We start from the raw sequence: 57,671 nt of genomic DNA on the forward strand, positions 1-57,671 counted from the left end.
ATGATCTTATCTCTGTCTTCCGCTTATGCTTAATTGCTTATAGCTTATGATCTTATCTCTATCTTCCGCTTATGCTTAACTGCCTATAGCTTAACTGCTTAAACCCTTCTCCATTTTTCCAGATTCGCTTTTCTCTGGGCGAAGGTCGGGTGGGTGGAAAACAGGCTTGCAAGCATGCCTGCGGTAAAGGGGCTGGCGATAAGCATGTGCTGTGTTGCCGGGGTGGCGTGGGTGGGAAGCTGTTTTTTCATTCCGCCTGTTATGGCTTCAAGCGCTGATATTAAATCCTGCGGCCTGCCTGTAATGTTGGCGGCTTCCGTGTCAGCGGCGTATTCCATGGAACGTGAAATCATCATCTGTACAAGAATAGCCGCTATCGGCCCAAGTATCATTATTAAAATTCCGCCCATACCGCCGCCGTTATCGTCATCCCTTCCGCCAAAAAACATCGCAAAACGCGAAAGCATCATTATGGCGCCTGCCGCGGACGCGGCAATTGTGCCTGTTAAAATATCACGGTGTTTAACGTGCGAAAGTTCATGTGCAAGCACAGCTTCAAGCTGGCGCTGGTCAAGTGTATTTAATAATCCCGTGGTTACCGCCACAACTGCGTTATTGGGGTTTCTTCCCGTGGCAAAAGCGTTTGGCGAAGGTTCATTGACAATATATACTTTAGGCATTGGAAGCTGCGCAATGGTTGAAAGCCTTTGAACCGCGGCGTAAAGCTGCGGTGCCTGCTGCGGCGTTACCGGCTGGGCTTTGTATGCCCTAAGCACCATTTTATCTGAAAACCAGTAACTGAAAAAATTCATGCCCACGGATACAGCCAGCGCAATCATCATGCCCTGCTGCCCGCCGAAATAATTTCCTATAAACATAAATAACGCCACAAAACCTGTCATTAACAGCATTGTTTTAAAGTAATTCATGTTATTACCTCCTGAATTAATAATATTTCCCCTTTAAGGGGATAAAAAAAAGGCGGAACACGTATTAACGCGCCCCGCCCCTTTATCAAACAGAGTTTTTTTAAGTCAACTGCCGCGGGCTGCCTGCTCCGCCATAGCAACTTTGATCGCTGCTACGGCCGGGAAAGGGTTCGCCTGCTACTTCTTACTTCAAAAACTAGACGCGATATATCGCGTCTCTACATTATCCGTTTTTTACCTTTTTTTCCGCTTATGCTTATCTGCCTTATGCTTAATTGCTTATTTTTAACACCAACTGCCGCACCCTAAAGGGTGCGCCTACCACATCCAGAACAAAATACTGCCAAACCTTTTTCGCTTATGCTTATCTGCCTTATGCTTAATTGCTTATGTTTTCTATCCCACCACATCTTCTATCATTTTCTTGTCTTCATCTTTTAAAACAAGAAATTCTATGCCTATCCTGTACCTTTTAATATTGGAATCCTTTGCCACCCAGCGTACTTCCGCGAATGTTATTACCGGCTCTTTGCGGCCTTCCACCGTGAATTCAAGGCGCAATATCTGGTCAGGTACAAGTTCCATTTCGTCAAGCAGCTGAATGCCGCCTATGCTTATATTGGCGCTTTCAGTCACTTTTCTTGAAGCCTGCCTTTTAATATCGTCAATTTCATTGGGGATTGATACCACTTTATATGACACGGATATCTTTTTATCCGTCCTCTTAAACTTTCTTCTTTCAATGTAAAGTTCGCTGTCTGTCATATTTAACCCCTTTCATTAGTTTATAACACTATTATAAACCTAATAAATTTACCTGTCAATACAGCAAGTAACGGATGATAATCTCTATCTTGAAATAAAAAAAGGGCGGCGGTTAAAACCGCTGCCCTTAAAAGAGAGTTTATTATTTAATTAAGGTTCTCGCCGTCATCCACGGTAAGAGCTTTAAATAAAACAGCTTTTACTTTCTTAACTTCCCTCTCCCCTGAATCTTTCTGCCCTTCAATATAAATTACGTAAACGCCGCTTGCAACTGACGCCCCGCCCGCGGACCTTGCGTTCCAGGACAGGCTGCCCGCAGCCCTGTCTGCCTTAAATTCTTTTACAAGTTCGCCTGTAATATTATAAATCTTTACCCTTACCGTACCGGGCCCCGCGTTTGCCCAGGCAATTGTCATAGGCAGATTAAGTTCCGGTATCACATAGTACGGATTAGGATACGCTTTTACCTCTCCAAGCGCGTCATTGCCGGATTCATTTAGTATGGTGACCGACTTTGAAGCCTCTGTTTTAAACCCGTCAGATGTCTTTACTTCCACCTGTATTTCATAAACGCCTGAAGACACCATCTTGCCTTCGTTATTTTTTCCATCCCATGACATGGACGCACCGTCAGCATAGTTTATAATTACATCCGGATTATCTTTGCCTATTATCATTACATCTTCTATGCCAAGGCTTATCCTGCCCGCAGTGGCTTTACGTTCTTCTATCCTGCGCACCAGTTCTCCCGCGCTGTTGAAGATATTTATCCTTACATATTCTTCGCTTCTTAAAAGCTGTACTTCCCTGTTTGTGGTTTCAAGGTGTCCGTATTCATCCTTTACCGATACCTTTATATAATAAAGCCCGTTGGTTAATGCCTGCCCGTTGTCATTGGAACCATCCCATGCGAACTTAATTTCAAGGCCGCCAAGCTGATCCGGCGTCATAAGTCCGGGCATTATGAATTCAAGAGGGTTTATGTTGCCGTTAATATCCATGTCATACGGGTCATATACTTCTGAATCTTTGCCGTTAATACGCATATAAAGGTCGCCTATATTCTCTGATATCCTTACTTCGCAGATTAGTTTCACGCGCTCGCCCGCTTCGTTGTAGGCTTCAATCTTTAATACATACGGGAACGGCACAGGGGTAAGGGTAATAGTTGGCGTCGGTGTATTGGTCTGGGACATTGTATTGGTAACCGTTGCCGTAAACGTGGGCGTCGGTGTGGAAGTTAAAGTAATAGTAAGCGTAACCGTTTGCGTGGCAGAAGGTGTGGCAGTGGGTGTGGATGTCCTTGTAATAGTTACCGTAGATGAAGGTGTTGCCGTCGGTGACGGTGTATTTGTCATCGTGCTTGTGGGGGTAAATGTCGGAGAAACAGTATTAGTCGGGGTTGCTGTAGGCGTGCTTGTAGTTGTCACCGTGCTTGTAGGCGTCGCGGTTTTTGTGTGTGTAACAGAAACAGACGGCGTTGCTGTGGGTGTGGGTGTATTTGTTTCTGTATTTGTCCTTGTTATGGTAACAGTGGAAGAAGGCGTAGCTGTAGGCGTAGGGGTACTTGAAAGCGTTACCGTAGGTGTATTTGTATAAGTGGCAAAAAAGGTGACCGTAATTGTGGGAGTGGCGGTTGAAGTTGGCGTGTCAGTCCTTGTAACTGTAATAGTTGCCGAAGGTGTTGCAGTTGGCGTGGCTGTATATGTAATGGTTGTTGTGGCGGTATTCGTTACTGTGGATGTCGGTGTCGCGGTTTTTGTGTCCGTAGGCGTCGGTGTGGCTGTGCGGGTAACCGTGATAGTGGGAGTGTTTGTCATACTTTCCCAGTAAGTTATAGTAATTGTGGGTGTAGGTGTATTTGTAGCAGTATTAGTCCTTGTTATCGTCACTGTGGCGGTAAACGTCACAGTAGGCGTTGCGGTAAATGTCACTGTTCCGGTGGCAGTTGGCGTGGCTGTTGGCGAAGAAGTAACCGTGGATGTAGGCGTGGATGTTATCGTAATTGTCCTTGTCGGAGTGGCAGTGGGCGTATTTGTCATTGTATCAAAAAATGTAATTGTAACTGTGGGTGTGGAAGTATTTGTGGGCGTACTTGTCCTTGTAACCGTAACTGTGGAAGTGGGTGTGGCAGTCATAGTTGCCGTATATGTTATCGTGGTTGTGGCAGTCAGCGTATTAGTTGAAGTAGATGTGGAAGTAGGCGTGGCTGTCCTTGACATTGTAGGTGTTGATGTATTAGTCACTGTAACCGTGGGCGTTGAAGTCAGCGTCTGGGTTGAAGTGCGCGTGGATGTCCTTGTGGCTGTCATGGTATTTGTAAATGTGATTGTCCTTGTAACTGTCCTTGTGGCTGTCATTGTGGATGTGGGTGTGGGCGTGGGTGATTCAAGTATCGGCTGAATTTCAACGGTTGCAACAGATGTCATAAACGGCGTACCCGCTGCATTTTTCACCCAGCCGACGTTAGTGACAGATTCAAAAGTGTGTGTTGGTGTGGCCGTGGGCACTGAACATGGAAGGACTCCTGAGTCCGGATCCACAGTTCCCCCGGTATCTAACCATTCATCTTCAAGCACACCGCCCCTGAATAAAGCCACATGTGCGTAATCTGAATATACAGTGGTGCTTTCCGGGGGATGACTATAATCATCGCAGCCGCCGTCAAAAGGGTTTATCCATCCGTTAAGGTATATTTCCATACTTCCTGCCATCCATCCGCCTGCCGCTATAGGATTCTGGGGTGTAAAAGGCACTGATACTTGAACAGTAGCGTGGTCTGCAGCACACGGATAAGCAGTCTGAACAAGCGCGCCTACGCTTCCCTGCTGGTTCCAACCCGCCGTTGAAGGATATGCTGAAGTATAATTTCCGTTAACCTGCGGTGAATTAACAAGATATGTACCTGCATTGTCAAACCACGTCACAATATTAAAAGGCCCCGATACAGGCGCGCCGGTATTATTTATAATCGCAAACTGCAGCCTGAAACCGCCCATGGCGCAGGGGTCGGCAATAAGCCTGGTCTTAAGGTCAAGCCCTGAAGCGCCAAAAGAATATGAAGCAGACAGAAAAACAACTGCCAGTGAAAACAACACCCTGTTTAATCTGCTGTTCATTTTTAACTTCATAAACATCTCCATAAATTAGAACTTAATTTATTGTGCCTCTCCAGCTTACGCAGCCGGAAGCGCCCGGAAGCTGAGTCCCGATATTCCATGTAATCGTTCCACTTGTGGCGCCTACTGATACTCCGGTGCCGCCGTTATTAATACCGGTTACCGTAGTCCTTGGCGGTATTGGGTCAGTTATCACAATATTTGAAGGAAGCTCGCCTGTATTTTCCCAGCAAAGAGTAAACGTCACTTCATCGCCAAGGTCTATAATATTCGGATTTGCAGTTTTAACAAGGGAAACATCTTCAATGCAGTTAACCGTAAGCACAACATCATTTGATATCTGTGTTACACCTACACCGTTTATTGACGCATTGTTTGTTATCGGGTCACAGGAAATAACTTCCGCCCACCAAGTAAACGTGCCCGCTTCGTCGCCTGTAACAGTAAAACCCGATGTCCACTGCAATCCGGTATTATTTATAGTATGCGGCAGCGGCGAAGAAGAACCGCGGTATATAAGCTGTGTTTCCGGATAATTATCTGTTACTGTTATGGGTTCAGTTCCCGTGAACCTTGGTTCGTAAATTACAAAGTTATTGTATAAATCATCAACGCAGCAGTTGTCGCCGCCCTGGTTTGCAACACCGGTTTTCCACGTGCCGGAAGCACAGGATGAATTGGCAGGAGGAGAAGTGTCTGTCCAGGTTACAACCCAGCCGCCGGGTTCGGGGTCGCCCTTTACCCATACTTTAGCGCGGAACTGATAATCACTTAAAGCTTCAACCTTCATTGTATACCACTTGTTGGTTTCAATATCCATCGGCGTTGTGCCCGAAGCCGGCCATATACAGGTTGCAGGATCACCATTACAGCGCTGGAATCCCAATGAACCGTTGCCGTTGCCGCCTATTGTTACGTCAACAGACAATACCGCGGAATAAGCTATGGCGCCCGCGCCGCTTACATTATTATTTCTTATAAACACAAGGGCATCCGCGCCTTCGTATGACGCTTCTATCATTATATCTGTCATTATTATCCCTGTGCAAAAAGTTGTGGGTTCATTATGAAGAAGGCCGGGATAAACATGATCCGGAGAAGAACCCCTTAAATATCTGTCGCCTGTGCCGCACGGGTCTTCAATTGTCCATCCGTCGCCTACACCACCCGGCGCCGCAATTGACCAGCCCGATGGCGGATTTGCCCCGCCAACGGAATTATTATCAAAAGGTTCATACACTATTAACTTAGAACCCTGCAGGTCATATTCAACAAAATATGTGATTGTGTCGTGAAGGTTAATCTGCGTGACAGACTGAGATTTTGAAATATTTAAAGCCGGTTCGCCGACTACTAAATTTGCGGTTGACGTTTTGGTTAACGCGCCAATTTTACCTGTTGCTGTATTGCTTATTGTCGTACCATCAGCAAGGTCTGTGTTCATCCTTAAAAGCACCCAAACCGTTCCTTCAGCTTTACCCTGAACTCCTGTCCTGTTTGGCAGCGTCCAGGTTAAAGTCTGCGGCAGCGGTCCCACAGTGTAAGAACTTACTATTCCTGAAGGACCCGCAGATACAATACTTACTCCAGGCAAATTAGGCAGCGGGTCTGTTATTACAAGCTGCCCGTTCTGATATGAATAATCAATTGAATACACAAACAAATCGCCGGCATCCTGTAAATTGCCTTCAACTTTTTTATTAATCGTAAAATCAGGATCCAGAAGCGGTATTGACCAGGATACTGAATCGTGCTGGCATGTGCCGTCAAAAGTTGTCCATTCCCCGCCGCCTATATTAGAATCTTTCATCCCGGCGTGAAGGTAAAGCGTTGTATTATTACAACCCGGAAAACTGTCAGCAGAAGGTACCCTGATTGTGTATTCCCTGTAATAAGTAAACCCGCTCCCGCTTGGGCAAAGAGTGCAGTTATATCCTGTTGTTACGCCTGACTGGTTGTTTGCTTCGCACCCTATACTGTTATCCGTGCCGCCCGGCATACCCACAGGCGTAAGGTTTGACTGGCAGGGTACATTCTGCTTGCCGTAAACAACAAACATCTGCCCCTGTCCTGAAAGCTGTGCGTTTAAAAGGGTGGGCGAAGTGCTTATTGCCATAGCCAATGAACCATCGCTGCAGCATTGCGAACAATATGTTATTCTTACAACAGCAGTTTCACCAAAATTTGGATTCGGAGGGGTAATAGAAAGGTCAAGAATATTAGGCTGAGCCATAACAATTAATGGCAGAAGTATTACAAACGCCGCAATAGCAGCTGTTAAAAATATTTTTTTTCTTTTACTTACGGGTGCCGTCATGATTTTTTCTCCTCTTTTCGGCAATTTTTTCCCGTTATAATAAGCGTCGATTAAAACATCCCTAATTTCCGCGAGGCGTGCGGACAATTCGCCCCTTAAATTCTTCTTCCTTATTATTAGACAACCCGCCCGGTAAAAAGTTCCGTTTTAGTAATCCTATTTTAACTGGTAAAACCCGCTTTGTCAAACGATTAAAAAGGATAAAAATCAGAAAGCTTAGATGCTTAGACGGTTAGAGGCTTGGCTTAAAAACACGAGGGACGGATGCACGGAGGGACAGAGGGACGGAAGTAAGATCGGCGGTTCAGTTTTAGATCTGGTAGACGCGGGTCTTTAGCCCGCGGCAGTTGATTTTAAAGTTTGGTGTTTTTTTATGTTTTGTTGTGGACTTGGTAGGTGCGCCTTTTAAGGTGCGGTTGGAGCGAGCCTGTAAACGAAAGTATTATGGGACAGTTGATTTTAGTTTTAAGATTTGATTTTTTTAGTATTTTTTTCGGTATAAAAGCGCGATTTTTTTTATTCAACTACCGCACATAATACCGAACAATTTTATTATAGGTTCGTTATTAAAAGGTGCGCCTACCAACCATTAAACAAAACATAAAATCCGCGGGCTAAAGACCCGCGTCTACCACTACATAATACAATTATAAACTTTAGACCCAAATGATTTTTCTTCCGACCTTCCGTCCCTCCGTCCCTCCGTGCATCCGTCCCTCGGCCTTTATTTACGGTATCAGCTCCACTTCCAGATTATTCCCCACAACAACCGCTAATTTTAACGTCCTGTTTTCCCTCTCGCCGGTGTCTTTCTGCGCCTCTATCCTGCATATATACAGCCCTCCGGATACCACTTCTCCGCCGGCGCTTGTTAAATCCCATTGTATATATCCCTTATTCAATTCAACCCCGAACTTTCTTATAAGTTCGCCTTTTATATTATATATTTTTATCCGCGCCGTGCCCTGCGTAATCGCGCTCCACGCTATGGTAACAGGTGTAAGCGGCCCGTTAGTTACAAAATGCGGGTTTGGGAATATCCTTACTTCTCCCAGCAATTCGCCATTGCCCTCTTTAATAATTGTTATTGTCTTTGACGCTAATATTGAATAATTATCCCCTGTCTTTATTTCAACCTGTACTTCATACAGCCCGGAATCCACAAGGCGGCCTTCCGCGTTTCTACCGTCCCATTCAATTGACTGTCCGGGCGCGTAATTAATTATTACCTTTGACTTATTTCCTATAAGGGCGGTCTCTTCAAGCCCAAGGCTTACAGCGGTGCCAAAAAGCGTGGGCGCTTCTATCCTGTGCACAAGCTCTCCCGCGGTGTTGAATATATTTATCCTTACGTACTCTTCTTTATTTAATACCTGAATATCCACTATCCTTGTATCCACGCTGCCATACTCATTAGCTATGGAAATTTTTATGTAGTAAGCCCCGTTGCTTACTTTCTGTCCGCTGTCTGATGTGCCGTCCCACGGATATTCAGCCGCAAAATCGCCGCCCTGCTGGTCAGAAGTCTGAACTCCCGGGAATTTTATTACCACATCTTCAGCATGAGGGTTAATAGTGGCTGATTCAAGCCCGTTAATAAGCAGTATAACATCTTCTATAAGGTCTGAAATTCCCGCCGCGGCAACAGTTTTTACTTTTTCTCCCGCTGAATTATAAATATCAATGTGCATCATATAAGGCAGCGGCACAGGAGTAAGTGTGGCAGTGGGTGTCGGCGTATTTGTAGGCGAGAATGTATTTGTCAGTGTGATTGTAAAAGTAACTGTCGGCGTTGAAGTAAGCGTCACTGTGGGCGTAGCTGTTGTAGTTGCGGTAGGAGTGTTTGTCAGCGTCATCGTGGGGCTTCCGGTTACGGTTGATGTAGGCGTCGCGGTCAGTGTTGATGTAGGCGTCGCGGTTATTGTTATTGTGGGCGTGGCAGTCTGCGTTGAAGTGGGCGATATCGTATTTGTGGGAGTAGCTGTCGGCGTATTTGTCGGTGTATTTGTGCTTGTGGCGGTAAACGTGGAAGTAATTGTAATTGTCGGCGTACCGGTAAGCGTGGCTGTCGGCGTTGAAGTCAGTGTTATCGTGGGCGTGTTAGTCTGCGAAATAGTATTGCTGGGTGTAGCAGTTGGCGTAATTGTCTCTGTTATTGTCATTGTGGCCGTCATTGTTGATGTCTGCGTTATTGTAACCGTTATCGTAAGCGTCGCTGACGGGGTTGCGGTAAGCGTGACAGTGGGGGTGCTTGTCTGCGAAACCGTATCCGTTGGCGTTGCCGTAGGCGTAATTGTATCTGTAATAGTGGCTGTCGCGGTTAAAGTTGAAGTATGTGTTATTGTGGCGGTGGCTGTAAGCGTTGATGTTTCTGTTGATGTTAAAGTGACGGTCGGCGTGTCTGTGGATGTATTTTCAGCGGTAACTGTAACACTTGGCGTGGCGGTAAAAGTAATAGTGGGAGTATCTGTCTGCGATACCGTATCCGACGGAGTTGCTGTCAGCGTTACCGTGGGCGTTGAAGTAAATGTTATTGTCCCTGTCGCCGTATGCGTAATTGTAGGCGACGCGGTTACTGTCGCCGTAGGCGTTGCCGTGATTGTAATAGTGGGAGTATCTGTCTGTGATACCGTATCCGAAGGTGTTGCAGTGAAAGTTATTGTCGGCGTTGAAGTATATGTTATTGTCCCTGTCGCCGTATGCGTAATTGTAGGCGATGCGGTTACTGTCGCCGTAGGCGTTGCCGTTATAGTAATAGTGGGAGTATCTGTCTGCGATACCGTATCCGAAGGTGTTGCCGTAAATGTTATTGTGGGCGTTGAAGTATATGTCACCGTCCCTGTTGCTGTCGGTGTTGCAGTAGGCGAAGATGTAATAGTTGCTGTGGGCGTTGCGGTTATTGTAATTGTCGGCGTGTCTGTCTGCGATACCGTATCCGAAGGTGTTGCCGTAAATGTTATTGTGGGTGTTGAAGTATATGTCACCGTCCCTGTTGCTGTCGGTGTTGCAGTGGGTGAAGATGTAATAGTTGCTGTGGGCGTTGCGGTTATTGTAATTGTCGGCGTGTCTGTCTGCGATACTGTATCAGTGGGTGTAACCGTAAGCGTCTGCGTGGGCGTTGATGTAAATGTTATTGTGGAAGTTGGCGTATCCAAAACCGTATTTGTAGATGTTGGTGTGGCCGTAAATGTGATTGTCGGAGTGTCTGTCTGCGAAACTGAATTTGTAGGCGTGGCGGTTAACGTCTGCGTTGGCGTTGCCGTAAATGTTATTGTCCCGGTCGCCGTAAACGTAACCGTGGGCGATGAAGTAATTGTTGCCGTGGGCGTTGCTGTAATTGTAATAGTGGGTGTATTAGTACGCGATACTGTATTGGTCGGCGTCGCAGTTAAAGTCTGCGTAGGCGTTGCCGTATACGTTATTGTCTGTGTCGCGCTTGGCGTTGCAGTAGGTGATGATGTAATTGTTGCTGTCCGCGTTGCTGTTACAGTAATTGTAGGAGTATTAGTCTGCGATATTGTATTTGTGGGTGTTGCCGTTAATGTGTTCGTTGGCGTTGATGTATAAGTTACTGTCCCCGTTGCCGTCGGCGTTGCTGTAGGTGATGATGTGATTGTTGCTGTCCGTGTTGCTGTTACAGTAATTGTGGGGGTATTTGTCTGCGATATTGTATTTGTGGGTGTTGCCGTTAATGTGTTCGTTGGCGTTGATGTATAAGTTACTGTCCTTGTTGCCGTCGGCGTTGCTGTAGGTGATGATGTGATTGTTGCTGTCCGTGTTGCTGTTACAGTAATTGTAGGGGTGTTAGTCTGCGATATTGTATTTGTGGGTGTTGCAGTTAACGTGTTCGTGCGCGTTGATGTATAAGTCACTGTCCTTGTTGCTGTCGGCGTCGCCGTCGGCGACGATGTAATTGTTGCTGTCCGCGTTGCGGTAATTGTAATTGTGGGAGTGTTAGTCTGCGATATTGTGTTTGTGGGTGTTGCCGTTAACGTGTTCGTGCGCGTCACTGTAAAGGTTACCGTTGACGTTGCTGTAAACGTCACAGTGGCAGTTGAAGTCCTTGTTGATGTTGGTGTTGCTGTATTTGTTATCGTATAAGTAATTGTCCTTGTAGAAGTCGGCGTGGCAGTCCGCGTAAAAGTTACAGAGGGTGTAGCTGTTAAAGTATTAGTCGGCGTGCTTGTAAGCGTCCTTGTGCGGGTTACTGTTAAGGTGGCTGTCGTTGTAGCGGTTCTTGTTACTGTCCTTGTCACAGTCCTGGTTGCCGTGGGCGTGGGCGACGCGCACAAATTATGCATTTCAACGGTTGATACTATTGTAGGCGTTGTCTGATAAGCAAGCGATGCAAGGTTATACCAGTCACATCCATTCCGGGCTGTCATCTTAAGCACAACTGGCAGCGTATAACAACCTGTAAAACCCGGAGAGGTAAAACTAACAGTATAACTCCCGCCTGAGCCCCCTGAAATACTGCTGATTCCTGTCGCGGGATTGCCAATGTAGTAAGGATTCATATACTGCCAGCTGTCAATCGAAGACGACCAATCATCCTTTATGGTCAGACTTCCCGACGATACAACCCCGCCTGTATTGCATATCTGAATGTTAAAAGTTATTTCATCGTTAACAACAATACCCGTGGTCTTACTTGCTGATTTTACAATTGTAAAGTTTGGCGGCATTGTAGGTGTCATTGTGGGCGTTATCGTCCTTGTCACTGACGGTGTAAATGTCGGCGAGCAGTAATTATTCATAACCACGGTTGAAACAATTGTGGGCGACCCCATATAGCTGTTAAGGGTAGCGTCATTGTGCCACGGCCCGCAGCCGTAATTATTTGCCGAATGCACACGGTACTCTAAATCCACGCACCCTGTAAAACCCGGCTGCTGAAAATGAATGTTAAAAGTCCTGTAATCATTACCGCCGGTTGTATCGTAATAATCTATTCCAACCGCGGGGTTGTCCACGTTATACGGGCCGTCAAACTGCCAGTCCCCCGGCGCTGATGTCATATCGTCATAAATTGTCATTACTCCCTGCCACGCGGCGCCGCCCGTATTGCACAGGTGTATTGTGTAAGTAAGGTAATCGTTATTTCCGCTTACAGTTGTTTTACTTGCCGATTTTACCATTGTAAATACCGGCGGGTCCGGGCAGTAATTTTCAACCACCGCAGTTGCCACAACCGTAGGCGACGCAAGGTACGTTAAATTTGCGGTATTATCCCAGACATCGCAGAAAGTGGGAGAACCGCTGTAAAGTTTTACAGCGTAATTGTAATCATAGCAGGTGTCAGCCGGAAATCCGTTTGCAAAAGTGATAGACCCTGTCTGTCCGCTGCCGCTGTAATCAATAAAACCAAGCATAGTATCGGTGTAATCATTTGGCCAGAAATACTGCCAATTATCAACCGCGCTTGACCAGTCATCAGCAATAGTTACAGGATTTCCGGATGTTCCGCCGCCTGTATTGCAGATGTGCAGCGTGAACGTAACTTCATAAGGAGTTGTAAGCCCCACATTTGTGGCCGGGTTTGCGGTCTTACTTAATGTAAAATGCGGGGGTTCCGGAGTGGGGTCAATTGTAAGGTCAAATCCCTGCCTTGTTAAAATTTCTTTACAGTCATCAGCAGCCGTTTCAGAATCGGTTGAATAACTTAACGCGGGCAGAAGGCTGTTAGTGGCAGGATCAAATATTCTCTTTCCAAACTTCATGCCCTCTTCATAGGACGGGGTTACCCATGACATACCCGAACCTGTCTGATCATAAAGCGGGTCATACCAGTTGCGTCCACCGTATGTAGGCATATCACCTGCAGGACAGGAATCATCATAGTGAAGATCAATATTCGCGATATCAGCGCTGCTTACGTAAGAATGGCCGCCTTCGGAACAAGTCACATCAAGGCTGTAAGAAGTCCAAAGTTCATACGCGCCCGTGTTAAGAGTTCGTACAGAAATCACATTACCGGTAGGCTGTAATAAAGCAAGCTGCGCCGGGCTTAAACTTATGCATAAAGGAGCCGGAGGCCCCGGGCTTCCGCTTACATCGGCATAAGGGAAAGCTGAATCCACGGCACCGCCGGGAAAATCCCATAAAGTCGTATTAGTTATCAACGTGCCATTTATGTAAACCTGGGCAATGTCATCAACAGCGGCGCAAAGCTGGGCAGAAGAGGGGGTACAGGCGGTGTAAGCAGGGGTATTAATAAGAATTGTTACCATTGCCAAAAAAACTGCAATGAAGGTAATTCTTCTTATTGCGGCTGTCTTTTTTACCGCTATTTCCGCTGTCATCGCATCCCCCTTAAACGAGAGCGCATTCCTTAATTATATTAGACATCATAACTATAAAATAGTTCCCCTAATTAATGATTCTAACAGATAATATTATACCTGTCAAAAGAATTAAAAATATAGCATTTTAAGCAGATAGGCAATTAAGCAGAAGCGAAAAAAGGTTTGGTTGGCGCGGGCCCGCGAAGTGAAAATCCGGGTTGCGAGCTGAAGCAGGCGGGACAACTGCGTGTCTTTAGTCCGCAGTTGAAGCGAGTTTAGGAGCGAAATAATCAGGGACAACTAACAATTTCAGAACACGCGCCCTAAAGGGACGCGGCTACCACTACAAAAAAACCGTTTTGGCAGGCGCACCTTTTTAATACCGAGCCTATAATAAAATTGCTCGGTATTATGTGCGGCAGTTAAAAAATTAAAAACAAAATTAACTGCAACTGCCGCGGGCTAAAGACCCGCATCTACCAGATCTAAACAGAGCCGCCGATCCGCCTAGCTGCCCAGCTGCCCAGCTGCCCAGCTGCCCAGCTGCCCAACTGCCCAACTGCCCAGCTGCCTAGCTGCCTAGCTGCCTAGCTGCCTAGCTGCCGCCCTTACTGCCTTATCGTAAACGCCAGGTATATCATCGCGTTTCTGCGTTCTATCAGCATTACTACTTCATTGCCCCTGCCAAGTTTTGCGGTAATTGAATTAAACACATCCGAATTTTTTATCCTGACGGTATTTATTTCATGAATAATATCGCCTTTCATTACACCGGCCTCATCAGCCACAGAACCGGTTTCCACATTTACCACCACAACTCCGGCTGTGGAATCCGTGCCATACTGCCTTGCGTACTCTTCATTCATATCAACCACAAGCATTCCAAGCGAGCCTGACTGAGCTTTTTCGCTTACCTGCGCGGTTTCAGCTTTGCTTCTGTCAAATATTTTTACCTTAAGATCTTTTTCAGCCCCTTTTCTTGACACTTTCACAATAACAGTCTTGCCCACAGGCGTACTTGCCACAAGCGACTGAAGCTCCCGGTATTTTGTCACTTTCTTGCCGTCAAACTGCATAATTACATCGCCGTTTTTTATACCGCCTTTTTCCGCGGGGCTTTCTTTGAATACCTGAGAAATAAGCACGCCTTCTTTTACCTTAAAATGTTTTGCCAGTTCCGGTGTAAGTTCCTGTATGCCAACGCCCAGCCATCCCCTTACCACTTTTCCGCCGTGTATAATATCTTCATAAATTTTTCTTGCCATATTTGACGGTATGGCAAAACCTACCCCGTCATATCCGCCGGAAGCGGAGGAAATAGCGGTGTTTATCCCCACAACTTTTCCTTCCAGATCAACAAGCGGGCCTCCGGAATTTCCCGGATTAATAGCGGCATCTGTCTGCAGAAAATCATCATATGCGCCGGCGCCAATCACCCTGCCCTTGGCGCTTATTATCCCCTGCGTTACTGTTTTTTCAAGGCCAAACGGGCTTCCTATCGCCACCACCCAGTCGCCCACTTTTATCGCGTCCGAATCCGCAAGCACCGCTGCCTTTAAACCTTTTGCGTCTATTTTTATCACGGCAAGGTCAGTTTCTTTATCAACGCCTATAACCTTTGCCTTATACTCTTTTTCATTGAAAAGTTTTACGGTTATTTCATCGGCTCCGCCCACCACGTGATTATTGGTAAGGATATATCCGTCATCTGACACTATAAAACCGCTTCCTAAACTTCTTCTTTTTATAGAATTGTCCTGCCCGCTCTGCGGAGGTACTCCGAAGAATTCCTGCATAAAGGGGTCATTAAAAAACCTGTCATAATAAGGGTCGCGCTGCCTTTTTTCTATTTTAACCGTGGAAATATTCACCACAAATGGCTCTGCTATCTGCGCGATTTCACTGAAACTTGAAGGTATCATGGGTACTGCCGGAAGGGTAAAAGGAAATACAAGGACAAACAACAAGACGATAAATTTTTTCATAAATTACCTCCTGCTTTTTTACAAACCTTACTGATATTTGACGCCTGCCGTCTTAAAAAAGTTCAAATTTATAAACCATAAAATCCCGGCAGGTTAATGTTATTCATTTTATTTTTATCAAACGAAAACACGCCGTCAGCCGTCTTCATGTAATATAATTCCCCGTCCGCTTTATCACCAAATATAACGCCGATGTCTTCAGCGCCCGCTTTTTTCATTATGATTTCAAGTAAAGGCTGTGGCTGTGTAAAAAATTCCGCTTTTGCTCCGGCCTTAAATTTTTCAACGTACTCCATCCGCCTTATCGCGGAAATTACCGCCCCTGTATCTGTTATTTTTTTCTCTTCTTTGGATAAACCTTGTGCTTTAACGGTCTTCCATTTTTTATCTTTTCCCCTGGCTCCCTCAATAAACTTATTTTTGTATTTAATCTCTACCCTGTCAAAACTGTCATCTTCAATTACAAGTATCTGTTTGTTTAAAATGTCTTCAGCTTTTGGAATACCGTTATATATGTAATCCGGCAGTTCAAATATGCCGGGAACACCCTGCGCTTTGGCAAAAACAGAATTTTTCACCCCGTCCAGAACGCCAAAATAAACAGTCTTTTTGCCGTCAGGTGTTGTCAGAACAACCTTCTGCGAAGGTAACGCAAGGCCGAATTTAGCCGCGTCTTTGTCAGCTTCAAAATACTTAACCGCGCTGTTTTTTACGTAAGAAATTACAGCGCCTACCCTGTCTTTTTTAGCAGAAGCATTAAACGGTTTTATCAGATTCCAGCTGCCTTTATCATTTTTCTCAAGCGTGTATTTCCTGTCCTTTAAGTCAATCTCTACAACGCTTACGTCCGGCTCTTCCACCTTAAATAAGCCTTTATTCCTGAAATCAAACAGCCTTTTTTCAGAGTGTTTCTTAAGGACACTGTCAATTATGCAGAAGTTTTTATCTTCATTTTTAACAGCATAAGCGTAGCTTTCCGTGGGGTTTTCATCGCCAAAATTAACAGAATATTCCTTATCCGCATAAAACTTAAATCCTGTATTATCATTTTTCCCAAGCCCGTATTCCGCGGGGTTCCCATCTTCAATTTTTCTCTGTATCTTCGCCTGTGCAAAATCTTTTAACATTTCATTTATCACACCGTCATCAGCGGGCGCTTTTATGGGGGCTTCAAGATTCCAGTTGTTACCATCTTTTTGAACAGAGATAATGCCCTGCCCATTATTAACAGTAATTTTGGTCACTGCATCCTCTTTAAACCCCGGAAACAGTTTTTCCTGTTCCGCCTTTTTTTCCTTATCAGCGCTTTTCTTTTTAATTTCCACAAAATAATAGTACGCGCCAAGCAGCGCGAAAATTACAAGCGCCGTTATGGTCTTCTGCGGTTTCATGGCTTTCTTCTCCTTAAAAACACCATTATTCCCGCGGTTATTACCAGCAGCGGCAGCAGGACTATCGGTATAATAAATAACATTGCGCCCTGTATTTTGGAAATAAACAGCGGTTCAAAGTTTCTGCCCTTTGGCCTTATGGAAATTTTATCTGAATCCTGAGCAAGAAAACTTACCACGTTTAAAAACATATCCCTGTTTCCCGAAGAGGCAATAAAAGTATTATTGGCAAATTCGCTGCTGCCAAACACCGCTATTGCGGCTTTTGCCGGTGTGGTGTTTCCTTCATTTGCAATTTCTGTCACGGCGCTTACCACAAGAGGCCCTTCTATATCTTTTGAATCCAGCCCTGCCTTTGCTTCCTTTATACCTGCAAGGTCTGTTTCTCCCCAGCTGCCCGGATTTGTACGTGACAGCGATACCGCATTACCGGACAGTTCAAACGTGCGGCACATGGGAAGAAATGTTGCGACTGTGAAGCCTTTTGTAATTTCGTGGCTTTCATACGATGAAATTACCGGCATAAGAAAATCGCCGCCAAGCATCTTGCTTATCTTATCCACCACAATATCATTGTGCGGTTTAAAACCGTATGCGGAAATTAAACTTTCAAGATTAGGCAGTTTTACAAGCGGGGGATAAAGCACAAATACCCTGCCGTTATTGGAAATATAATCTTTCAGCACTTTAATCTCATTGGGGAACAAATCGGCCTGCGGGCCGGCTATTATCAGCACAGCTGCGTCGCGAGGCACAGAAGTCATTGTAAACAGTTCCACCTGCTGCGCTTCATAATTCTGCGAAGCAAGCGCGGCTTTGGCTGACCCATAACCGGATTTATCGTTGGCAGGCGAATCAATTGAAGGTTCTCCGTGCCCTTGCGTAAAATAAACTTTCTTCTTTATATCATTGGTAAGCCTTAGTACCGCATTTGTAAACCCCTCTTCGGTAAGGTTATCCACTGTTTCCGATGTGTTATTGTCTTTTCTGCTCATGACCACCACACCGTAACGGTCCACGTTGAATTTTTTTCCCATTGCCGGGTTTTTATCCGCGTCAACAGGGTTATACCTGAACTTTGAATTCATCTTTTCGTATGATTTTAAGGTGTCTTCAACTTCCATATTTTTCGCGGTCACAGAAAAAAAGTAATACGCATCAATATCTTTCTTTAATGCCTTTAATGTCTTTGCGGTCTGGTCAGACAGCGAATATTTTTTATTCTTTGTCAGGTCAAACTGTTTAGCGTTGGATATAGCCACAGCCATTACAAGCACGGCTATGCCCACCACTAAAATAGAATATATAACGGAGTTTATTCCCTGCTTCGCGTTTTTCCCGGACAGCGCGGTTATAATTGTTTTTCTCTCCGTAAAAGCGGCATACCCCGCGCAGACAAGCCCAAGCGCAAGCGAAATAAGCGCGGCTGTGTTTAACATTCCTATAAGCGCCGCTGACAGAGCTGACAGCAGTATAAGCACAAGCCCGGTTATCAGCAGTATTTTATTCAACACGTTTTTATTCATCGTTAACCCCTCCACTGTTTTGATTCAAGCACGCGAAGGCTTAAGAAATAAAAGATAAACATAAATACCCCGTAATACGCAAGGTCAGCGGTATCTATAACGCCTTTGCTGAAACTGTCATAGTGCCTGATGACGGACAGGTTGGAAAGCACCCTTCCCAATGCCGGGTCCACCACAGCGCTTAACCAGTCAATTATCCATATGAATAAAAGCACCGCAAAAGTAATTACCGCGGCAACTATCTGGCTGTCAGTAAGCCCCGATATAAAAGTTCCCAGCATTATAAAAGCGCCGCCTAAAAGCATAAGGCCAAAAAAGCCGCCGATTACCGGCGCCATATCAAAGTTAGCGGACAGTTTTAATGTAATCACAGACGACATGGCCCCTGTAAGCATTGCAAGAAAAACCGTGTACGCGCCGCAGAATTTTGCCGCAACCACGGCAGCATCGCTTACGGGAAAGGTAAACAGCAGTTCCATTGTGCCTTCACGCTTTTCTTCCGCGAACGTCCTCATGGTAATAAGAGGCAGTACAAGAAGGAGAATAAAAGAGATGTTAAAAAACCACGGCCTGAAAATTCCGTCCAGCGTGGTTAAGTCCATCATATTCTGCTGATAACTGTTCATGCTTCTTAATGATACTTCGGAATAATAGTTGGCAATGGAGGCGAAAAAATACCCGGAAATGGCCATAAAGACAACTATTAAAACATAAGCTATGGGCTGGCTGAAAAATATTTTAAGTTCTTTTTTATAAAGCCCTATAAATTTACTGAACATTTTCATCCTCCCTTGTGACAAGCTTCAAAAACACATCTTCCAGGGTAAGCTGCTGGCGCTTTAATTCTAAAAGCGCCCATTTATTACGCGCTATGCGATGCACAATTTCACGCCTTAAATCCGCGCCTTCTTCCGTATCAATTGTATATGTATAAATTCCCGGTTCAACTTCGTCTTTTTCTTCGGCGGATGATACGCCTTTTATGGAAAGCATTTCTTTAATAAATTCACCTTTAGGAGCTTCAACTTCAAGGTGTATTCTTGCCCCTTTGTTAAAAGTCTTTTCAAGGTCAGCGACATTATCCTGCGCTATTATCCTGCCTTCATTGATGACAATAACCTTATCACAGGTTACGCTTACTTCCGGCAGAATATGCGTGGACAGTATTATTGTGCGGTCGCCGCTCATTTTTTTTATCAGCGTCCTTATTTCTTTTATCTGTTTTGGGTCAAGCCCTGATGTGGGCTCGTCAAGTATCAGCACTTTTGGGTCATTTAATATTGCCTGGGCAAGCCCCACCCTTTGTTTATAGCCCTTTGAAAGTTTTCCTATAATAGAATTTCTGACATCAATAAGCCCTGTCTCTTCCATCACGCGCTCTATTGCCCCTTTTTTATTATCTTTTGCCACGCCCTTAATATCGGCTATGAATTTCAGATAATCACATACGGATAATTCCTTGTAAAGCGGGACGTTTTCCGGCATATAGCCAATCTGCTCTTTTACCTTTATGGGTTCTTTGGTGATATCATAACCCGCAACTTTTACGATTCCATCAGAAGGCGGAAAAAAACCTGTTATCATCCTCATTGTGGTTGTTTTACCCGCGCCGTTGGGCCCTAGAAAACCTATAATTTCGCCCTTGTTTACGGTAAAAGTGACATCATCCACCACTGTTTTACCGCCGAATTTCTTGCTTACATTTACAAGTTCAATCATGGCTTCTCCCCTAAACTTTTCAGTATTTCATATCTTTTAATTTGGCAAGTTCCTGCATAAGTTTCTTTTCTTTATCGCTTAACTTTGACGGAATCTCCACATTAATTACAATAATAAGGTCCCCGGTTTTGCCGGTTTTGATACTTTTAGCGCCCTTTCCTTTTATTTTTTGCGCCGACCCCGGCTGAGTGCCTGCCGGAATTTTTACTTTCACGGCGCCGTCCATAAGCGGTATTTCAATTTCCGAGCCCAGAACCGCCTGCGCAAGATTTATGGACGCTCCGTAATAAAGATCATCGCCCCTGCGTTCAAATTGATTACTTTCTTCAACACCAAAAATTACGTATAAATCGCCGCGGCCGCCTTTGCCATAATCACCGTGCGCGCTTATTTTTATCTTTATCCCGTCAGTCACACCCTGTGGTATTTTTATCCTTATCTTTTCTATCTCTTTCTCGCTTCCTGTCCCCGCGCATTTCATGCAGGGCGTGATGATAACAGTCCCCCTGCCGTCACACTTGGGGCACGGCTTGTTAATCATAAAACCGCCCTGGGAAAAATGAATGCTGCCGCTTCCCGAACATGTTGGGCACTGCTGCGCGCTTGTCCCCGGCGCCGCGCCCGTGCCGTTACATAAGGTACACTGCGAATCACGCGGTACTTTTACTATTGTTTCGCCGCCTTTTAAAGAAAGGTCAAACGGTATTTTAATCCTTATGATTACATCATCGCCCTTTTGCGGCGCAGCTGACCTGCCCTGGCTTTGCCCCCTTCGCTGAGGGCCGTTTTCAAAGAACATGTCAAAAATATCAGAAAAGCCGCCGGAGCGGTTCTGCCCAAACATATCTCCAAAAATGGATGAAAAATCCGCATTCCCCTGATAATTGCCGTTCTGGCCGCCGCGGCCCACATTGGAAAAATCATATCCGCCCGCCTGCGCCTGTTTTAACTTTTCATACTGCGCCTTTTTTTCCGGGTTGGAAAGAACTTCATACGCTTCACTTATCTCTTTAAAGCGGTCTTCCGCGGCTTTGTCGCCGGGATGCGCGTCAGGATGGTATTTTTTTGCAAGCTGGCGGAACGCCTTTTTTATTTCATCGCCGCTTGCCTTGTCGGTTAACCCAAGTACCTTATAATAATCTTTTAACTGCATATAGGACACCTTTTCTTTCTGAATTTGCGCCTGTTTTAAGTGCAGATTTGTAAGTGCAAAACAATTTCTGCCTATGTAAAACTCCGGATAAATCCAAAATACAAAAGCTTCAGTCTAAATAAATATTAAACAGAGGTTGGGTTTATTTTTTTATGAACCCTGCCCAAGTTCCCTTTATGCCGCTGAATCCATATTTAATGCGCCGCCGGCAAATCCGTACCGGGCGCCAGTCAGCGGATTGCGGTCGATTAAAATACCATAGACTTCAAATCGCTTTTGACTACAAGCACCGCAATTTGCAGGGGTCATAAAAAAATGAACCCGGCCTCTGTAATTATCAGTAAATACTTTTATCAAAGAGCTTAAAATAAAGCGACTGCATATTGCATGCCGCGGCCTTTTTCAAGGCCGCGGTCAGCAATATGTAATTTTTCTTTTTTAAAACCATCCCGCTTCGCCATAAGTTAATGATAATGGCTCCGGGGATAAATAGAATCCCACAGGTACCCTTGCGGTATAACGCTCGATACTACCTCGCGTTGATTCTATTTACATCATATCCATTCCGCCGCCCATTCCGCCCATGCCGCCCGGCATAGGTGAATGTTCTTTCTTCTCGGGGATGTCTGTAATCATTGATTCAGTTGTTAACAGCAGGGCGGAAATTGAAGCCGCGTTCTGTAATGCGGAGCGGGTTACCTTTGTAGGGTCAATGATTCCGGCCTTTACAAGGTCCTTAATCTGCCCGTCATTGGCGTCAAAGCCCATGCTTGATTCTTTTTCTTTTAATACCCTGTCAATGATGATAGAGCCTTCAAAACCGGCGTTAGCTGCAATCTGCCTTATCGGGGCTTCCAGCGCCTGCTTTATAATCTTTACGCCAATTGCTTCTTCCGCGTCTGAAAGGTTTAAAGTATCCAGCACCTGCGAGCATCTTAAAAGCGCGACGCCGCCGCCCGGTACTATTCCTTCTTCAACAGCAGCCCTTGTGGCGTGAAGCGCGTCTTCAACGCGTGCTTTCTTTTCTTTCATCTCTGTTTCTGTCGCGGCGCCCACGTTAATTACGGCAACTCCGCCCGCTATCTTGGCAAGCCTTTCCTGAAGTTTTTCCCTGTCATAGTCAGAAGTTGTCTCTTCAATCTGTTTCTTAATCTGTCCGGCCCTTGCGTCAATTTTCTTCTTGTCTCCGGCGCCTTCCACTATTGTGGTATTGTCCTTATCCACGGTTATTTTCTTTGCCTGTCCAAGGTCTTTTATTGTGGCCTTTTCAAGCTTCAATCCAAGTTCTTCGCTTATCACAGTTCCGCCTGTAAGAATTGCTATATCTTCAAGCATTGCCTTTCTTCTGTCGCCGAATCCCGGCGCCTTTACCGCAACGCATGTGAATGTGCCGCGGATTTTATTTACAACAAGCGTCGCAAGCGCTTCGCCTTCAACCTCTTCAGAGATTATAAGGATAGGCCTGCTCTGCTGAACCACTTCCTGAAGTATAGGAAGCAGGTCTTTCATGTTTGAAATCTTTTTATCATGGATAAGAATGTAGGCATTTTCCATTTCAGCAACCATCTTGTCCGCATTGGTCACAAAATAAGGGGAAGCATAACCCTGGTCAAACTGCATACCTTCCACCACGTCCACGTGTGTTTCAATTCCCTTTGCTTCTTCTACTGTTATAACGCCGTCTTTGCCGACCTTGTCCATTGCGTTGGCAATCTTTTCGCCTATTTCACTGTCATTGTTGGCGGAAATCGTGGCAACCTGCGCTATTTCTTTTTTATCCTTTATCGGTTTTGAAATCTTTTTCAGTTCCGCGATAACCGCGGCCGATGCCTTTTCAATTCCCCTTTTAACCGGCATGGGATTTGTTCCCGCTGTGATGTTCTTAAGCCCTTCTGCGAAAATAGCCTGTGTTAACACAGTACCCGTCGTGGTGCCGTCGCCGGCGTTGTCAGACGTTTTGCTTGCCACTTCTTTAATAAGCTGGGCTCCCATATTTTCAAACGGGTCTTCCAGGTCAATTTCTTTTGCTATGGTCACGCCGTCATTTGTAATGGTAGGCGAGCCGTACTTTTTATCAAGAACCACATTGCGTCCCCTTGGCCCAAGTGTAACCTTTACTGCGTTAGCCACTTTGTCAATACCGGCTTTTATGGACCTTCTTGCGTCTTCCCCGAACTTCATCTGTTTTGCCATCTTTCTATTTCCTCCTGTATTAAATGTTTTTTATTTTTTTAATTTGTTATCGTTTATTACTCTATTACAGCCAGCACGTCTTCGTCTGTCATTACAAGGTATTCCTTGTCATCCATTTTTATTTCCGTTCCGCCGTACTTGGAATAAAGAACCTTGTCGCCTTTTTTAAGGTCCATAGGCTTTCTTTTTCCATCTTCCATAATGGCACCCGGGCCCGCTTCAACAACCTCGCCCTTGGATGGTTTTTCTTTTGCTGTGTCCGGAATGATTATTCCGCCTTTCTTTGTTTCCTCTTCTTCAAGCGGTTTTACAATAATGTGGTTCGCAAGCGGCCTTAATTTCATAATTCTGTTTCCTCCTTTAAATTTTTTATTAAGATCTATTTTTTCTTTTTGTCTTCATCCACAACTTCATATTCCGCGTCAACAACACCGTCTTTGTCTTTCTTTTCTCCTGCGGCTGCGCCTTCAGCACCTGCACCTGCACCTTCAGCTCCGGCGGCTCCGGGCTGTGCTCCCGCGTACATCTTCTGCGCCACTGCGTGGAACTTGTTGGAAAGTTCTTCCATTGATTTCTTCAGGTCTTCCGAAGAAGCTTCATTTTTCACTTTTTCTTTAAGCGAAGCCACAGCTGCCTCTATGTCTTTCTTTTCCTGCTCTGTAACCTTATCGCCCGCTTCTTTAAGGGATTTTTCAACATTGTACGCCAGCGATTCAGCCTGATTCTTTGTGTCAATGGCCTCTTTCTTTTTCTGGTCTTCTGACCTGTGTGCTTCCGCGTCTTTTACTATGTTTTCAATCTCGTCCTTGTTAAGCCCGGAAGACGCCGTTATGGTTATCTTCTGCTGCTTGTTGGTCGCCATATCCTTGGCAGAAACATTGATTATGCCGTTGGCGTCAATGTCAAATGCCACTTCCACCTGCGGTATTCCGCGCGGCGCCGGCGGGATGCCGTCAAGATGAAAACGGCCAATAGTTTTGTTTCCGGATGCCATGTCGCGCTCGCCCTGAAGCACGTGAATTTCCACGCTTGTCTGATTATCAGCCGCTGTGGAAAACACTTCTGATTTTTTTGTGGGAATCGTGGTGTTCCTGTCAATAAGCCTGGTGAAAACTCCGCCCAATGTTTCAATGCCAAGCGAAAGCGGGGTGACATCAAGAAGAAGCACATCTTTAACTTCTCCCTGCAGCACGCCTGCCTGAATGGCGGCGCCTATGGCCACAACTTCATCCGGGTTTACGCCTTTATGCGGTTCCTTGCCAAAAAGTTTTTTTACAATTTCCTGAACCGCGGGCATCCTTGTCATTCCGCCCACAAGCACCACTTCGTCTATGTCTTTTAATTCAATTCCGGAATCGCGGATCGCGTTCTTAACCGGCTGAACCGTCCTTTCAATTAAACTGCCGACAAGCTGTTCCAGTTTAGACCTTGTCATTGTCATAACAAGGTGCTTTGGGCCGCTTGCGTCAGCTGTTATAAAAGGAAGGTTGATTTCTGTCTGCATAGTGGATGAAAGTTCTATCTTGGCGCGTTCTGCCGCTTCTTTTAACCTCTGAAGCGACATTCTGTCTGTCCTTAAATCTATGCCGTTCTCTTTCTTAAACTCTTCGGCTATCCAATTCATTATAGACTGGTCAAAATCATCGCCGCCAAGATGCGTGTCGCCGTTGGTGGACTTAACTTCAAACACACCATCGCCGATTTCAAGGATTGAAATATCAAAAGTTCCGCCGCCTAAGTCATATACAGCAATCTTTTCATTTTTTACTTTGTCCAGCCCGTAAGCAAGCGACGCGGCTGTAGGTTCGTTGATTATCCTTAATACTTCAAGGCCCGCTATTTTACCCGCGTCCTTTGTGGCCTGCCTCTGTGAATCATTGAAATAAGCCGGCACTGTAATAACAGCCTGCGTGACAGTTTCGCCAAGATAGCTTTCCGCGTCGGCTTTAAGTTTTGCAAGCACCATCGCGGAAATTTCCGGCGGGCTGTAGCGTTTGCCCATTACTTCCGCGTGCGCGTCGCCGTTGTTTGCGGCAACAATGTGAAAAGGCACTTCTTTTGTTTCTGTTGCCACTTCAGAATGCTTTCTTCCCATAAAACGCTTGATGGAAAAAATTGTATTTTCCGGATTAGCAACCGCCTGCCTTTTTGCCGGCAGCCCTACCACCCTTCCCCCGTCTTTTGAAAAACCAACAACCGACGGTGTAGTCCTGTTACCTTCTGAATTTACAATTACCTTTGGTTCCTTTCCTTCCATTACAGCAACGCAAGAGTTCGTAGTTCCAAGGTCAATTCCGATAACTTTTCCCATCTTATTCATCTCCTTTTCCAGAGTTCAAAATTCAAGCTTGTAATTCTTCATCCTATATATAGCAATTGCTGTGCCAATTATTTGCGCCTTATTTTTATAGGCTTTTTTTTAATATATAACAGTTAGTGTTTCATTTTGAAACATAGTTATTTTTTGATTGTTTTAATATGAAACGGCTGTTAATCGGCACCCGGAGGATTGTATGTCATTAAAAACGACAAAACCTAAAAATTAATCACGCCTTTAAACACCATTATTAAAAGTACCTGAAGCGAAAATATAAAAAATATTATCTTAGAAGCCTGATCAGAATATACAAATTTATTCTTTACATAATGAAAAATCAGCATGTAAAACACCGCCGATATAACCGCAATAATAACACCGCTTCCCGATACGGGTATTGAAACAGAAAAAACAGGCCACAGGTACATTAAAATTTTAGTTATTCTGCTGTTTACATTTTTATCCGCGCTTTGCGCCAGCACAGCAAAACAGACAGTTGACAGTATTCCGGCAGGCAGGGTTATAAGCTCCGGCATTGCACCCGTGGTTCCATAGTAAGCCGCACCGGCCTGTGCGCTGACAATTATTACAGCGGAATAAATATCGGATTCATTTTCAACTTTATTACCCGCGGCAAATAATAACCCCGCGCAGAATATAAAAGATGATACAACAGCCGTATATGCGCTTTGCCCCGTAAAGTAAAGAACAAAAACAGCGCCTGTGATTACCGTAAGAACATAATCATTTAACGAAAAACGATCTTTAAATCCTGTCCAGCGCTCCCTTATGCCAAACAGTACAATCACAAGTATAAATACCAAAAAGAAATATAATATGTTCAATTGTCATCACCTTCAAAAAAAACAAATACCAGCCCGCATATAACGGCGGCTGAAGCGGCAAAAAAAACCGCAGGCAGCGCGCCTGCAGCTCCCGCTATTGCAAAAACCGCGCCTGCAGAGGCGAATATCAGCATTCCGGATAAGTTCACAGGACGCCTCCGGAATATAATATAAAAACAAATGCCGCCGAGACAAACAGCAGTTTTAACGTGTTTACCGAAATAAAAATCCGCTTTATAAAAACGGAATTCAGTTTCGAAATCACACCAAGGATTATTATCAGATTATTAACCGCGCTTACTGAAAATATAGCCGCACCAATATATCCCGCCATCTGAAGAAACTGGTTTTCGGAAGGCATTATACAAATTATGCTTATGGCAAAAACTTCTGCTGTCAGGGTTAAAAAAGAAATAATAACCGGAAGCGCCGGTTTTACTATTTCATCCGGCCTGAATTTTAACTGTGTTACATTGCCTAAAATATCTTTGCTCCTGTTTAAAAGTGCAAACGCGCCAAATAAAAGCACATAATAAACGCCGGCCCCTTTCAAAATTAAACCCGCGCCTTTGGTAAACAGTATTCCAAATAGAAATAAAAATAACAGCGATACAGAGCCCGCAAAGAAAAATTCCCCGCGGTTTTCCTGCGTTATTGTGTTATAAACAGAGACCGCAATAAAATATATAAACGCGCCCGCTATTGCATAAGGATTCAGCAGGCCCGCCAGTGCGGTCAAGGCAATCAGTTCAAAATAAACACCCATTAACGTTTCCGGTTGTGCCACTTTTGCCGTTAAACCGCCTTTATCGCTAAACAGCACTGCATTGGAAGAAGCAAGGGCAAAAAAGAAACCCATACTTTGAAAGAATACGGTATTGCCCGCGCTGAAAAACAGCACGCACGCAGCCGCGTAAAAAGCTTTCTGCGCCGCCAGTTCCCTGTGAATTCCGGATGCGAACAAAAGCGAAAAACCCGCGCCCGCAAAAGCCGCCGCTTTCAAGGCAGGTGCCTGAGCGTTTAACGAAACCATGGCGCATAAAACAAAAAGAAACATAGCTCTTATATCTTTACTTCCAGACAGAACCGCCATTAACAAAAGCACGCACACAGCAGCCGCGGAAAGTGACGAAAGTAAGAAATATGCAAAAAACGCGTCAGCTCCCGCTGTGTAAATTATTCCAAAAGCGGTAATTATTCCCGCAGCGGTAAAAAATAAGCCGCCCGCTTTTTTCATAAAATCCTTACGCATCACACTGCATATGAAACCGGAAAAAATAATCATAACCGGCAGGAATATAATATAACGTTCTATATGCGTCATATCAGCCCGTTAACCTGTATTACCAAAAGTTTATTGTCTTTTCTTGACGCCACAAAAAGTTTTCTGCCGTCTTTAGAAAAAGCCATATTCCCCGGAAGGGTGCCGGGATCAAATTTTATTGTATGTTCTATCTGCCCTGTTTTAATATTCACAGATACCACTTCGTCTTTTAACGGGATGCTTAAAAAAATGTGCCTTTTACTTCTGGAAACCGCCCCGCCTGACGGGCCGCCGGGCACAATTATGCTGTCTGTAATACGGTACTGCGCCATATCAAATACCGTAACGCTGCCTTTGCCGTTATATGAATACTCCCATTCATTTACCACCGCAAGCTCTCTTTTATTCATCTGCAGCAGCGCCACCGGAGATGTGCCCGTCTGCGCCCTTGTAAAGACAATCTGCCTTTTTTCCGTCTCCGCCACTTCTATTGTATTTGTATACTTGCAGGTAATGTATAAATATTTACCGTCCGGTGATAAAAACAGCGCTGACGGCCACCTGCCTGACTCTATTCTGCCTGTCACTTTTTTCTGCGCGACATCTATCACGGATATCCTGGAAGAGCCCATGTTGGCGGCATAAATAAGCCCTTTTTTAGAGTCATAAACAACAGCGGCGGGAAACTGCCCTCCGGTTGAAACATTATATGTTTCTTTTGATACCGTGTCATAAATTGTAACTGTCCCCGACAGCCTGTCAGCGGAAATTATTTTTTTATCCTGTTTTGTTATGTCACAAGGGTACCCGCCCGCCTGAATCTTATATTTTTCCTTCAAATCCCCGCCAAATACCTTAATAGTGTTTCCTGTCAGGCTTCCCACAATAAGTTCATCGTCCTGCGAAATATATACTTCACCGGGGGTGAATTCAAGTTTAATCTCGCCTGCAACCGCGGGCATTTCCGGCTTGCCCGCGCACCCGTTAAAAAAAACAAGCGATACAAGCAATACAAACAGAGCCAGATAATACTCTTTTCTTATTCTAACAATATCACCCGCTGATGCCATAAAATAAAAACAATATAAAGTACCGGCCAGAAACGCTATGTACTGCACAGCCATGCCGCCGCCCAGTATAAGATAAATTATCCCCGCCTTAAGCATAAGCGCGGACATAATAAGAAACCCTTTTTTATCGCCTTTATAAAAAAGAAAATATGCGCTAATTGCCGCTGCCACAGTCAGAATAACAATAAAAGCATGCATTATTCTTTACTCCTTATGGAATTAATCAGCATTCCGGCAGAATACAGACATAGAAATACCAGCGCCGCTGACAGAATGTTTTTGCTGATAATGACATCACCGGTTAAAAAACCCGCGGCGCCCCTGTAAATTGCAAATGCAATAACAGCAGCTGACAGCAGAAACGGCAGAATATCCCGTAAACGCCAGGATGTTTTTTCACCGCAGCGGAAAATAAGAATATCTGCCGCAAAAGAAAAGAAAGCAAATATCATGGAAGCTCCCCCTTCAATCCCCATCGACCGCATGCACGCGAAAATTCCCGCATTGCAGGCTGCCAGAAAAAGAAAAGCAGCACGGCTGTTATTTATGAAATAAACAGCCGGCTGCATTAAAAGTAAGATAACAATAAAAATTATCTGCACGGTCAAAAATCCTTTAAGCGGTTAAAACAAACCGCTTCTATTTTACCGTCCTGTGTTTTTTCTCAAACATCTCCCAGTCATACACCATGGGGCTTGCCACAAAAACGGAAGAATACACGCCAAGCACAATACCTATGACAAATGAAAAGGAGAAATTGAAAAGCACGTTGCCGCCATAGAATAAAAGCGCCGCAGCCACAAACATGGTTGTTAAAGCTGTTATTACACTTCTGCTTAAAACCTGGTTTATGCTGGAATTCATTATTTCATTTAAGGGCTGTTTAAGAATATTTCTCATGTTTTCCCTTATCCTGTCAAACACAACAACCGTATCTGTCAGCGAATAACCCGCAAGGGTTAAAAGCGCCGTTACAACCAAAAGGTCTATTTCTTTGTTAAACAGAACAAGTATTCCTATAACAACAATAACGTCATGAAAGGTGGCAAGCGTGGCTGCTACCGCAAACTTAAATTTAAACCTTATCCAGATATATACAAGAATACCCACAAGCGCCCAGAATACCGCAAGAAAAGCTTTTTCTTTAAGCTGCGAAGACACCACAGGCCCCACTTCACTTGACCCTGAAACGGTAATTGCTTTATCTCCCGTACCCGCGGTAAGTACTGATACCACTTTTTGTTCCGCCTGTCCCGCTTCCGCGTCTTTTACGCCTATCCTTATCATAAACTCATTGCTGTCAGCGGCGCCTACCTGCTGTATAACCGCTTTATGAAAGTTACTTGCGATCATGGTTTCCCTTATCTTGCCTACTGTCATAGGTTCGCTGAACTTAACCTGAACCGTTGAACCGCCGGTAAAATCAAGGCCCATATTGGCAGTGCCCGTAATTACCTTGAAAATACCAAACAGGCCATTTAACAGAAGAATTAAAGAGATTACATACGCAATCTTTCTTTTTCCGATAAAATCAAACTTTGTGTTTTTTATCAATTCAATCATTTTTCATACTCCTTTATATACTTAAGGTTTTATAATTTTTTCTTAAATCAAAAACAGACTTTGTCACAAAGAACGCGGTGAAAAGGCTTATGGTGATACCCCAGAACATGGTGACCGCGAAACCCCTGATAGGGCCGGTGCCAAACTGGAACAAAATCGCGGCAGTGATAAGAGAAGTCACGTGCGAGTCAATAATGGTCCAAAGCGCCCTGTTATACCCCGCGTCAATTGCCGCCCTGATTGTTTTTCCGGTCCTTAACTCTTCCCTGATTCTTTCAAGTATTAAGATATTGGAATCAACAGCCATACCCAAAGTAAGCGTAATACCCGCGATGCCCGGAAGCGTAAGCGTGGCGTCAAGCGCGGCAAGTATTCCAAAGATGAAAATAACATTTAAGGCAAGCGCGAAATCCGCTATAATTCCCGACATTCCATAATATATCGCCATGAAAATTAAAACCAGAAGCGCGCCGATAAACATGGAAGTCATACCTTTTTTAACCGCGTCTGCCCCCATCGAAGGCCCTATTATCTGTTTGTTGACAATCTTGACAGGAGCCGGCAGAGCGCCCGCCCTTAATATAAGCGCAAGGTCTCTTGAAGTGTCAATTGTAAAGTTGCCTTCTATTACCCCTTCGCCGCCGCTTATCCTGCTTTTAATAACAGGCGCGGAATAAACTTTATCATCCAGTACAATTGCCAGGTTGCGGTTTACGTTGTCTCCCGTAATTTCGGCAAACTTTCTGCCGCCCGCGGGTGACAGTTTAAATCCTACAACAGGTTCACCGTACTGCCCCATCTGCACTTTCGCGTCAATAAGGTCGGCTCCGGTTATTAAATCCTTTTTTTCTATAACGTAACGTTCGCCTTCCTTGCCTTCCAGCACCATTACTTCGGCCGGAACTTTGTCTGGGTCAATGTTTCCGTCGGCATCCGTCATTTCTGTTACCTTATACCTTTCACTGACAAGCTTAAATTCAAGCAGTGCCGTTTTGCCTATGATGTCAAGCGCGCGGGTTGTGTCCTTAATGCCCGGCAGCTGAATCACTATGTACTTTTCGCCTTCCCTTTGAATCAAAGGTTCTGCCACGCCAAGCGCGTCTATCCTGTTCCTTAAAATCTCCAGGGCGCGCGAAACGGCTTCTTCAAGTTTTATATTTTCCGGCAGCTTGGTTTCATCCACGGCAAGCTTTAAAAGCATACCGCCCTGAAGGTCAAGCCCAAGTTTTACACTTCCTTTTTTTGTAACATTTCCTTCCGCGTCCTTTATATCCATTGGCGGCCATATCTGCCATACCGAAAGGATTAAAAGCGCGAAAGTTAAAACAGCAACAAACTGAATCTTTCTCATCAAATTTCCTCCTTATAAAATTATTTCTATTTTTTATCTGTTAAGCAGTTTTTTTGCTTCAGCAGTGATATTATTACCTGTTAAACCATATTTATTGAACAGCGCTTCCGGTTCGCCGGATTCTGCGAACATGTCCATCATGCCGATTCTTTTAACCCTGACAGGAAGGTTTTCTGAAAGCACTTCACACACGGCGGAACCAAGCCCGCCTACTATACTGTGTTCTTCTATTGTTATGACATTGCGCGTCTTTCCCGCGGACTGTATTATCATCTTCGCGTCTATGGGTTTGATTGACGGCATGTGTATTATCTCCGCGGATATTCCGTCTGATGCAAGCAGCTTATGCGCTTCAAGCGCCTTAAACAACATTACACCGGTGCTGATAATGGTTATGTCTTTGCCTTCTTCCGCAATTATTCCTTTGCCGAATTCAAACTTGTAATTCGAATCAAATACCACAGGCGTATTCATCCTTGCAAGCCTTAAATACACTGGTGAATCGTAATAATCCGCAAGGTACTCTATTATTTTTTCCGCTTCAACAGAATCAGCCGGGGCAACAACTTTCATATTTGGTATTGCCCTCATTATGGCAATGTCCTCGCAGGCCTGGTGAGTGGGGCCGTCTTCGCCCACGGATATTCCGGCGTGCGTGACCGCTATTTTTACGGGTAAGTTCGGATAGCATATGGAATTTCTTATCTGTTCCCACGGCCTTCCCGAACCGAACATGGCAAAGGTGGAAGCAAACACGGACATTCCGGATGCAGCAAGCCCCGCTGCGGTTCCCATTAAATCCTGTTCCGCGATTCCCATGTCAAAAAACCTTTCAGGATAAACTTTTCCAAAACGTGCTGTCTGCGTGGACTTTGCAAGGTCCGCGTCCAATACAACTAAATTCTTATGCGTAGCGCCAAGTTTTGCCAGCGTGTCGCCGTATGTATTTCTCATTGATGTGGGTTTTGCGCTCATTTGCATTTGCACCCTCCAAGTTCATTAAGGGCTTTTTCTGTCTCTGCCTCATTGGGTGCGGCTCCGTGATATTCCACTTTTCTTTCCATGAATGATACGCCTTTGCCTTTAATTGTCCTTGCTATTATTATGGTCGGGATTCCCTTAACTTTTTTTGCCTCTTCAAACGCTTCCATTATTGCTTCAATGTTATGCCCGTCAATTTCTATTACGTTCCAGTTAAACGCTTTCCACTTTTCCACCACAGGTTCAAGCCCGCACTTTACCTGCCCTATGCTGCCGTCTATCTGAAGCCCGTTATAATCAAGAATCGCGCAGACATTATCAAGCCTGCGGGTATACGTGGACATGGCCGCTTCCCATATCTGGCCTTCCTGTATTTCGCCGTCGCCAAGCATTACATAGACGCGGTTGTTCAAGCCTTTTAATTTTGAAGCCAGCGCCATTCCGTTGGCAATGGAAAGCCCCTGCCCAAGCGAACCGGTGGTCATATCAACGCCGGGGGTTTTTTTCATATCAGGGTGGCCTGAAAGGTCACCGTCAATTTTACGCAGATTCCACAAAGCCTCTTCTTTCATAAAACCCGCTTCAGCAAGAGCGGTATAAAGCGCGGGCGCGGCGTGGCCTTTCGAAAGAATAAAACGGTCGCGTTCTTCCCACTTTGGATTTTTAGGATCTATCTTCATAACGTGTTTGTAAAGAACCGCTATCACATCCGCGGCGGACAACGAACCTCCCGGATGACCCGAACAGGCGTATCCAAGCATTTTTATTATGTTAAATCTCATATTCACCGCTGTCTGTTCCAGCATTTTTATTGTGTCAGTATATTTCTTATAACTTCCGCCCGCCTTATGGTGTTCTGCCAGAAATGAATCCAGCTGCGCTTTATCCGGAAGCCCTTCCTGCGCGCCTATTGTCTGCGTCACTATCGCGCCTGCCGCGTTGCCGCAGTCAATGGCGTCAATTACAAATTTTCCGTCCGCAATGGCACACGCGACAGCACCCACAAAAGCGTCCCCGCCGCCTACGGTATCTTTGACATCCATTCCATAACCATGAAATACGGTGGAGCCGTGTTCGTTTACAAGAAGCGTGCCTTCTTTTCCCATTGTTATAATTACATGGTTAACGCCAAGTTTGCGCAGTTCATTGCCCGCAAGCGAGCCTGTTTCCATGTGTGATATAAGCCTGTTTGTCAGGTATCCGCCTTCGCGTTCGTTCATTATTACGATATCAAGCCCGCGCAGGACTTCTTTTATTTCATCGCGGTGTTTGGTGCCGGCGTTGCCGACATTCATCACTGTCTTGACCTTATATTTCTGCGCCAGTTCCAGCGCGCGTTTGATTGCAGGTATCGGTATTTCGGTACAGACTACAACCACTTTGCTGCGCTTAATTGCCGCTTCTGCTTTATCAATATCAGAGGGTATAAGCGTGTCATTAGACCCGGTGAACCAGGTGACCTTATTACCTTTCTGCCCTGTGGTGTTTACAAGCGCAACGCCTGTTGAAACAGATTCATCTATTATAAAATATTCAAGATTTATATTGGGGTGTTTTAAGTTTTTCATGGCAATGTCAGGAACCTGATCTTTGCCTTTTTTGGCAATAAAATTCACTTTTTTTCCAAGCCTGGCAATTGCCACCGCCTGATTAGCGCCTTTTCCGCCCGGTAATATGTAAAAATTATCCCCGGCAACAGTTTCCCCGCGTTCAGGCATACGTTCTGTTTTTACCATAAAATCTATATTAATACTGCCTATAACCGTAATTTCATCCACTAAAAAAGTCCTCCGCTATTCTTATTATATAATGCAGTAATACACATAAGGCAAAATAAAGGCAGTTTTAGCCCCATGTCCTGATTTTTTACCCGAAAATGCATTAAACTTACAGGTTAAAAAAAGGTTTTTATATTATACACATTTTTTAGGTATTTTCTATACTTTTTTGCAGTATCCGGTATTTTGCCGGGCTATGCCTTTATAATCTTTACCAGCATATCCTTCTGCTTCTGCATGAATTTTGCCGCGGCCGCCTTTGTGGCGCCTTCCACGTAAATATGAAAATACGGCCTGTCATTATCCGGAATAATAAGCGCGTTGGATGTGGTTTCAGTGAACCTTATGCCTTCAACTTCATTAACGTCGTTCTTTTTCTTCATTTCGCCAAGCGCCATCATAACTGCGCCCCTTTTATCCCATGGTACAGGGACTGTATCGGTAAGTTTTATGTACTTTGGAAGCGAAGCCACTAAAGTGGAAAGCGGTTTGCCGTATTTTGCCAGGTATTCAAGGAATTTTACCGTGGATATCATGGCGTCAAAAGCCGGCTGGAATTCCGAAAAAATGTACCCGCCTTTTTCTTCCGCCACAAACTTTGCCTTGCCCGTGTTAGCGGCTGTCATCATGGCGCGGTAGCTTGTACCCACGCGCAATGCTTTGCCGCCGTCTGCCAGCGCCATTTTTTCAAAAACTCCGGGTACATTTACCGGAACCGCAACCGTAGCGCCTTTATTTGAACCAAGGAAAAGTTTTACCATTGTCATAAGGCCGTCATCTTCAATCAAAAGCTGGCCTTTATCATCTACAATAAAAATTTTCTGAGCGCCGGCGTCTATCATTATACCGGCGTCCGCTTTTAAGGTCTTTACCATTCCGGCAAGGCTGTCTAAGTCTGTCTGAAATTTTTCCGCGGAACGGGTAAGTTTTTTCTCGTTATTATGGGCGTTTAGCGCTATAACATCACAGTTAAGCCCGCCTAAAATGGACGGGAAAATATTTAAAGCATTACTGTATGAATAATCTATGATTATTTTGAACCTTCTGGCTTTTATCTTTTCCACGTCCACAAATTTCATGAAACCGTCCTGATAATATTCCAGCGCCCTTGGCGGGTATGAAATTATCCCCACATCATCGCTTTCCGCCCTTCTGTATTCTTCGCGGAAAAAAGAATTTTCTATGGATTTTTCCTGTGACAGCGAAATGTCCATGCCGTCGCTGTCAAAGAATTTAATATCAAGCATCTTCGGGTCATACGGCGACTTTCTTATATGAAGCCCGCCCGCCACTTTTAGAGACTTGGCGACATATTTTGTAACCGGAAGCGGCATTATGCGAAAGTCGTAAATGTTAACGCCTGTTGAAAGTATGCCCGCCATTATGCTGCGTTCTATCATAAATGACGCCCTGTGGTAATCGCGCGATATCAGCACATGGCTGCCTTTTTTTAATGTGGACCCAAACGCGCCGCCTATCCTTGCGCCTATTTCAGGTGTAATTTCTGTGTTTGCCATGGCGGTAATGCCGTAAATATCAAACAGCCTGTTGCTCCACCGTTCGCCGTAAATAAGCGATCCGGAGATAACAGAAAAATCATCCACTGTCTTTTTTGGCCACAGCTTTACTTCAGGTTTAATTATGGTCTCTTTTCCAATATGGCAGTCGTCGGAAATAACCGCGCCCACGCCAATGTACGCCTTGTAACGTATCATATTGTTGCGGCCTATTACAGCCTCTTTAATATCAACTTCCTTTTCAATTTTGTTGTTGTCCCATATGATAGAACGCACAATCTTGGCGCCGCTGTCAATATAACAGTTGTCGCCGATTACAGAACTTGCTATTTCCGCGCCCTCTTCAATAGTGACGTTGTTTCCAATCACCACGGCGTCCCTGAATTTTACGCCGGCTGCTATCTTTACGTCTTTTCCCACCCATACGTCGCGTCCTATCTTGCCTTTTCTTTCGCCTTTAATTTCACACTCTATTTCGCCTTTTAATATATCCTCGTGCACCTGCCTGTATTCCGCAAGCGTACCGATGTCTTTCCAGTAACCGTCCCCGGTAAAACCATACAGGGCTTTCTTCTTTGCAAGCAAATCCGGAAAAAGCTGTTTGGCAAAATCATAGTCCACATTTTCAGGGATGTTTTTGAAAATTTCCGGTTCAAATATGTAAATGCCGGTATTTATAGTGTCAGAGAACACTTCACCCCAGGATGGTTTTTCAAGAAGCTTTGATACCTTCCCGTCCTTTTCTGTGACCACAATGCCGTATCTTAAAGGGTCTGTGGACTTTGTAAGCACTATGGTGGCAAGCGCTTTATTTTTTTTGTGGCTTGCCATGGCATCGCCAAGATTGAAACTTGTAAAAACGTCGCCGCTTATAATCAGGAAACTGTCATCTTTCAGTTTTTCTTTTGCAAGCGTTATGCAGCCTGCGGTACCAAGGTCCTGTTCGGACGTGACGTAATTAATTTTAACGCCAAAATCCGCGCCGTCCCTGAAATAACTTGTTATCACTTCCGGCTGAAAATACAGCATCATCGTAATATCCGTCATGCCGTATTTCTTTAAGAGGTTTATTATGTGCTCCAGCATCGGCGTGTTCATTACCGGCGCCATGGGTTTGGGAATGTTTGTGGTAAGCGGCCTTAACCTTGTTCCAAATCCGCCTGCAAGAATAACTGCTTTCATTGAATACCTCCGGTAGAGTGGTATGAATTCATATTAATTATTATATTATACAATTAATGCGGATTCAATAGCGGTTATTAAAACACGCAGCTCGGCAGCTCAGCAGCTCTGAAGCTCGGCTAACACGCAATACCGAGCCGCTGAGCTGCCCAGCTGCCCAGCTGCCCAGCTGCCGCCGTCAATCCAGCTTTATTTCCGCGCCTTTTATGGCAAGGATTTCTGTAAGGGTAAGATACTTATATTTTGTCATGTCGTGGTGGGTTATTTTCAGGAATTTCAGCGCCACAAGGTACCTGCCGCTTGCGGTCTTTATGCACCTTATGGTTTCCGCAAGCGCCGTGCACGTGCTTGACAGCCCGGGCAGCGGCATATAAAAATTTACAGCCGCTATGCTTTTTTCGGGGATGCTTTCGTTTGAATACATCAGAAGTCCGGATGTGGAAATATTTACAGTTTCGTTCTCTTTAAAAACCCTGAAAATCTCTTCGGGGTTAAACTTTTTGGCAAGTTCAAGGTCTTCTTTGCTGTCGCCCAAAACCCTGTAACGCACCTTTACATTTACCGCTACCCTGGGGTATTCACGCCTTTCCTGCGGAAAAAGCAGGTCGCCTTCTTTCTCTTCCTTTTCGTTCATTTTCCGGCCTGCCCCTCGAAACTCTGTTCTTTGATATTTAATAGATCATTTAAATTTAAGTATGTATAATTTTTCAGGTTGTGATGAATTATTTTTACGAATCGCAGCCCCACTTTATATGCGTAAAAACCGCCTTCGGTATTTGATTCCCTTCTTACCACCTCTGCCAGTGCCTTGCAGTTGCACGATATTCCCGGCACAGACAGATACATGGTAACGGCCATCAGGCTTTTAAGCCTTATTTCTTCGTTCACGTACATGGAAAGGCCGTTCTTGGAAACATCGGATGATTCGCCCTGGCTGTAATCCTGCATCATTTTATCAGGGTCAAAATGGCGCGCCATAGCTTTTTCCGCCTCTTCAGGCGTCAAAAGTTTGTATCTTACGGATACTGCCATAGACTGCCTTGGATATTCCCTTTTTTCATTTGCTTTCAAGTGAAGCTCCCCGTTTTTTGTATTTTCCACAACCCACCTCCCTATATTTATTACCGATTATATCACAAAAATTTGCCGCCTGAATCATTCTTTTTGGCATTATAAATGTCAGCTAAAAAATCAGGTTGGTTTAACAAATCAAATATATGACATGGATTCAGTATGTTTTTTCAGAAGCGCTGCCCAAGCATACTTTATATCCGGCAATCCGGATGTGATGCCGCGCCGGCATACAAGTACATCCCACAGGCTCCCGATTGCCAATGATGTTAATATACAGGGGATTTCAAATTTTTCCGATTACAAACATACCAATTTGCAGCGCTTTCTGAAAAAATATACTGAATCCATGTAAAAATTATAATTACTCAGAAACACGCAGCTGAAATATTATTTATAATAACAGATATACGCCGCGGATTCTTCGCACCTGCAGTCAAAAGACACCTTTGGTTCCACAATAAAACTTTCGCCTTTTTTATACACTTTCCATTCCTGTCCGGGAAGTTTGGCAGACATCTGCCCTTCCACCACCGTCATTGTTTCCTGTGTGGCAGTTCCAAAAGTATATTGTCCGGGCTCTATCACACCGACTGTGGCATTTCCGAATTTTCCGTTTAAACTTAAACTTTGAACTTTGCCTTCAAAATACTCTGAATGTTTCATGATAGTCTCCGTTTTTTATTAGAGGCACTTGGAATAACCGCAGACCCTGCACACATTGCAGCCGCCTTCGTGTTCCATTGTGGTGCCGCATTCGGGGCAGGTTTCTCCCATTGTCTTTTCCATTGTATTTTTGAATATGAACTTATCTTTATTTTCGCTTTTTTCATGAATATATTTTTCCATGGCTATACCGATGGCATCCGGGCAGCTTAACACAATTCCGCCTTCCTGCCACGCGGGCGCCGGGCAGCGCGTGCCCCTTAAATGTTTTACAATTACTTCCGGTTTTACGTGCGCCCTTAAAGCCACTGATACCAGGCGTGATATCGCTTCCGCCTGCGCGCTTGCGCATCCGCCGGATTTTCCCATTGTGGTAAACAATTCACAGATACCTTCTTCATCTTCGTTAACCGTAACGTAAAGGTTGCCGCAGCCCGTTTTCATCTTTATTGTGCGGCCAAAAGTGATATCCGGCCTTTTTCTCGGTTCAATGTCCGCATGCTTTAATATGCTGTCAGGGTCAGCGGTTTTTACCTTTGCCCCGGAAGAATCTTTTGTTGAAACAGTTAACACCTGTACATCGCGCGATCCGTCGCGGTAAATTGTGACGCCTTTGCAGTCCATTTCATACGCCAGCATATAAACTTCGCGCACGTCATCTTTTGTGGCGCTGTTCTTGAAATTAACGGTCTTGGAAACCGCGTTGTCGGTGTATTTTTGAAAAGCCGCCTGCATCTTTATGTGCCATTCAGGGTCAATATCGTGCGCTGTCACAAATGTTTTCTTGATATCTTCCGGTACTTCTTTCATATCATCTGTGATGTGGCCGTGTTCACCTATCTTCATCATCAGATTATCGCTGTAAAACCCGCGCTCGCGCGCCGCCTTTAAAAAGCTTGCGTTTATTTCCGGAAGCCTGTCATTATCCATAACAGTTTTAATGTACGCCACCGCAAAAAGCGGCTCTACGCCGGAACTGCACGCTGCTATCATGCTTAAAGTGCCGGTGGGCGCGATGGTGGTTAATGTGGCGTTTCTTAATTTTTTTCCTTTTGCTTCAATAGCGGAGCCTTTATAATTTGGGAACAGTCCGCGTTTTTTACCAAGCTCCACGGATTCCTTTTCCGCTTCTTCGTGGATAAACTTCATTACTTTTTCCGCAAGTTTTACAGCTTCTTCGGATTTATATGATATGCCCATTTCTAAAAGCATATCCGCCCAGCCCATGACTCCAAGCCCTATTTTGCGGTTGCCGCGCACCATCTTATCAATTTCATCAAGCGGGTAACGGCTCATGTCTATGACGTTATCCAGAAAACGCACCGCAAGTTTTACGGTCTTTGCCAGTTTGGTATAATTCACTTTTTTATCATCAAGCATATTGGCAAGGTTAACGGAACCTAAGTTGCACGCTTCAAAAGGCAGAAGCGGCTGCTCTCCGCACGGGTTGGTGGATTCCATTTCGCCAACGTTAGGCGTGGGGTTGTCCCTGTTTATCCTGTCAATAAATACAATGCCGGGGTCTCCGTTTCTCCACGAATATTCCACCATCATGTCAAATATCTCGCGCGCGTCTTCCTGCGCTATTACTTCCCCGTTGCGCGGGTTTATCAGGTCATACTTTCTGCCGTGCTTTACCGCTTCCATAAACTTTTCGGTGATGGCTACGGAAATGTTAAAATTATTTATGTCCTTGTCATCCGCCTTACATGTGATAAATTCACGGACATCCGGATGGTCCACGCGCAGAATTCCCATGTTGGCGCCGCGGCGGGTTCCGCCCTGCTTTACCGCTTCTGTGGCGGCGTTAAATACTTTCATGAAAGATACCGGGCCGGACGACACGCCGTTTGTGGTTTTAACCTTGTCGCGGTTTGGCCTTAAGCGCGAGAAAGAAAAACCGGTTCCGCCGCCGCTTTTATGTATTATTGCCGCTGACTTTATGGCATCAAAAATTCCGTCAATGGAATCCTTAATAGGAAGTACAAAACACGCCGCAAGCTGCTGAAGGTCGCGCCCGGCGTTCATTAACGTGGGGGAATTGGGCAAAAAGTCCAGCGAGGTCATAAGGTTATAAAAATCTTCCGCCGTGTTGTCAACTTCAGCCTGGTTTGCCCCGTAATTTCTTTCTGCCTGGGCAATATTATTCGCCACCCTTACAAAAAGCTCTTTAGTACCTTCAATTGGATTGCCCTTATCATCCTTTACAAAGTACCTTTTTCTTAATACCGTAAGCGCGTTGTCCGAAAGCTTAGGCTCGCGCAGTTTGTTTACATCCATGTTATTCCTCCTGAATATACGTAATATATGCGTATAAGTTTTTTATGGGATTCCACCATTTTTATTTAAAACAGGATTGCAATTATACACCCCAAGGATGTGGTGTCAAGCCATTTTTTACCCGCTTATATACAATATGTTGTATTTGTGGGGCAATCACACCACAATATGTAACAGCTGGCAAGTAACAGCTAACAGGTTACAAGTTACAACTTACAGGTTACAGGTTACAGCTCGCAACTTGCAACTTGCAACTTGTCACTTGTCACTTGTCACCTGTCACCTGTCACCTGTCACCTGTAACCTGTCACCTGTAACCTGTCACCTGTCACCTGTAACCTGTCACCTGTAACCTGTCACCTGTAACTTGTAAGTTGTAACTTGTAACCTGTTACCTGTCACTTGATTATTTCAGACGCCATTTGCCCGCCGCGGATTCCCCAGTCTTCCTTTGGCACATCATAAATTATTATCATGACCGCCTGCGGGTCTATACCCGCGTCATTTTTCAGGTTTTCAACAATCAGCCTGTATAAAAGCTTTTTCATCTCCTGCGTCCTGCCTTTAAATGCCGACACTTCCACAAGGGTAAACCCCTCTTTGCCGTCCATGTTTTCCGGCTCATACTCATTCATGAAAAGTGTGCGGTCCGTCTGCGGTATCTTAAACGCGTCCATCAGAGCTTTATGAACCGCGCCGAATATTACTTTCTTTTCTTCCGCTGTCTTTCCTTTTTTTAATGATATTGTTACTTTTGGCATATTACCCTCCATTTTTTATTTGAATAAGTTTATCAATAAACAGTATTAAAGTCAAAACCCTCCGTCTGAAATACTTATTTACATTTCCGCCGCTTTTCATTATTATAAATACACATAAACTTTAAGGAGAAAAATTTGCCTTCAGTCTCTATTGTAATACCGGCGTTTAACGAGGAAAACAGGCTTCCAAAAACACTTGAACTTATACGAGATTACCTTGTTAAAAGCGGCACAGATGCCGAAATTATAGTCGTGGATGACGGCAGTTCGGATGCTACAGTTTCTATTGCGGAAAAATACGGCGTATCCGTTATTAAAAACCCCGGCAACCGCGGCAAAGGCTACTCTGTAGCGCACGGTTTTTTAAAATCATCCGGAGAAATCATATTTTTTTCCGACGCCGACCTTTCCACGCCCATAGAATTTATGGCTCCTTTTATTAAGCTTCATAATGACGGTTTCGACATCGTTGTTGCGTCCCGCGCGGTACCGGGCGCCTTTAAAAAAATTAAGCAGCCTTTTTACAGGGACTTTATGGGCAGGACCTTTAATTTATTTGTTAAAACAATGACGGGCTTAAAAATAAACGACACCCAGTGCGGATTTAAAAGTTTCAGGCGCAGCTGCGCCCTTGAAATAGTAAAAAGAAGGACCATAGACGGTTTTGGCTTTGACGTGGAATTTCTGTATATTGCAAAACTGCTTAAATATAAAATATGCGAAAGCCCTGTGGAATGGTTTGACGCCCCAGGCACAAAGGTCAACCCGCTGCGCGATTCCGCCAAAATGTTTTTTAACCTTATCGAAATTGTTTTTAAGCGCCTTTCCGGAAGATACAAATAAGTGGCTGTTACTTTTATTCTCTTTTTCTGCGTGGCTGTAATATTTTCCATGCTTGGCCTTGGCGGAGGCGTTTTTTACGTCCCCCTTCTTCTTCAGATAGGGCTCCCATTTCACGAAGCGGCCGCAGTTTCCGTCTGCATAATGATAATAATGTCGGTTACCGCCACAGCCGTTTACAATTCAAATAAACTGATTGACTGGAAAATAGTTATCTTTATGGGGCCATGCGCTATAATCGGCGCGCTTATAGGCGGGCTTAATTCGGTTATTTTTTCGGAAACAATTCTGGAAATTCTCTTCGGAATAATGATGCTGATATCCGCATTACTTATGCTTAAAACCCCGAAAGAAATAAATCAGCCAAAACCTAAAAAAATAGGCTTCATAGAAAGCAAAATGACCGGGATTACGTATTTTATCAATTTATGGCTTGGGGTTCCCCTGTTTTTTCTTGCCGGTTTTATAGCTTCGCTGCTGGGAATAGGCGGCGGTTTTGCCAAAGTCCCTATTATGACCTTTATTTTTCGCGTGCCTTCCAAAGTGGCTGTTGCCACATCTTCCGCCCTTATTGTGCTTACAGCGTCTGCCGCGGCAGCCGGGCATTTTGCGGCAGGCAACCTTAACCTTAAACTTGTGGCCGTTCTTGGCGCAGCAGTTTTTGCCGGCGGATACTTAGGCTCTCACATTTCCGCCAAAGCGGATAAAAAATTCATAAATGCGGCCCTTGCCATAATAATGTTCGCTGTATCGGCGTGGATGTTTTACAGGGCGTATATTTAACCCATAGACTTTTATCCCATATCCCATAAATAAAAAAAACTACACCACAGTTGTTTCATTACGTTTGTACTGTAAGTTTGGATTCTATATATTAAACTTAATACGCATCTATATACTGCTAATTCTCTCTGCGTATTTGTAGGTAATGTGCTGGCCACTGGCTGTATCTTTCCATCCCTGGACTTCTTTGTGCGTTTTTTCGGAAAGTTGCTTGGAACTTAGAGGGGTAAGTTTTTTACAAATTTCATCCACAAGTTTCTTTTCACTTTCAGAAAAAACCGATTCATCAGGTTCAGCTATGTTTGTATACTGATGCCCTTCACCAATTTCAAAAGGTATAACCTGCATATTAACCATTTTATTGGCAGTCATATAATCAAATAAATCATGATACTCATCAACAACAGGCCCATAAGGGCCATGCGCGTAACGCAGGCCGGTCATGGATATTCCGCTGTTCTTAAAATTCAAAAAATCAGAATAGAACAAGCACTTTACAAGTTGAACCTCAAACAGACTTTTCTTTACCGAACATTTAATAATTTTCAAAATAAGATTTTCCGCCTTCTCAATACTAAACGGCCTGTTGCCGCTGAATTCATTCGGTTTGTACCTGAATTTAAGTTGAATTATTTTTTCATAAGGGTTTATCTGCCCTAAAAGTCTGTCTAAATTATTTTCGAATTCAAACCTTTCACTTTCTTCTAAATTATCCTTAAGTTTGTCCTCATAGATCATCTTCATATTTTCCGGATCATTAACAAATTTCAGGACTTCATCATGAGCATCATCCTGCAATGCTCCTTTTTCATATTTATATATTGTTAATTCTCCCCACCCCAAAAGTTTGGAGAATGGTTTGCTGCTAAGTTTGTACTTTTCTCTTATATTTTTTATCTCATCCGGCGTTAAAAGATTGTGATTTTTTCTGTAGTTATCATACGCAAGCGTAAATGAATCCTTACCTTCCCCATTCATCAGTAATTCACTGCCGCAACAGGTACATTTCGGCATATCCGATGTTACCTTTATTTTTTCGCCTCTGACCATAACTTCGCGTTCTGCCGTTATAATTTCGGGTACTGTTAATTTCCCGCATTCCGGACATAATACTTTTTTCATGGCACCCTCTTATTCTTTATCAATTATGAAATGAAATTATTGTCATATAAGTCATCCCGTCATCTTCCAGAAATCTTATCTTTATGTAAACATTAATACCATTAACTGTTTTTCTGAAGGTATAAATTTCACCCTCATGCCCTCCTGTATCCTTTTCAGGGCCTTTTGAGCAGTCTTCAACTTTCAAATCAGAGATAACTTCAGATACATCTTTTAGAAACGGCGGAATATAATTCAAACGGTCAAAAGTCTCTATATTTTTATTCCTGGCAGCAATAGTAAAATCCTGGGATCTTGCCATTTCGCGAACCAGTTCCAGTGTCCCCTCCGAAATTCCCACTCTTACACCCCAATTATATACAATTTTAAGATAACTTTCAATAATTATTTTTGTTATCTTATGATAACGTTTATTGTTGCACTAAATACTAAAACTATTATACTATTTATTACTCTTCGGCTTAATCTTGAAGTACTTAACCCTTACCGGCAGGGCGTAATGCAGGATTAAGAGGATTAAACCCCAGAGGAGAAAAATTGTGTAATTCTCCTCGTACTTTATCTGTTCTTTTTTACTTTTATTCTTTTCCATCAAATATGTATCTTCTTTAATCTTTCTAAACGCGCCGGCGTCCGTTATCCTGTAAAACCTGCCTTCCGTAATTCCCGCTATCTGCCGCAGTTCATTATCATCAAGCCGTGATATTACTTCCTGCCCTTTGTATATTTTATTGTAAACCCTGCCCCACGCGTCACGCCCTTCGGGAATTTTTCCGCCTTCTTTTGTACCCACGCCCACGGCGTATATCCTTATGCCTTTTTCAGCGGCATACTTCGCGGCAGCTATCGGGTCGCCGCCTTCAGTGTTTTCGCCGTCAGTTATAAGAATCAGTATTTTGGACTTTCCGCCTTTTGACTGCAGCCGGTCAACAGAATTGCGGATGGATGTATCCAGTGCTGTGCCGTCTTTTGCCAGCATTCCCGGATACAGCCCGTCTATGATAAGGTTCAAAGTTTCGTAATCAAGTGTCAGCGGGCACTGCATAAAATCCACGCCCGCAAACGTCATCATTCCCACCCTGTCGCCCGCAAGGCTGTTTATAAAATCACGAAGCCCCTTTTTAACAACTTCCATCCTGTTTGGCTGCATATCAACCGCGCCCATGCTTGAAGAGACATCCATGGCAATCATTATATCTATACCGGACGCTTCATTTACAAACGGAATGGGTTTTCCCTGCGGCCTTGCAAGGGCAATAATTATAAGCGCTGCAGCGGCAAAAAGCATGATATATTTTAACGCCGCCAGCCTGTAATCTACCGGCGTCATAATATTTGCCGCCGTATTTTTATCGGCAAATCCATGCATGGCGCGCAGTATCTTAAAGACCCTGTATCCAAGGTAAGCGCACAGCGGTACCACAGCTATCAGGATTAGTAATGCCTTTTCATTTCCAAAATTCAAATTTTACTCCTTAAAAATATTTTTGCCGTCGAGCAGCGGCACTTAACCGCAAAAACTTATCAAATCAAATCCTTAGTAATTTAACCGCTTCAAGCAGAAGCGCCAGAAGCAGCAAAATAACGCCTGCAATTAAAAACGCGTAAAATTTGTCTTCGTGCTTTTCATAATTTTTAACTTTAATTTCCTGTTTTTCAAGCTGTGCTATGGTGTCATATATTTTTTGCAGGGCATTATTATCAGTTGCCCTGAAATACCTTCCCCCGGTCACAGAGGCCACGCGCCCCAAAGATTCCTCGTCCGGTTCCTCATACATTACCGGCCTGCCGTAATTATCCACATAAGGCCTGCGGTTCCCGTAAACATCAAAGCCATACGCCTGCGCGCCGCCTTTTTTTCCTATTCCTATCGTATATATTTTTATTCCCTTATAGGCGGCAATCTTTGCCGCTTCTTCCGGAATCATTCCCCTATTGCTTCGGCCGTCCGTTGTCACTATCATCACTTTGGAAGCGCCGGAACTTTCAAGCCTGTTTATACCGTTTAATATCGCCTCGCCTACCGCTGTGCCGTCTATCTTTACCGTTTCAAAATTTATCTGCTCTATAAATGTCCGTATAATTTCATAATCGTTTGTAAGAGGGCATTGGGTAAAACTTTTGCCTGCAAAGACCACCATTCCCACCCTGTCATTTTTTAAACCCGCCACAAAATCATTTATTACTTTTTTTGCCGCTTCAAGCCTGTTTGGTTTTAAATCATCAGCCTGCATGCTTCCGGAAACGTCCAGCACCGCTATTATATCAATGCCTTTTATGATTTCTTCGGTCTCTTTTTTAACCGACTGCGGCCGCAGCAGCGCTATGATAAGAAGTATTACAGCGGCTAACTTTAAAATATCCGGAAGATACACAATAAGCGGTGCGGTTGTTTTCCCCCTGCTTATTCCTTTTATATTGGAATGGACAACTTTGCCCCGAAAGATTATCCGCAGTATCAGGGATATAATAAATATACCCGCCATTATCCCCGCAGCCAGAAACAGATTTTCGTTTTCAAACCTCATCTTAATCTCCTTTCGCGTTTTTTAAAAAAGGAGACTATTTCCTTAAGATAAGAACCGCCGCATTCAAGTTTTATATAATCAACACCCGTGGACCGGAACAGTTTGAATAATTTATCATCTTTGGTTCTTTGCATTTTTAAAGCCGCGGCTTTTCCGCCCGTGCCGGAAGTATCCACCCACTGCGTCTCCCCTGTTTCCGGGTCAAAGAAAGGCACTATGCCCATGTCCGGCACTTCGTATTCGGCAGGGTCACGCAGTACCGCGGCAATTACTTCATGCCTGTGGGACAGAATCTTAAGGGGTTCAGAAATATCTTTTTCATCAAGAAAATCAGATACTATAAAAACCGTGCTCTTCTTTTTTAAAGCGTGCGCCAGATAAGTTACAGCCGCGCCTATATCAGTACCTTTATTTTTTGTTTCGTGGTATACAATTTCGCGCAGAATCCTTAAGACGTGTTTTTTTCCTTTTTTGGGCGGAATATACTTTTCAGGGACGGAAGTAAAACCCAAAAGCCCCACCCTGTCGCTGTTTATCGCGGCGGCAAAAGCAAGGGCTGCGGTAAAATCAAGCATCAGCCCGCTTTTTAAGGTCTGCCTGGTGCCAAAATTCAAAGAGCCGCTTAAATCCGCGGCAAAGACCACCTGCATTTCACGCTCTTCAATAAATGTTTTGATGTAGGGCATATTCATCCTGGCGGTGACGTTCCAGTCAATTACCCTTACATCATCACCGGGATTGTATTCCCTGACCTCGGTAAATTCTATGCCGCGCCCTTTGAATGACGACAGATATTCGCCCTGAAGCTCCGTGTTTACAAGGTGCTTCGCGGTAATCTCTATTTTTTTGATTCGTTTAAGAATATCTTTTGAAATCATCTGTATGCCCGTATACCGTTTATATTACGGTACTTTTATTTTGTTGATTATCTGCGCTATAACATCGTCAGGTTTTATTTCTTCGGCTTCCGCTTCATAAGACAGAATTATCCTGTGCCTTAATACGTCATAGGCGCACTCTTTTATGTCATCCGGCGAGACATAGCCCCTGCCGTCCATAAAAGCCAGCGCTTTCGCGCACAGAATAAGACTTATGGAAGCCCTGGGAGAACAGCCGTATTCTATAAGGTGGGAAAGTTTCAATTTGTGTTCTTCCGGATTACGTGTAGCAAACACTATGTCGGTGACATAATCTTTTATGCTTTCATCCACAAAAACGGAGTCCACGGACGCCCTCATATCAAGGATGTCCTTTGGTTTTAATATCCTGCCGGTTTTTACCTCTTCACCCGCGGTCATCCTTGTAAGTATCTCTTTTTCTTCTTCCCTTGTGGGATAACCCACAACAGCTTTCACAAGAAACCTGTCCACCTGCGCTTCAGGCAGCGGGTATGTCCCTTCGGTTTCTATGGGGTTCTGCGTGGCCATTACCACAAAAGGTTCTTCAAGTTTAAAAGTCTTATCGCCTATTGTCACCTGTTTTTCCTGCATAGCTTCCAAAAGCGCGGACTGCACTTTGGCAGGCGCCCTGTTAATTTCATCAGCCAGAATGATATTGGCAAAAATCGGCCCCTGCGAAACCGAAAATTCTCCTGTCTTCGCGTTATAAATTCTTGTGCCGGTTAAATCAGCAGGTAACAAATCCGGAGTGAACTGAATGCGTGAAAACGACGCCTGAATAGTTGCGGAAAGGGTCTTTACCGCAAGCGTTTTTGCAAGCCCGGGTACGCCTTCAAGAAGTACGTGCCCCCTGCATAAAAGGCCGGTTATAAGGGAACGTACCATATGTTTTTGTCCCACAATCACTTTTTCCGTTTCATCAAAAACCGTTTGAATCTTTTCTGACAGTTCCTTATCCTTCGCCGATAATTTTACAATCTTTGCCATTTCAATTCCTCCGTACGATATTATTGGCAGTTCAACCGTTCTTCCAAACCGCCGAGTTTTCCCCTATGTTTTATGTTTAACTGCCGCACCCTAAAGGGTGCGCCTACCAAACCTTCCGACCTTCCGACCTTCCGACCTTCTGACCTTCCGACCTTCTGACCTTCTGACCTTACTTCCGTCCCTCTGTCCCTCCGTGCATCCGACCCTCTGACCTTCCGTCTTTCATTATCTTATTACCACCCTCATCCCTTTCTTCACATACCACGATAACTCTATAACATCTGAATTACGCATCCGCACGCAGCCCTGAGAAGCGTCATGGCCTATGGATACTGGGTCATTTGTTCCGTGAATGGCAATACCGCCGCCAATTTCCGCGTATGTTCCGTCTTCATTCATGGGTACGCGCCCTTCACGGATGGCCTTTCTGTATTTTTTATAATCTTTCGCGTTGGGAAAATCAAGCCTCATAAAAACCGGGCCGTAAGAATTAATACCAAGGTCCTGTGTTGTCCCATACCGCGTATATCCGTCTTTTGCCCTGTAATATGTTTTATTTAAAGAAGTCAGGTTATTTCTGCCCTGATTAAAATTATCCCGCAGCTGCTTTACCTTTTGCTTAATTTCACCTGTATCTTCATTACACAGTACGGCATCTTTTAAACGTTCTTCAGCAAGCACCAGCTGCCACGGTTCCATCACCGTATATATCTCGGTTATTCTGTATTCTCCCGCCGGCGTACACATGTCTTTCTGGTACACTTTGTCGCCGCCGCCTGAACCGGACGCTATATCATAAACAAACATAACATCAAGCGCGGAGGAAAGCAGGTAAAGTTTTTTCTCCGGTTTGTTAACGTATATAACATGGGTGTCGCCTTCCTCTAAAAATTCCTTAAGGAAGTCAAAATTAGACGCGTAAGCAGCCGTAAAGGCTGCCGCTATAATGGAAAAAAGAAGAATTACCCTGCGCATTTTAATCAAGCACGGATATCGTAAGTTCCGGCCTTTTAACCGCGCAGAATTCAATTCTGGCTTCCGCGAAAAGTTCCTGGAAACTTTTATCCGGGTATAAGTTGGATGTCACAAATCTTTTTATCTTGGCATTAACCACCATCTTGGCGCATATAATACACGGAGAGTGCGTGCAGTAAATTGTGGCGCCCTGCGTGCCGCCGCCGTGAAGCGCGGCCTGTATTATGGCGTTCTGCTCCGCGTGAATTGCGCGGCAGATTTCGTGTCGCGTGCCTGACGCAATTCCCATCTGGTCGCGCAGGCATCCAAGTTCCGTGCAGTCCTTAACCCCTGCCGCCGCGCCGTTATAACCGGTGCTGACAACGTAATTATTTTTAACTATGACGGCGCCCACGTGATGGCGCAGGCAGGTGGAACGCTCTGCGGTTAAGTATGCCATCTTCATAAAGTATTCATCCCACGACGGGCGTGAATACGGTTTATATTCCAGTTCTTTAAGAATTGTATCCAGTTTTCCCGTAAGCTGTTCAAAGGTGCCGGAATTGTCAATTTTTATATCCGCCAGGTCATAACACCGGGAAAGCTGCTGTGCTTTTTCATCCGCGGAATTTTCTTTTTCTTCTTTCTTAATAAAGTCTTCAAGTGTGGAAGCGTCTCCGGGGCGCGCGCGCTTAATTGACCTTTCAAACCGGGTCTTAACGTCCGCGCTTATCCCTATTAATTTAAAGCCGGGAAGGTTTTTTCTTAACTCCTCAATTTCATGTACATTCCTTATGCTGTCAATAACCGCCTGAGGCGAATTTTTTATTTTTTTAATTGTCCTTGCGGCAAGCACCGCGGAGCCTTCGCTGTTCCTTAATTCATTTCCTATAATAATAAGGTTATCCCTTACCGGCTCTTTGCCCCTTAATTTGGCTTCATCGCGGAGGATATCTGATAATGAAGATGCAATGAACTTTTTACGTTCTACAAGATATTTAATGGCTTCGCCCTTGCCTGACGCGTTTGGTCCCGTAAATCCAAGAAACATATGCCACCTCGTATTTTTATCGTTTTCCCTGGCAATCATTATACTTATAGGATGATATTTTTCAATAGCTAAAAATCTAAAACACGAGGGACGGATGCACAGAGGGTCGGATGGTCGGCTAAAACACAAAAAGACGCTGACACAAATACACGGATGGTCGGTTTAAACCTTCTGTCCCTCCGACCTTCCGTCCCTCTGTCCCTCATCCCTTCATAAGTACTATCCCCCCAAGCGGTAATCCGGTGTGTTTGGCTACAACATCGCATTTAAGTTTAAGCAGGTAGAATGCGGGAACAGGCTCGCCGTAAAGAGATTCAAAGTTGCCCTGCCCCTTGCTTATTATCATGCCCGCTGAATAAAAACGTCTTTTAAAATCTTCTGACGCGTATTCAAGGACAATACCCGGCGAATCCGCGCCGGACGAAATCACATCCGCCACTTTGTCAATCCCCGCGAAAACCGCGTCGTGATAAAGAGCGTCATTTAAAATAGGGCTTTCTTTAACCACATAAGTTATCTTTGTCCCGTAAATTCTCTGTATTTCTTCAATAAGTATCCTGTCAAAAACAGTTTCACCTGTATTGTCGCCAAGATACAATATTTCTATATTTGCTTTCAGTGCCTCTTTAAACGCTTCATAATCCAGCACCGCGAATTCTTTTGTCATTACATCGTCAAGGTCGGCTTCCAGGTCAAATTCAAGCTGAGCGCCAAAATCAATCACATTGCCCGCAATTGCCGCCCTTATGGCGGTTAAAAGCGGATCGGCAGATTTTGTAACTTTTAATTTCATGGAATCAAACATGGACATTGCTATGTGATTGTATTTTTCTTTTATCGCAAGGTACGGGTCGGAATTATTCAGGTGCGCCCTTAATATCCTGTGCATATTGCGGCTTATGTGCGGCGGGTTATTTTCTATGTTAATTGTCTTTAAAAAATCTTCCGCTTTTTCCGCGGCCTGCATTACCTTCTTTTCATCCGCGCCTGCCAGCCGTGACGCCTGTATCGCCTGCCTTAAAAGGCAAGGCAGGCATTCGGGATATGTTTTCATATAATTCTGCCGGAAAATTTATCAGGCATGTTTCCCCAGAAAAAATTCTTTGCCTTCCCTGACTGTTTTATCCACCAGCCCGTCATACTCAAGTTCCCATAAAAGTTCCTGCGCTTCATTCCGGTTTATATTCAGCATTGTGCTTACCTCTTCGGCAGACACAGGCCTTAATCTGGCGCTTTCATAAATAATACTTTTCAATTCTTCTTCCTGCGCTTCAATCCTTGCGCCGGAATATCCTGAAACCGCTTCTGCCTTTGGCCCAAGTATAAGACACGCGCGTTTTGCCGCCTCCGCGTCCACGGGCCTGGCGTATTCTTCCGCGCCCGCGCGGGCAACGGTGTTTAACTGTATTTTTTCTATGTTTTCAAGACTGTTTATAAACCTGCGCATTTCAAAAAGTTCCGAAAGGCTGTCATTGATTCCTTCCACAAGAAGAATTTCAAGAAATATGCTGCCCTTGTAACCGGCACAAAAATCCTTTAATCCCTGCAGCATTAAATCAAAATCAACCCCCGCAGCCGGGCGGTTTACTTTTAAAAATGTGCTTTTGGTGGCCGCGTCAAATGAAGGAACCACAATGTCCGCGCCGGACAGCGCATCCCTTACTTCCGGCATGTGTAAAAGCACTCCATTTGTCAAAACAGCCACTTTACAGGGCGATATTTTTTTCGCATCTTCTATCACTTCTTTTAAATTCAGGGCAAGCGTGGGCTCGCCTGCGCCGGAAAATGTTACTACATCTGCTTTTCCGCCGTTTTTAAAAAACTCTTCAAGCTCCGCTGTAACATCATGCGTTTTAACAAACAGCCCGCGTTCATTGGAAAGCGATACACCTTCTGTTTTTCCAAGTTCGCAGTAAACACAGTTTAAATTGCAGTGTTTTTTGCCAAGCAGGTCAACACCAAGCGATAAACCAAGCCTTCTTGAAGCCACCGGCCCAAACAGATATTTCACATTACCACCGCCATTATTTTTTATACCTTACCTTGTCGCCAAGTGATTTCACTTTCTTTTCCATTGTAACCGCGTGAATGTCACGCCTGTCATCTATCTTTATAGTCACCACCACCCTCTGCACGTCAATGTCACAGAATACTTCTTCGTGCATGGTACGCGCGTAATCATAAAGGTCATTTACTTCGCCTTCAACAACCGTCCCCATAGGGCATATGTGATATTTAGCCCCTTTTTCCTGAAGAATCTTTATCGCGTTTACCAGGTATTCACTTACCGATGTTTTATTGGTGCCTATGGGAACAATAGAAATGTCCATTATCGCCATATCTTTCCTCCTGACATTAAAATATAGTTTTTATGCTTTACCTGTTTCTTGTTACCTGTAATCTGTAACTTGTAACCTGTTACTTTTTTATCCTTTACGCCACAAACATTAACAACATAAAAAAATGGCACACAGCCGCGCCAAGTACAAACATATGCCATATGGCGTGGTGATATTTAATCCTGCGCCAGACATAAAATATTACGCCAAAAGTATATAAAAGGCCGCCGGCTAACAGCCACAACAGAAACTCTTTTGGCACAGTGTTTATAACAGGCCATATGGCAGCCAGAATAAGCCACCCCATTACCACATAAATAGCAGATGACAATTTAATATACCTTCCGGTAAAAAATACTTTGAATATTATTCCAAGTATTGCCAGCCCCCAGACTATCCCGAAAAACGTCCATCCCCACGCGCCGCCGGTTAAAAGCAGGCAGACGGGCGTATATGTGCCGGCTATCAGGGTATAAACAGCGGAATGATCAAGGATTTCAAAAACATTTTTTGCCTTAACAGGTACAAGGCTGTGTGACATGGTTGACATAAGAAACATTATTACCATGCTTGCCCCGTAAATAGAAAGGGTGGTGATTCTTAAAGCGCCCCCTTTTTTAGCGGCAATTACGATAATTATAACCAGCCCGGCAATGCTTAATAAAGCGCCTATCCCGTGAATTATACTGTTAGCAATCTCTTCGCCAACTGTCTGTTTTTCTGATATTTGTTCTATATTTTCAGCCATAATATAACAATGTTACTACCGGCACAGGGAAAGTCAAGAAAAAATATATTAAAGGGCTGCAGCTCAGCGGCTCGGCGGCTGAGAAGTTCAGCAGTTTTGGTAATGACCGAGCTGCAGAGCATCCGAGCCGTCGAGTTTCCCCTCTGCTTGCGCTTATTTACTTGCTTCAACCTAGCTGCCTAGCTGCCTAGCCGCTGAGCTGCCAAGCTGCCGTCCTATACTATTTTCTTGAAAAAATCCCTCTTTCCTTTATAATATACCCTGTTTAACAATCTACCAATTTTAGACGGAGTGTGACATGCTTGACATTAAATTAATACGTGATAATCCGGCAGCTGTAAAAGCCTCCCTTGCAAAAAAGGGCGTAAAACCGGAAGCAGTGGACGAAGTTCTGGCTATTGACATAAAACGCCGCGAAATTATCGGCACTGTGGAAGCCATAAAAGCGGAAAATAATAAAAAAAACCCGGACATTGCCAGGCTAAAAAAAGAAGGCAAAGACGCAACAGCACTTCTGGCCGAGATGAAAACCGCTTCCGATAAAATTAAAACCATGGACGCCGAGCTTTCAAAATTAGACGAAGAGCTCACACTTAAACTTTTATATATCCCCAACATGCCCGATGAATCAGTTCCCCTTGGCGCGGATGAAACGGCAAACGTGGAAACTTCACAATGGGGGCAGAAAAAATCTTTTTCTTTTAAGCCAAAACCACACTGGGAAATAGCGGAACACCTTGGCATACTTGATTCGGAACGCGCAGTTAAGGTAACAGGCGCAAGGTTTGTATTTTATAAAGGCGCAGGCGCAAGGCTTGAACGCGCGCTTATAAACTTTATGCTTGATACACAGACAGGCGCAAACGGGTATACAGAGTTGTTACCCCCTATTCTTGTGAACCGCGAATCCATGACAGGCACGGGCCAGCTTCCCAAGTTTGAAGAAGACTCTTTTAAACTTACCAACCCGGATTTTTTCTTAACCCCTACCGCGGAAGTGCCTGTGACCAATATCCACAGGGACGAGATACTTGCGGAAAAAAGCCTTCCCATCTGCTACGCAGCTTATACTCCGTGCTTCAGAAAAGAAGCCGGAAGTTACGGCAAGGATATGAAAGGCATTGTAAGAATGCACCAGTTCAATAAAGTGGAACTGGTAAAATTTACCACACCCGAATCATCCTATGACGAACTTGAAAAACTTTTAAAAGACGCCGAAAGCATATTACAGAAACTTGACCTGCACTACAGGGTAATGCTGTTATCAACCGGAGATATGACTTTTTCTTCCGCCAAGACGTATGACATTGAAGTCTGGCACGAAGGCGCGGGACGCTACTGGGAAACATCTTCCTGCAGCTGCTTTACAGATTATCAGGCGCGCAGGGCCAGGATCCGCTTTAAGGACAAAGAAAATAAAACACGCCACGTGCATACATTAAACGGCTCCGGGCTTGCCACTTCAAGGTTATTGCCTGCCATACTTGAAACGTACCAGACAGAAAACATGGAAGTAATAATTCCTGAAGCCCTAAGGCCTTACATGGGCGGAATGGAAAAGATAACAAAATAAGGTTATGGAGGGATAAAATGGCTGATGTTATTAAAGAAGTAAAAAAAGACGTTAAGGCCAAAAAGAAAACCGGTTTATATGTGATAGGCGTGGCTCTTGTGGTGCTTGTGCTTGGATATTATGTCTTATCACTTGTCAATCCGGACGCCAGCAACTGGGCCGGCGCAGCAGCCCCTTTTCTTATAATAGGCGGTTATGTGGCAATAGCAGTGGGAATTTTAATCGGCTGGGACGAGTAAATATAAACTTCAATATTCAAAAGCCCCTGCCAAAAGGCAGGGGCTTTTTTTATTTCTGCTACACTTTTTGTCGTTTTATTTATTAAAGTTAATTTTGGTGAGTGCAATAATATTAAAAACCATCAGTATAAAGGTTAAAAGACTTATGGCTACTGATGTACGTTCCATACTTATAGCAATTCGCGAAGCAGCAATAAGCACAATCAAACACAACATACTTAAAATCACGCAATGAATCAACTTTTCTTTTGTTCCAAAGTTTTTTACAAACTTCGCATACACCATAAAACAAACAAATAAGACAGCGGATATTACAGTTAAAAAAACATAAAGCCATTTACTGGTAACTTTAAATATCTCCAACACAACAATTGTTACAAGCACAACACCAAGCAGATTAATAGACATTACTGCTTTTTTATCACTCATTTAACCACTCCGTTTTTCTTTTTATAAATTTTACAAAGTTTTTATGAAATCAGCAGGTGTAATTATTTTAATATTTTTATACTTTTTTACATCCAATAAATGCCTGTCGCCGGAGATAATATAATCCGCTTTAAACTCATCCGCACATTCAAGAATCCTGTTATCGGGTTCATCTTTTATGATATTTACAGTCTCCGTAGGATATACAATGACAGAGTGGCGCCTTATAAGGTCGGAATACTTTACAGCGGTTTCCGCGTCATAGTCAAACTTTCTGACGCATACACCGGTAAATTCCCTTAAGATTTCGTCAGACAGTCCAAGCAGTATCTTACCGTCAAATATGTCATCAAATATCCTGACCACAGTGGTCCCGGGATAAACAAACACGGATATCAGTATGTTTGTATCAACGGTGATTTTTATTTTTTTTGTGTTCCTGCCTGTATTCATGTACCACCCTGTTGATGTCGTCTTCACTTACAACGCCCATTTTTCTTGCCCTTTCAGAAAATTCAGTACGTGCCTCTTCAAGGTCTTTCTTGCCGCAATAAGCCATAACAGCTTCGCTGATTACGGAACTGACGCTTTTATTTTCCGCTCTGCTTATTTTATGCACTTTTTCCGTAAGCTCCCCGGGTATTGTTATACTTAACGCTTTTACTTTTTTCATAAATATCTCCTTAATAATATTTTATATTATAAATATATACTATAAAATATTATTTGTCAAATCCGTTATTTTTAATAAATGAGGGCCGGTTACGCTCTCTTTATGCGATAACCGGCCCCGGGTATGGCATTATAAAATCACAATAATTTAATGTTTATGCCCCGATTCGCTTTCAGATTTAATAAGGCCGTGAAGATTTTCCACAAGATGTATGTAACTGATATACGCTTCAATGTATTTACGTCCCTGTTCCGGGCTTTTATCAGCGGTTTTGCGGAGCGCCACTGCATTTTCAAACCTTTTGTTTACTTCGGCAGTTATGTGTACCGCAAGCTTGTCCGTCAGTTCTTTGACAGAACCTGTTTCCAGCGCTTTATCCCCCATTAATACTGCCGCATCAATTTCTGTACCTTCAGGTTTTATACCGGTATATGAAGCTCCTTCACCTACTCTGTGCACTCGCACAAGGTTTTCAAGGA

48 protein-coding genes (1 of these 48 cut by a window edge) are annotated in these 57,671 nt (G+C 44.2%); 4 read left to right on the forward strand and 44 right to left on the reverse strand.

Annotated features, from left to right (window positions below; all coding sequences use genetic code 11):
• Positions 1–98 precede the first annotated feature (98 nt).
• From CVV21_03805 to CVV21_03940, 28 genes are all read right to left on the reverse strand, one after another.
• Complete coding sequence (locus tag CVV21_03805) at positions 99–929, reverse strand: protease HtpX (protein PKL91883.1); 831 nt, start codon at positions 927–929, stop codon at positions 99–101.
• Positions 930–1,325: 396 nt separating this feature from the next.
• Positions 1,326–1,694 carry a hypothetical protein gene (locus CVV21_03810; GenBank protein PKL91884.1) on the reverse strand — a complete coding sequence of 123 codons (369 nt, stop codon included), beginning with the start codon at positions 1,692–1,694 and terminating at the stop codon, positions 1,326–1,328.
• 146 nt (positions 1,695–1,840) lie between these two features.
• A complete protein-coding gene (locus tag CVV21_03815; GenBank protein ID PKL91885.1) occupies positions 1,841–4,825 on the reverse strand; it encodes a hypothetical protein in 2,985 nt (994 codons plus the stop codon).
• Between the two features lie 22 nt (positions 4,826–4,847).
• A complete protein-coding gene (locus CVV21_03820; GenBank protein ID PKL91886.1) occupies positions 4,848–7,130 on the reverse strand; it encodes a hypothetical protein in 2,283 nt (760 codons plus the stop codon).
• Between the two features lie 728 nt (positions 7,131–7,858).
• Positions 7,859–13,432, reverse strand: a complete 5,574-nt coding sequence (locus CVV21_03825; GenBank protein PKL91887.1) for a hypothetical protein — start codon at positions 13,430–13,432, stop codon at positions 7,859–7,861.
• A 590-nt stretch (positions 13,433–14,022) separates the two neighbouring features.
• Positions 14,023–15,399, reverse strand: a complete 1,377-nt coding sequence (locus CVV21_03830) for a peptidase (protein ID PKL91888.1) — start codon at positions 15,397–15,399, stop codon at positions 14,023–14,025.
• 68 nt (positions 15,400–15,467) lie between these two features.
• Positions 15,468–16,790: a hypothetical protein gene (locus CVV21_03835; GenBank protein PKL91889.1), complete on the reverse strand. Its 1,323-nt coding sequence runs from the start codon at positions 16,788–16,790 to the stop codon at positions 15,468–15,470.
• On the reverse strand, positions 16,787–18,316 hold the full coding sequence (locus CVV21_03840; GenBank protein ID PKL91890.1) for a hypothetical protein: 1,530 nt from the start codon (positions 18,314–18,316) through the stop codon (positions 16,787–16,789). Before CVV21_03840 ends, CVV21_03835 begins: the two co-directional genes overlap by 4 nt.
• A gap of 2 nt (positions 18,317–18,318) precedes the next feature.
• Positions 18,319–19,101, reverse strand: a complete 783-nt coding sequence (locus CVV21_03845) for an ABC transporter permease (GenBank protein PKL91891.1) — start codon at positions 19,099–19,101, stop codon at positions 18,319–18,321.
• Positions 19,085–20,035, reverse strand: coding sequence for an ABC transporter (locus CVV21_03850; GenBank protein ID PKL91892.1), 951 nt, complete (start codon positions 20,033–20,035; stop codon positions 19,085–19,087). Before CVV21_03850 ends, CVV21_03845 begins: the two co-directional genes overlap by 17 nt.
• A 19-nt stretch (positions 20,036–20,054) precedes the next feature.
• A complete protein-coding gene (locus tag CVV21_03855) occupies positions 20,055–21,188 on the reverse strand; it encodes a molecular chaperone DnaJ (GenBank protein PKL91893.1) in 1,134 nt (377 codons plus the stop codon).
• Positions 21,189–21,737: 549 nt separating this feature from the next.
• On the reverse strand, positions 21,738–23,381 hold the full coding sequence (gene groL, locus CVV21_03860) for a chaperonin GroEL (GenBank protein PKL91894.1): 1,644 nt from the start codon (positions 23,379–23,381) through the stop codon (positions 21,738–21,740).
• Positions 23,382–23,437: 56 nt separating this feature from the next.
• The gene (locus CVV21_03865; GenBank protein ID PKL91895.1) at positions 23,438–23,725 is read right to left on the reverse strand and encodes a co-chaperone GroES; all 288 of its coding nucleotides are present in this window, start codon (positions 23,723–23,725) and stop codon (positions 23,438–23,440) included.
• A gap of 35 nt (positions 23,726–23,760) precedes the next feature.
• Positions 23,761–25,692 carry a molecular chaperone DnaK gene (locus CVV21_03870; GenBank protein PKL91896.1) on the reverse strand — a complete coding sequence of 644 codons (1,932 nt, stop codon included), beginning with the start codon at positions 25,690–25,692 and terminating at the stop codon, positions 23,761–23,763.
• A gap of 224 nt (positions 25,693–25,916) precedes the next feature.
• On the reverse strand, positions 25,917–26,543 hold the full coding sequence (locus tag CVV21_03875) for a hypothetical protein (GenBank protein ID PKL91897.1): 627 nt from the start codon (positions 26,541–26,543) through the stop codon (positions 25,917–25,919).
• 145 nt (positions 26,544–26,688) lie between these two features.
• A complete protein-coding gene (locus tag CVV21_03880; GenBank protein ID PKL91898.1) occupies positions 26,689–27,867 on the reverse strand; it encodes a hypothetical protein in 1,179 nt (392 codons plus the stop codon).
• Positions 27,864–29,075, reverse strand: a complete 1,212-nt coding sequence (locus CVV21_03885; GenBank protein PKL91899.1) for a hypothetical protein — start codon at positions 29,073–29,075, stop codon at positions 27,864–27,866. Before CVV21_03885 ends, CVV21_03880 begins: the two co-directional genes overlap by 4 nt.
• Positions 29,075–29,485 carry a hypothetical protein gene (locus CVV21_03890; GenBank protein PKL91900.1) on the reverse strand — a complete coding sequence of 137 codons (411 nt, stop codon included), beginning with the start codon at positions 29,483–29,485 and terminating at the stop codon, positions 29,075–29,077. Before CVV21_03890 ends, CVV21_03885 begins: the two co-directional genes overlap by 1 nt.
• A 31-nt stretch (positions 29,486–29,516) precedes the next feature.
• Complete coding sequence (secF, locus tag CVV21_03895) at positions 29,517–30,440, reverse strand: protein translocase subunit SecF (protein PKL91901.1); 924 nt, start codon at positions 30,438–30,440, stop codon at positions 29,517–29,519.
• A 13-nt stretch (positions 30,441–30,453) separates the two neighbouring features.
• A complete protein-coding gene (secD, locus tag CVV21_03900) occupies positions 30,454–31,791 on the reverse strand; it encodes a protein translocase subunit SecD (protein ID PKL91902.1) in 1,338 nt (445 codons plus the stop codon).
• 33 nt (positions 31,792–31,824) lie between these two features.
• A complete protein-coding gene (locus CVV21_03905; protein ID PKL92285.1) occupies positions 31,825–32,745 on the reverse strand; it encodes a transketolase in 921 nt (306 codons plus the stop codon).
• A gap of 17 nt (positions 32,746–32,762) precedes the next feature.
• On the reverse strand, positions 32,763–34,550 hold the full coding sequence (locus CVV21_03910) for a hypothetical protein (protein ID PKL91903.1): 1,788 nt from the start codon (positions 34,548–34,550) through the stop codon (positions 32,763–32,765).
• Positions 34,551–34,744: 194 nt separating this feature from the next.
• Positions 34,745–37,249: a nucleotidyltransferase gene (locus CVV21_03915; GenBank protein PKL91904.1), complete on the reverse strand. Its 2,505-nt coding sequence runs from the start codon at positions 37,247–37,249 to the stop codon at positions 34,745–34,747.
• Between the two features lie 178 nt (positions 37,250–37,427).
• Positions 37,428–37,883, reverse strand: a complete 456-nt coding sequence (locus CVV21_03920) for a hypothetical protein (protein ID PKL91905.1) — start codon at positions 37,881–37,883, stop codon at positions 37,428–37,430.
• Positions 37,880–38,350 (reverse strand): hypothetical protein, encoded by a 471-nt coding sequence (locus tag CVV21_03925; protein PKL91906.1) that lies wholly within the window; start codon positions 38,348–38,350, stop codon positions 37,880–37,882. The genes CVV21_03920 and CVV21_03925 overlap by 4 nt, the downstream gene beginning before the upstream one ends.
• A gap of 360 nt (positions 38,351–38,710) precedes the next feature.
• Entirely contained in the window at positions 38,711–38,989 is a 279-nt protein-coding gene (locus CVV21_03930; protein ID PKL91907.1) for a hypothetical protein, read from the reverse strand.
• Positions 38,990–39,004: 15 nt separating this feature from the next.
• Positions 39,005–41,266, reverse strand: a complete 2,262-nt coding sequence (locus tag CVV21_03935) for a ribonucleoside-diphosphate reductase, adenosylcobalamin-dependent (GenBank protein ID PKL91908.1) — start codon at positions 41,264–41,266, stop codon at positions 39,005–39,007.
• A 398-nt stretch (positions 41,267–41,664) separates the two neighbouring features.
• Positions 41,665–42,039: a tautomerase family protein gene (locus tag CVV21_03940; GenBank protein ID PKL91909.1), complete on the reverse strand. Its 375-nt coding sequence runs from the start codon at positions 42,037–42,039 to the stop codon at positions 41,665–41,667.
• Between the two features lie 96 nt (positions 42,040–42,135).
• On the opposite strand from CVV21_03940, the gene CVV21_03945 reads away from it, so the two are divergent.
• Together CVV21_03945 and CVV21_03950 are read left to right on the forward strand one after the other, a co-directional pair.
• Complete coding sequence (locus CVV21_03945) at positions 42,136–42,870, forward strand: glycosyl transferase (GenBank protein PKL91910.1); 735 nt, start codon at positions 42,136–42,138, stop codon at positions 42,868–42,870.
• The gene (locus CVV21_03950) at positions 42,871–43,650 is read left to right on the forward strand and encodes a hypothetical protein (GenBank protein PKL91911.1); all 780 of its coding nucleotides are present in this window, start codon (positions 42,871–42,873) and stop codon (positions 43,648–43,650) included.
• A 108-nt stretch (positions 43,651–43,758) separates the two neighbouring features.
• Here CVV21_03950 and CVV21_03955 read toward each other — a convergent pair whose 3' ends face one another.
• The 12 genes from CVV21_03955 to CVV21_04010 form a co-directional block, all read right to left on the reverse strand.
• Entirely contained in the window at positions 43,759–44,772 is a 1,014-nt protein-coding gene (locus CVV21_03955; GenBank protein ID PKL91912.1) for a hypothetical protein, read from the reverse strand.
• A 19-nt stretch (positions 44,773–44,791) separates the two neighbouring features.
• Entirely contained in the window at positions 44,792–45,073 is a 282-nt protein-coding gene (locus CVV21_03960) for a hypothetical protein (protein ID PKL91913.1), read from the reverse strand.
• 141 nt (positions 45,074–45,214) lie between these two features.
• A complete protein-coding gene (locus tag CVV21_03965; protein ID PKL91914.1) occupies positions 45,215–46,237 on the reverse strand; it encodes a hypothetical protein in 1,023 nt (340 codons plus the stop codon).
• Between the two features lie 64 nt (positions 46,238–46,301).
• Positions 46,302–47,300, reverse strand: a complete 999-nt coding sequence (locus CVV21_03970) for an aerotolerance regulator BatA (GenBank protein PKL91915.1) — start codon at positions 47,298–47,300, stop codon at positions 46,302–46,304.
• The gene (locus CVV21_03975) at positions 47,297–48,178 is read right to left on the reverse strand and encodes a DUF58 domain-containing protein (GenBank protein PKL91916.1); all 882 of its coding nucleotides are present in this window, start codon (positions 48,176–48,178) and stop codon (positions 47,297–47,299) included. Before CVV21_03975 ends, CVV21_03970 begins: the two co-directional genes overlap by 4 nt.
• Before the next feature lie 24 nt (positions 48,179–48,202).
• Positions 48,203–49,186, reverse strand: a complete 984-nt coding sequence (locus tag CVV21_03980) for an ATPase (protein PKL91917.1) — start codon at positions 49,184–49,186, stop codon at positions 48,203–48,205.
• Positions 49,187–49,411: 225 nt separating this feature from the next.
• Positions 49,412–50,161 carry a hypothetical protein gene (locus CVV21_03985; GenBank protein ID PKL91918.1) on the reverse strand — a complete coding sequence of 250 codons (750 nt, stop codon included), beginning with the start codon at positions 50,159–50,161 and terminating at the stop codon, positions 49,412–49,414.
• A gap of 1 nt (position 50,162) precedes the next feature.
• Entirely contained in the window at positions 50,163–51,230 is a 1,068-nt protein-coding gene (locus tag CVV21_03990) for a hypothetical protein (protein ID PKL91919.1), read from the reverse strand.
• Positions 51,231–51,393: 163 nt separating this feature from the next.
• Entirely contained in the window at positions 51,394–52,245 is an 852-nt protein-coding gene (locus CVV21_03995) for a hypothetical protein (GenBank protein ID PKL91920.1), read from the reverse strand.
• A gap of 21 nt (positions 52,246–52,266) precedes the next feature.
• On the reverse strand, positions 52,267–53,226 hold the full coding sequence (locus tag CVV21_04000; protein ID PKL91921.1) for a radical SAM protein: 960 nt from the start codon (positions 53,224–53,226) through the stop codon (positions 52,267–52,269).
• On the reverse strand, positions 53,216–53,530 hold the full coding sequence (locus CVV21_04005) for a hypothetical protein (protein PKL91922.1): 315 nt from the start codon (positions 53,528–53,530) through the stop codon (positions 53,216–53,218). Before CVV21_04005 ends, CVV21_04000 begins: the two co-directional genes overlap by 11 nt.
• A gap of 94 nt (positions 53,531–53,624) precedes the next feature.
• Positions 53,625–54,278 (reverse strand): hemolysin D, encoded by a 654-nt coding sequence (locus CVV21_04010; protein ID PKL91923.1) that lies wholly within the window; start codon positions 54,276–54,278, stop codon positions 53,625–53,627.
• Positions 54,279–54,576: 298 nt separating this feature from the next.
• Between CVV21_04010 and CVV21_04015 the strand changes: the two genes are divergently transcribed.
• A complete protein-coding gene (locus tag CVV21_04015) occupies positions 54,577–55,851 on the forward strand; it encodes a serine--tRNA ligase (protein ID PKL91924.1) in 1,275 nt (424 codons plus the stop codon).
• A 17-nt stretch (positions 55,852–55,868) separates the two neighbouring features.
• Entirely contained in the window at positions 55,869–56,090 is a 222-nt protein-coding gene (locus CVV21_04020; GenBank protein PKL91925.1) for a hypothetical protein, read from the forward strand.
• Positions 56,091–56,165: 75 nt separating this feature from the next.
• Here the strand turns inward: CVV21_04020 and CVV21_04025 are convergent, their stop codons facing one another.
• The 4 genes from CVV21_04025 to CVV21_04040 all read right to left on the reverse strand — a co-directional run.
• On the reverse strand, positions 56,166–56,519 hold the full coding sequence (locus tag CVV21_04025) for a hypothetical protein (GenBank protein PKL91926.1): 354 nt from the start codon (positions 56,517–56,519) through the stop codon (positions 56,166–56,168).
• Positions 56,520–56,549: 30 nt separating this feature from the next.
• Positions 56,550–56,972 (reverse strand): putative toxin-antitoxin system toxin component, PIN family, encoded by a 423-nt coding sequence (locus CVV21_04030; GenBank protein ID PKL91927.1) that lies wholly within the window; start codon positions 56,970–56,972, stop codon positions 56,550–56,552.
• On the reverse strand, positions 56,929–57,192 hold the full coding sequence (locus CVV21_04035; GenBank protein ID PKL91928.1) for a hypothetical protein: 264 nt from the start codon (positions 57,190–57,192) through the stop codon (positions 56,929–56,931). Before CVV21_04035 ends, CVV21_04030 begins: the two co-directional genes overlap by 44 nt.
• Before the next feature lie 147 nt (positions 57,193–57,339).
• Positions 57,340–57,671, reverse strand: the 3' portion of a protein-coding gene (locus CVV21_04040) for a hypothetical protein (GenBank protein PKL91929.1). 247 nt of this gene lie beyond the right edge of the window; only the last 332 of its 579 coding nucleotides appear in the window; the start codon falls outside the window, past its right edge; it ends in the stop codon at positions 57,340–57,342.

This window comes from Candidatus Goldiibacteriota bacterium HGW-Goldbacteria-1 (assembly GCA_002839855.1).
In the GTDB taxonomy this organism is placed as follows: domain Bacteria; phylum Oederibacteriota; class PGYV01; order PGYV01; family PGYV01; genus PGYV01.

Excerpts from the sequence above, each read along its gene's own strand:
- CVV21_03805 (PKL91883.1), bottom strand. The coding sequence starts at position 929 with ATGAATTACTTTAAAACAATGCTGTTAATGACAGGTTTTGTGGCGTTA.
- CVV21_03810 (PKL91884.1), bottom strand. The coding sequence starts at position 1,694 with ATGACAGACAGCGAACTTTACATTGAAAGAAGAAAGTTTAAGAGGACG.
- CVV21_03815 (PKL91885.1), bottom strand. The coding sequence starts at position 4,825 with ATGAAGTTAAAAATGAACAGCAGATTAAACAGGGTGTTGTTTTCACTG.
- CVV21_03820 (PKL91886.1), bottom strand. The coding sequence starts at position 7,130 with ATGACGGCACCCGTAAGTAAAAGAAAAAAAATATTTTTAACAGCTGCT.
- CVV21_03825 (PKL91887.1), bottom strand. The coding sequence starts at position 13,432 with ATGACAGCGGAAATAGCGGTAAAAAAGACAGCCGCAATAAGAAGAATT.
- CVV21_03830 (PKL91888.1), bottom strand. The coding sequence starts at position 15,399 with ATGAAAAAATTTATCGTCTTGTTGTTTGTCCTTGTATTTCCTTTTACC.
- CVV21_03835 (PKL91889.1), bottom strand. The coding sequence starts at position 16,790 with ATGAAACCGCAGAAGACCATAACGGCGCTTGTAATTTTCGCGCTGCTT.
- CVV21_03840 (PKL91890.1), bottom strand. The coding sequence starts at position 18,316 with ATGAATAAAAACGTGTTGAATAAAATACTGCTGATAACCGGGCTTGTG.
- CVV21_03845 (PKL91891.1), bottom strand. The coding sequence starts at position 19,101 with ATGAAAATGTTCAGTAAATTTATAGGGCTTTATAAAAAAGAACTTAAA.
- CVV21_03850 (PKL91892.1), bottom strand. The coding sequence starts at position 20,035 with ATGATTGAACTTGTAAATGTAAGCAAGAAATTCGGCGGTAAAACAGTG.
- CVV21_03855 (PKL91893.1), bottom strand. The coding sequence starts at position 21,188 with ATGCAGTTAAAAGATTATTATAAGGTACTTGGGTTAACCGACAAGGCA.
- groL (PKL91894.1), bottom strand. The coding sequence starts at position 23,381 with ATGGCAAAACAGATGAAGTTCGGGGAAGACGCAAGAAGGTCCATAAAA.
- CVV21_03865 (PKL91895.1), bottom strand. The coding sequence starts at position 23,725 with ATGAAATTAAGGCCGCTTGCGAACCACATTATTGTAAAACCGCTTGAA.
- CVV21_03870 (PKL91896.1), bottom strand. The coding sequence starts at position 25,692 with ATGGGAAAAGTTATCGGAATTGACCTTGGAACTACGAACTCTTGCGTT.
- CVV21_03880 (PKL91898.1), bottom strand. The coding sequence starts at position 27,867 with ATGACGCATATAGAACGTTATATTATATTCCTGCCGGTTATGATTATT.
- CVV21_03885 (PKL91899.1), bottom strand. The coding sequence starts at position 29,075 with ATGCATGCTTTTATTGTTATTCTGACTGTGGCAGCGGCAATTAGCGCA.
- secF (PKL91901.1), bottom strand. The coding sequence starts at position 30,440 with ATGATTGAATTGATAAAAAACACAAAGTTTGATTTTATCGGAAAAAGA.
- secD (PKL91902.1), bottom strand. The coding sequence starts at position 31,791 with ATGAGAAAGATTCAGTTTGTTGCTGTTTTAACTTTCGCGCTTTTAATC.
- CVV21_03905 (PKL92285.1), bottom strand. The coding sequence starts at position 32,745 with ATGAGAAATACATACGGCGACACGCTGGCAAAACTTGGCGCTACGCAT.
- CVV21_03915 (PKL91904.1), bottom strand. The coding sequence starts at position 37,249 with ATGAAAGCAGTTATTCTTGCAGGCGGATTTGGAACAAGGTTAAGGCCG.
- CVV21_03920 (PKL91905.1), bottom strand. The coding sequence starts at position 37,883 with ATGAACGAAAAGGAAGAGAAAGAAGGCGACCTGCTTTTTCCGCAGGAA.
- CVV21_03935 (PKL91908.1), bottom strand. The coding sequence starts at position 41,266 with ATGGATGTAAACAAACTGCGCGAGCCTAAGCTTTCGGACAACGCGCTT.
- CVV21_03940 (PKL91909.1), bottom strand. The coding sequence starts at position 42,039 with ATGGAGGGTAATATGCCAAAAGTAACAATATCATTAAAAAAAGGAAAG.
- CVV21_03955 (PKL91912.1), bottom strand. The coding sequence starts at position 44,772 with ATGAAAAAAGTATTATGTCCGGAATGCGGGAAATTAACAGTACCCGAA.
- CVV21_03960 (PKL91913.1), bottom strand. The coding sequence starts at position 45,073 with ATGGCAAGATCCCAGGATTTTACTATTGCTGCCAGGAATAAAAATATA.
- CVV21_03970 (PKL91915.1), bottom strand. The coding sequence starts at position 47,300 with ATGAGGTTTGAAAACGAAAATCTGTTTCTGGCTGCGGGGATAATGGCG.
- CVV21_03975 (PKL91916.1), bottom strand. The coding sequence starts at position 48,178 with ATGATTTCAAAAGATATTCTTAAACGAATCAAAAAAATAGAGATTACC.
- CVV21_03980 (PKL91917.1), bottom strand. The coding sequence starts at position 49,186 with ATGGCAAAGATTGTAAAATTATCGGCGAAGGATAAGGAACTGTCAGAA.
- CVV21_03985 (PKL91918.1), bottom strand. The coding sequence starts at position 50,161 with ATGCGCAGGGTAATTCTTCTTTTTTCCATTATAGCGGCAGCCTTTACG.
- CVV21_03990 (PKL91919.1), bottom strand. The coding sequence starts at position 51,230 with ATGATTGCCAGGGAAAACGATAAAAATACGAGGTGGCATATGTTTCTT.
- CVV21_03995 (PKL91920.1), bottom strand. The coding sequence starts at position 52,245 with ATGAAAACATATCCCGAATGCCTGCCTTGCCTTTTAAGGCAGGCGATA.
- CVV21_04005 (PKL91922.1), bottom strand. The coding sequence starts at position 53,530 with ATGGCGATAATGGACATTTCTATTGTTCCCATAGGCACCAATAAAACA.
- CVV21_04010 (PKL91923.1), bottom strand. The coding sequence starts at position 54,278 with ATGGCTGAAAATATAGAACAAATATCAGAAAAACAGACAGTTGGCGAA.
- CVV21_04015 (PKL91924.1), top strand. The coding sequence starts at position 54,577 with ATGCTTGACATTAAATTAATACGTGATAATCCGGCAGCTGTAAAAGCC.
- CVV21_04020 (PKL91925.1), top strand. The coding sequence starts at position 55,869 with ATGGCTGATGTTATTAAAGAAGTAAAAAAAGACGTTAAGGCCAAAAAG.
- CVV21_04025 (PKL91926.1), bottom strand. The coding sequence starts at position 56,519 with ATGAGTGATAAAAAAGCAGTAATGTCTATTAATCTGCTTGGTGTTGTG.
- CVV21_04030 (PKL91927.1), bottom strand. The coding sequence starts at position 56,972 with ATGAATACAGGCAGGAACACAAAAAAAATAAAAATCACCGTTGATACA.
- CVV21_04035 (PKL91928.1), bottom strand. The coding sequence starts at position 57,192 with ATGAAAAAAGTAAAAGCGTTAAGTATAACAATACCCGGGGAGCTTACG.